General features: G+C 56.1%; 49 protein-coding genes (2 of these 49 running past the window's edge). 4 read left to right on the top strand and 45 right to left on the bottom strand.

Features of this window, described 5'->3' with window-relative positions; all coding sequences use genetic code 11:
- The 24 genes from flhF to ABD013_RS07040 form a co-directional block, all read right to left on the bottom strand.
- Nucleotides 1–1,072 carry the 5' portion of a flagellar biosynthesis GTPase FlhF gene (gene flhF / locus ABD013_RS07155; protein WP_343804354.1) on the bottom strand. The gene continues 398 nt to the left of window position 1, outside the view, so the window shows 1,072 of its 1,470 coding nt (coding positions 1–1,072); the start codon lies at nt 1,070–1,072; its stop codon lies off the left edge, out of view.
- Between the two features lie 33 nt (nt 1,073–1,105).
- The gene (flhA, locus tag ABD013_RS07150) at nt 1,106–3,217 is read right to left on the bottom strand and encodes a flagellar biosynthesis protein FlhA (protein ID WP_343804352.1); all 2,112 of its coding nucleotides are present in this window, start codon (nt 3,215–3,217) and stop codon (nt 1,106–1,108) included.
- Between the two features lie 143 nt (nt 3,218–3,360).
- Entirely contained in the window at nt 3,361–4,506 is a 1,146-nt protein-coding gene (gene flhB / locus ABD013_RS07145; protein ID WP_343804350.1) for a flagellar biosynthesis protein FlhB, read from the bottom strand.
- On the bottom strand, nt 4,507–5,286 hold the full coding sequence (fliR, locus tag ABD013_RS07140) for a flagellar biosynthetic protein FliR (protein WP_343804348.1): 780 nt from the start codon (nt 5,284–5,286) through the stop codon (nt 4,507–4,509).
- A 7-nt stretch (nt 5,287–5,293) separates the two neighbouring features.
- On the bottom strand, nt 5,294–5,563 hold the full coding sequence (gene fliQ / locus ABD013_RS07135; protein ID WP_343804346.1) for a flagellar biosynthesis protein FliQ: 270 nt from the start codon (nt 5,561–5,563) through the stop codon (nt 5,294–5,296).
- A 10-nt stretch (nt 5,564–5,573) separates the two neighbouring features.
- Nucleotides 5,574–6,314: a flagellar type III secretion system pore protein FliP gene (gene fliP, locus ABD013_RS07130; protein WP_343804344.1), complete on the bottom strand. Its 741-nt coding sequence runs from the start codon at nt 6,312–6,314 to the stop codon at nt 5,574–5,576.
- Entirely contained in the window at nt 6,311–6,754 is a 444-nt protein-coding gene (fliO, locus tag ABD013_RS07125) for a flagellar biosynthetic protein FliO (RefSeq protein ID WP_343804342.1), read from the bottom strand. Before fliO ends, fliP begins: the two co-directional genes overlap by 4 nt.
- Nucleotides 6,751–7,200, bottom strand: coding sequence for a flagellar motor switch protein FliN (gene fliN / locus ABD013_RS07120; RefSeq protein ID WP_343804340.1), 450 nt, complete (start codon nt 7,198–7,200; stop codon nt 6,751–6,753). Before fliN ends, fliO begins: the two co-directional genes overlap by 4 nt.
- 22 nt (nt 7,201–7,222) lie before the next feature.
- Nucleotides 7,223–8,209, bottom strand: a complete 987-nt coding sequence (gene fliM, locus ABD013_RS07115; protein WP_343804338.1) for a flagellar motor switch protein FliM — start codon at nt 8,207–8,209, stop codon at nt 7,223–7,225.
- A gap of 10 nt (nt 8,210–8,219) precedes the next feature.
- Nucleotides 8,220–8,741 carry a flagellar basal body-associated FliL family protein gene (locus tag ABD013_RS07110; protein ID WP_343804336.1) on the bottom strand — a complete coding sequence of 174 codons (522 nt, stop codon included), beginning with the start codon at nt 8,739–8,741 and terminating at the stop codon, nt 8,220–8,222.
- Between the two features lie 72 nt (nt 8,742–8,813).
- Nucleotides 8,814–10,652, bottom strand: a complete 1,839-nt coding sequence (locus ABD013_RS07105; protein ID WP_343804335.1) for a flagellar hook-length control protein FliK — start codon at nt 10,650–10,652, stop codon at nt 8,814–8,816.
- Between the two features lie 53 nt (nt 10,653–10,705).
- On the bottom strand, nt 10,706–11,152 hold the full coding sequence (gene fliJ / locus ABD013_RS07100) for a flagellar export protein FliJ (RefSeq protein ID WP_343804334.1): 447 nt from the start codon (nt 11,150–11,152) through the stop codon (nt 10,706–10,708).
- 16 nt (nt 11,153–11,168) lie between these two features.
- Nucleotides 11,169–12,548 carry a flagellar protein export ATPase FliI gene (gene fliI, locus ABD013_RS07095; RefSeq protein ID WP_343804333.1) on the bottom strand — a complete coding sequence of 460 codons (1,380 nt, stop codon included), beginning with the start codon at nt 12,546–12,548 and terminating at the stop codon, nt 11,169–11,171.
- Between the two features lie 22 nt (nt 12,549–12,570).
- On the bottom strand, nt 12,571–13,320 hold the full coding sequence (locus ABD013_RS07090; protein ID WP_343804331.1) for a FliH/SctL family protein: 750 nt from the start codon (nt 13,318–13,320) through the stop codon (nt 12,571–12,573).
- Nucleotides 13,320–14,324, bottom strand: coding sequence for a flagellar motor switch protein FliG (gene fliG / locus ABD013_RS07085; protein WP_343804329.1), 1,005 nt, complete (start codon nt 14,322–14,324; stop codon nt 13,320–13,322). Before fliG ends, ABD013_RS07090 begins: the two co-directional genes overlap by 1 nt.
- Complete coding sequence (gene fliF / locus ABD013_RS07080) at nt 14,314–15,999, bottom strand: flagellar basal-body MS-ring/collar protein FliF (RefSeq protein WP_343804327.1); 1,686 nt, start codon at nt 15,997–15,999, stop codon at nt 14,314–14,316. The genes fliG and fliF overlap by 11 nt, the downstream gene beginning before the upstream one ends.
- A 22-nt stretch (nt 16,000–16,021) precedes the next feature.
- Nucleotides 16,022–16,372, bottom strand: coding sequence for a flagellar hook-basal body complex protein FliE (gene fliE, locus ABD013_RS07075; RefSeq protein ID WP_343804325.1), 351 nt, complete (start codon nt 16,370–16,372; stop codon nt 16,022–16,024).
- Between the two features lie 182 nt (nt 16,373–16,554).
- Nucleotides 16,555–17,184 carry a 3'-5' exonuclease gene (locus ABD013_RS07070; protein ID WP_343804323.1) on the bottom strand — a complete coding sequence of 210 codons (630 nt, stop codon included), beginning with the start codon at nt 17,182–17,184 and terminating at the stop codon, nt 16,555–16,557.
- A gap of 6 nt (nt 17,185–17,190) precedes the next feature.
- Nucleotides 17,191–19,023, bottom strand: a complete 1,833-nt coding sequence (locus tag ABD013_RS07065; RefSeq protein ID WP_343804321.1) for a putative nucleotidyltransferase substrate binding domain-containing protein — start codon at nt 19,021–19,023, stop codon at nt 17,191–17,193.
- Nucleotides 19,024–19,115: 92 nt separating this feature from the next.
- Nucleotides 19,116–20,894, bottom strand: a complete 1,779-nt coding sequence (locus ABD013_RS07060; RefSeq protein WP_343804319.1) for a sodium:solute symporter family protein — start codon at nt 20,892–20,894, stop codon at nt 19,116–19,118.
- Between the two features lie 27 nt (nt 20,895–20,921).
- Nucleotides 20,922–21,182: a DUF4212 domain-containing protein gene (locus tag ABD013_RS07055; RefSeq protein ID WP_343804317.1), complete on the bottom strand. Its 261-nt coding sequence runs from the start codon at nt 21,180–21,182 to the stop codon at nt 20,922–20,924.
- A gap of 114 nt (nt 21,183–21,296) precedes the next feature.
- Entirely contained in the window at nt 21,297–21,803 is a 507-nt protein-coding gene (locus ABD013_RS07050; RefSeq protein WP_343804315.1) for a hypothetical protein, read from the bottom strand.
- A 93-nt stretch (nt 21,804–21,896) separates the two neighbouring features.
- Nucleotides 21,897–23,651 carry a sodium:solute symporter family protein gene (locus ABD013_RS07045; protein ID WP_343804313.1) on the bottom strand — a complete coding sequence of 585 codons (1,755 nt, stop codon included), beginning with the start codon at nt 23,649–23,651 and terminating at the stop codon, nt 21,897–21,899.
- 4 nt (nt 23,652–23,655) lie between these two features.
- Nucleotides 23,656–23,916, bottom strand: coding sequence for a DUF4212 domain-containing protein (locus ABD013_RS07040; RefSeq protein WP_343804311.1), 261 nt, complete (start codon nt 23,914–23,916; stop codon nt 23,656–23,658).
- A 310-nt stretch (nt 23,917–24,226) separates the two neighbouring features.
- On the opposite strand from ABD013_RS07040, the gene ABD013_RS07035 reads away from it, so the two are divergent.
- Complete coding sequence (locus ABD013_RS07035; RefSeq protein ID WP_343804309.1) at nt 24,227–28,189, top strand: NahK/ErcS family hybrid sensor histidine kinase/response regulator; 3,963 nt, start codon at nt 24,227–24,229, stop codon at nt 28,187–28,189.
- A 71-nt stretch (nt 28,190–28,260) separates the two neighbouring features.
- Here the strand turns inward: ABD013_RS07035 and ABD013_RS07030 are convergent, their stop codons facing one another.
- The 9 genes from ABD013_RS07030 to ABD013_RS06990 form a co-directional block, all read right to left on the bottom strand.
- The gene (locus ABD013_RS07030; RefSeq protein WP_343804307.1) at nt 28,261–28,923 is read right to left on the bottom strand and encodes a response regulator transcription factor; all 663 of its coding nucleotides are present in this window, start codon (nt 28,921–28,923) and stop codon (nt 28,261–28,263) included.
- Nucleotides 28,924–29,135: 212 nt separating this feature from the next.
- Nucleotides 29,136–31,091, bottom strand: a complete 1,956-nt coding sequence (gene acs, locus ABD013_RS07025; RefSeq protein ID WP_343804305.1) for an acetate--CoA ligase — start codon at nt 31,089–31,091, stop codon at nt 29,136–29,138.
- 181 nt (nt 31,092–31,272) lie between these two features.
- The gene (locus ABD013_RS07020) at nt 31,273–32,652 is read right to left on the bottom strand and encodes a sigma-54-dependent transcriptional regulator (protein ID WP_343804303.1); all 1,380 of its coding nucleotides are present in this window, start codon (nt 32,650–32,652) and stop codon (nt 31,273–31,275) included.
- Entirely contained in the window at nt 32,649–33,722 is a 1,074-nt protein-coding gene (locus ABD013_RS07015) for a sensor histidine kinase (protein ID WP_343804301.1), read from the bottom strand. The genes ABD013_RS07020 and ABD013_RS07015 overlap by 4 nt, the downstream gene beginning before the upstream one ends.
- Complete coding sequence (locus tag ABD013_RS07010; RefSeq protein WP_343804299.1) at nt 33,719–35,236, bottom strand: sigma-54 dependent transcriptional regulator; 1,518 nt, start codon at nt 35,234–35,236, stop codon at nt 33,719–33,721. Before ABD013_RS07010 ends, ABD013_RS07015 begins: the two co-directional genes overlap by 4 nt.
- 135 nt (nt 35,237–35,371) lie before the next feature.
- Nucleotides 35,372–35,782, bottom strand: coding sequence for a flagellar export chaperone FliS (gene fliS, locus ABD013_RS07005; RefSeq protein WP_343804297.1), 411 nt, complete (start codon nt 35,780–35,782; stop codon nt 35,372–35,374).
- A 49-nt stretch (nt 35,783–35,831) separates the two neighbouring features.
- Entirely contained in the window at nt 35,832–37,898 is a 2,067-nt protein-coding gene (fliD, locus tag ABD013_RS07000) for a flagellar filament capping protein FliD (protein WP_343804295.1), read from the bottom strand.
- 57 nt (nt 37,899–37,955) lie between these two features.
- A complete protein-coding gene (locus ABD013_RS06995; RefSeq protein WP_343804294.1) occupies nt 37,956–38,357 on the bottom strand; it encodes a flagellar protein FlaG in 402 nt (133 codons plus the stop codon).
- 76 nt (nt 38,358–38,433) lie between these two features.
- Nucleotides 38,434–40,182, bottom strand: a complete 1,749-nt coding sequence (locus ABD013_RS06990) for a flagellin N-terminal helical domain-containing protein (RefSeq protein ID WP_343804293.1) — start codon at nt 40,180–40,182, stop codon at nt 38,434–38,436.
- Nucleotides 40,183–40,399: 217 nt separating this feature from the next.
- Between ABD013_RS06990 and ABD013_RS06985 the strand changes: the two genes are divergently transcribed.
- Both ABD013_RS06985 and ABD013_RS06980 read left to right on the top strand, forming a co-directional pair.
- Complete coding sequence (locus ABD013_RS06985; protein ID WP_343804292.1) at nt 40,400–44,359, top strand: TDP-N-acetylfucosamine:lipid II N-acetylfucosaminyltransferase family protein; 3,960 nt, start codon at nt 40,400–40,402, stop codon at nt 44,357–44,359.
- Nucleotides 44,360–44,488: 129 nt separating this feature from the next.
- Entirely contained in the window at nt 44,489–45,604 is a 1,116-nt protein-coding gene (locus ABD013_RS06980; RefSeq protein ID WP_343804289.1) for a class I SAM-dependent methyltransferase, read from the top strand.
- Between the two features lie 10 nt (nt 45,605–45,614).
- Here the strand turns inward: ABD013_RS06980 and rffA are convergent, their stop codons facing one another.
- The 8 genes from rffA to rfbB are packed head-to-tail and all read right to left on the bottom strand — an operon-like array spanning nt 45,615 to nt 52,386.
- Nucleotides 45,615–46,757 carry a dTDP-4-amino-4,6-dideoxygalactose transaminase gene (gene rffA, locus ABD013_RS06975; RefSeq protein WP_343804287.1) on the bottom strand — a complete coding sequence of 381 codons (1,143 nt, stop codon included), beginning with the start codon at nt 46,755–46,757 and terminating at the stop codon, nt 45,615–45,617.
- Nucleotides 46,747–47,448 (bottom strand): WbqC family protein, encoded by a 702-nt coding sequence (locus ABD013_RS06970; protein WP_343804284.1) that lies wholly within the window; start codon nt 47,446–47,448, stop codon nt 46,747–46,749. The genes rffA and ABD013_RS06970 overlap by 11 nt, the downstream gene beginning before the upstream one ends.
- Nucleotides 47,445–48,233 carry a phytanoyl-CoA dioxygenase family protein gene (locus ABD013_RS06965; protein WP_343804281.1) on the bottom strand — a complete coding sequence of 263 codons (789 nt, stop codon included), beginning with the start codon at nt 48,231–48,233 and terminating at the stop codon, nt 47,445–47,447. The genes ABD013_RS06970 and ABD013_RS06965 overlap by 4 nt, the downstream gene beginning before the upstream one ends.
- Nucleotides 48,226–49,146, bottom strand: coding sequence for a glycoside hydrolase family protein (locus ABD013_RS06960; protein WP_343804278.1), 921 nt, complete (start codon nt 49,144–49,146; stop codon nt 48,226–48,228). The genes ABD013_RS06965 and ABD013_RS06960 overlap by 8 nt, the downstream gene beginning before the upstream one ends.
- 1 nt (nt 49,147) lies before the next feature.
- Nucleotides 49,148–49,810, bottom strand: a complete 663-nt coding sequence (locus ABD013_RS06955) for an acetyltransferase (RefSeq protein ID WP_343804275.1) — start codon at nt 49,808–49,810, stop codon at nt 49,148–49,150.
- A gap of 1 nt (nt 49,811) precedes the next feature.
- On the bottom strand, nt 49,812–50,426 hold the full coding sequence (locus tag ABD013_RS06950) for a class I SAM-dependent methyltransferase (protein ID WP_343804273.1): 615 nt from the start codon (nt 50,424–50,426) through the stop codon (nt 49,812–49,814).
- Nucleotides 50,423–51,289, bottom strand: a complete 867-nt coding sequence (gene rfbA, locus ABD013_RS06945) for a glucose-1-phosphate thymidylyltransferase RfbA (RefSeq protein WP_343804270.1) — start codon at nt 51,287–51,289, stop codon at nt 50,423–50,425. Before rfbA ends, ABD013_RS06950 begins: the two co-directional genes overlap by 4 nt.
- 14 nt (nt 51,290–51,303) lie before the next feature.
- A complete protein-coding gene (gene rfbB, locus ABD013_RS06940; protein ID WP_343804268.1) occupies nt 51,304–52,386 on the bottom strand; it encodes a dTDP-glucose 4,6-dehydratase in 1,083 nt (360 codons plus the stop codon).
- Nucleotides 52,387–52,496: 110 nt separating this feature from the next.
- Here rfbB and ABD013_RS06935 point away from each other — a divergent pair, with 110 nt between their 5' ends.
- Nucleotides 52,497–52,814 (top strand): flagellar protein FliT, encoded by a 318-nt coding sequence (locus tag ABD013_RS06935; protein ID WP_343804265.1) that lies wholly within the window; start codon nt 52,497–52,499, stop codon nt 52,812–52,814.
- 7 nt (nt 52,815–52,821) lie between these two features.
- Here the strand turns inward: ABD013_RS06935 and flgL are convergent, their stop codons facing one another.
- From flgL to ABD013_RS06915, 4 genes are all read right to left on the bottom strand, one after another.
- Nucleotides 52,822–54,087: a flagellar hook-associated protein FlgL gene (gene flgL / locus ABD013_RS06930; RefSeq protein WP_343804263.1), complete on the bottom strand. Its 1,266-nt coding sequence runs from the start codon at nt 54,085–54,087 to the stop codon at nt 52,822–52,824.
- A 2-nt stretch (nt 54,088–54,089) separates the two neighbouring features.
- Complete coding sequence (flgK, locus tag ABD013_RS06925) at nt 54,090–56,114, bottom strand: flagellar hook-associated protein FlgK (RefSeq protein WP_343804261.1); 2,025 nt, start codon at nt 56,112–56,114, stop codon at nt 54,090–54,092.
- 64 nt (nt 56,115–56,178) lie between these two features.
- Nucleotides 56,179–57,237 (bottom strand): flagellar assembly peptidoglycan hydrolase FlgJ, encoded by a 1,059-nt coding sequence (gene flgJ, locus ABD013_RS06920; protein WP_343804259.1) that lies wholly within the window; start codon nt 57,235–57,237, stop codon nt 56,179–56,181.
- Nucleotides 57,237–57,671 carry the 3' end of a flagellar basal body P-ring protein FlgI gene (locus ABD013_RS06915; protein ID WP_425543395.1) on the bottom strand. It continues 666 nt past the right edge of the window, so the window shows 435 of its 1,101 coding nt (coding positions 667–1,101); the start codon falls outside the window, past its right edge — the gene reads right to left on this strand; the stop codon is at nt 57,237–57,239. The genes flgJ and ABD013_RS06915 overlap by 1 nt, the downstream gene beginning before the upstream one ends.

Below are 57,671 nucleotides of genomic sequence, written 5' to 3'. Positions count from 1 at the left end.
GCACTAAGCGCTTGTTCCTGAGGCCTTGCAGCACCTCTTCCAGGCTGTGGTTCTCATCCACCACCCGGACCGGCACATCCAGAATACGGCCAAAGGTCTTCAACTGCTCATGGGCGGCGATACGGAAACAGTCCGTCGTCACCAGCGCCACGCTGGAGCTGCCGTGCTGCAGTACATACCGCGCCGCCAGCTTGCCGATGGTCGTGGTCTTGCCAACCCCGGTGGGGCCGACGAACATGATCATGCCGCCTCGTTCGATCAACTCCTCGCCCAATACCGGCAAGGAATCCGCCAGCCTCGCCAGCACGTTGCGCCAGGCATCATCGACCGTCAGTTCGGGTTCGACACCGTTCATCAACTGACGCACCAGCGCTGTGCCCAGTCCCAGCTGTTGCAGCCGTTTGGCGACCTGGCGATGCGAGGGTTCGGCTTCATGCAGGGTCGATTCGGCCACCGGCTCGGCACGCTGCTGCAGCATCCGACGCAGCTCCTCGATCTCCTGCTGCATGTTACGCAGCGCGGGATCTTCCTCCGGCACCATCGGCTCAGAGTCGAACACCGGCTCCCGGCGCGCGGGGGCTGGCCGATAGGCTTCCGCCGACGGAGACGGCAGCGGTTCAGACGGAGCGCCCCGGCGCCGATTGCGTGCCTTCAGCGACTCCAGAATGGAGCGCAGATCTTCGTCATCTTCATCATTGATCTGACGATTGACGTTACGATCGGCCCGCACCTCGGGCTCAGCCATGCGCCGGCTGGCCTCGGCGATGCGGGCACGCGTCTTGTTCAGCTCCTCTTCCAGCGCGGCGTTACGGCTGGCCTGCTCGGACTGATGCGAGTGTGATCCGGTCAGGATGCGAATCTGCTCCTCGCGACGATCAGGAGCGGGGCGCGCCGCACGGGTGCGCTTGAGCTCGGCCTGCGCCGCCTCATACTCATCTTCCCGTGCCGCCACCACCTCGACACCACCAGCGACGCGGTGATTGGAGATAATGACCGCGTCGGGACCGATCTCTTCTCGAACCCGACGCATGGCCTGACGCATATCCGGTGCAAAGATACGTTTAACTTTCATATCCTTCCCTTATCGGCCGCCTGTCGCCAAACCCTAGCCATTTTGCCCACCCACTGTGGCTACGATGGTGACTTTCTTGTTTTCAGGAATCTCCTGATAGGAGAGTACATGAATCTGGTGTTCGCCATAACGGACAAATTTTGCCATCAGCGGGCGCACCGGTGCCGCAACCAGCAAGACCGAAGGCTTGCCGGCCATCTCCTGGCGCTGTGCCGTTTCGGCCAACGAGCGCTGCAGCCGCTCGGCCATACCCGGCTCCAGCACCAGCCCTTCATCCCCCTGCCCCTGCTGCATGGAGCCCAACAACATCTGCTCCAGCTGAGGCTCCAGCGTGATCACCGCCAACTCCGGCTCCGAACCATTGATGGTCTGCACAATCAGGCGTGACAATGCCACCCGCACCGCCGCGGTCAAGGCCAGCGGATCCTGGGTACGCTGCACCGCTTCCGCCAGCGCCTCGGCAATGGAACGGAAGTCCTTCAACGGTACCTGTTCCATCAGCAGGTTCTGCAGTACCTTGAGCAATGCACTGATCGACAGTTTCTTCGGAATCAGCTCTTCGACCAGCTTGGGTGACGACTTGGTCAACAGATCGAGCAGCTGCTGTACTTCCTCATGCCCCAGCAGCTCATGCGAATGAGTCTGCAGCACCTGGTTGATATGCGTTGCCACCACAGTACTGGCATCCACCACCGTGTAGCCCAGGGTCTGCGCATGTTCCTTGTGACTTTTCTCGATCCAGACCGCATCCAGCCCGAACGCCGGGTCCTTGACGCTGATACCGTTCAGATCGCCGAACACCTGGCCCGGGTTGATCGCCAGTTCCCGATCCGGATAGATCTCGGCCTCCCCGGCGATCACCCCCATCAGGGTGATGCGGTAGGCCCCCGGCAGCAGGTCCAGGTTGTCACGAATATGCACCGAAGGCACCAGGAACCCCAGGTCCTGCGACAGTTTCTTGCGCACTCCCTTGATCCGTCCCAGTAACTGACCACCCTGCATCTTGTCCACCATCGGGATCAACCGGTAACCGACCTCCAGGCCGATCATGTCCACCGGCATTACATCATCCCAACCCAGCTCTTTCTGCTCTTCCGCGGGCTGTTCGGTTTCAACCGTCTGCTGCTTCTCGGCCGCTTCAGCCGCCTCGACCTGGCGCTGCATTTCACGCTGTTTGATCCACCAGGCACCACCCGCCGCCGCTGCCGCCAGACCAATGAAGGCAACATGCGGCATGCCCGGCACGATGCCCATGATGAACAGTATGGCAGCCGCCACACTCAGTGCACGCGGTGACGAGAACATCTGACGGAACACCTGAGTGCCCATCGCCTCCGACGAGTTGGCACGCGTCACCATCACCGCCGCCGCCGTGGACAGCAGCAGCGACGGAATCTGTGCCACCAGGCCATCACCGATGGTCAGCAGCGAGTAGTACTGCAGTGCCATGTCAAAGTTGAGGCCGTGCTGAACCATACCAATACCCAACCCGCCCAGCAGGTTGATCACCAGGATCAGGATACCGGCGACGGCGTCACCGCGGACAAACTTGGACGCACCGTCCATGGCACCGTAGAAGTCGGCCTCCTGGGTTACTTCACGGCGGCGATCACGCGCCTCATCCTGATTGATCAGACCTGCATTAAGGTCAGCATCGATCGCCATCTGCTTACCCGGCATCGCATCCAGGGTAAAGCGGGCACTGACTTCGGAGATACGACCGGCACCCTTGGTGACCACCACGAAGTTGATGATCACCAGGATCAGGAACACCACGATACCGACCACGTAGTTGCCGCCGACCACCACATCACCGAAGGCCTCAATCACCTTACCGGCAGCATCCCCGCCTTCATGGCCGAACAGCAGCACCACACGGGTCGAAGCCACGTTCAGCGCCAGGCGCAGCAGAGTAGCGGCCAGCAGGATGGTCGGGAATACGGCAAAATCCAGCGGCCTCAGCGCGTAGATGCTGACCAGCAGCACCACGATCGACAGGGCGATATTGAAGGTAAAGAAGACGTCAAGCAGGAAGGCAGGCATGGGCAGGGTCACCATGCCCAAAATCACCAGCAGCAAAAGGGGAATCCCCAGATTCCCCTGTGTCAGGCCACGGACGTTATTCAGGATGGCATCCCGCTCCACACTTCCTCCAAACCGTCAAAAAAACAATAAAAAAGAACCCGACCAGCTATTTTCCGATTAAGCCGGCATTAATAACGGTGCAGCTGATGTTTTTTTGACATTTCACACGCGTATAAAGAAAGACCATGCAAGAAATCCGCCAACTATTCCTCAGCATCGCGACGGAACTCTTCCGGAATCTCAAGATCGTCGTCGCGAAGGGGGGCCGGAGCCTCCTCAAGGCGCTGTTTGTAGCGTTTGAGCTGGAAGACATAGGCCAGCACCTGGGCCACCGATTGGTAGAGGCCGGCCGGAATTTCGTCGCCGATTTCAGTGGCGTGATAGAGCGCACGCGCCAGCGGCGGTGCCGACAGCAGGGGAACATCATGCTCTTCGGCCACTTCACGAATCTTCAATGCCACGAAGTCCGCCCCCTTTGCGACCACTCGCGGCGCACCTCCGCCCTGCTGGTCATACTTGAGTGCTACCGCATAATGCGTCGGGTTGGTAATCACCACGTCCGCCTCGGGCACCTCCGTCATCATTTTTCGCTGAGCGATCTCGCGCTGCAGCTGACGGATACGTCCTTTCACCTCAGGCTTGCCCTCGGTGTTCTTCATCTCGTCCTTGACCTCCTGCATCGTCATCTTCAGCTTCTTGTTGTAGTCGTAGAGCTGGAAGGGCACATCGATCAACGAGATGATGATCAGCGACAGACTCATCACCAGAAAGGACCAGCCGATAATCTGCAATGAGTGAGCGATTGCCGGTTCCACCGCCTCCCGCGCCAGAGCGATCAGGTCAGGCTGATCGAGCCACAGCACCATGATGGCAAAGGTGCCCACCAGCAGGAACTTGGCTAGTCCCTTGAACAGCTCGATCAGCGCCTTGAGCGAGAACATCCGCTTGATACCGCTCAGCGGGTTGATGCGACTCCCCTTGGGCGCCACTGACTTGCCACTGAAGTTCCACCCCCCCAGAGCGATGGGGCTGAGCAGAGCAGCCAGCAGGGTCAGCAGGTAGAACCCCCAGAGACTGAAAAAACCTTCATAGAGCGCTTCGCCGAGATGGGTGAACATCCTTGAGGGATCGAATATATCCTGGCGGTCCAGCGTGAAGCTTTCCGTCATGATATCGATCATGCTGCCCGCCACCTGGCTGCCGAAAAGCAGGGCCGAGGCCGCCGCGGCCAACAGCAGCGCGGTGGCCGACAACTCCCGTGAGCGGGGTATATCGCCCTTTTCCCGCGCCTCCTTGAGGCGCTTGGCCGTTGGTTCTTCGGTTTTTTCCTGGCCAGTTTCTTCTGCCATCTAGCCCCCCACTGTCAACAGGCCGGCAATGATATCCAGCCACTCAGTGGCAAACACCTGATAATGACTGAAAAAGCCGGACAGGCTGGCCCAGACGATGAATATCCCCATCAGCATGGTGAACGGAAAGCCGATGGCAAAGATGTTCAGCTGAGGCGCCGCCTTGGTCATGATACCGAAAGCGAAGTTGACCACCAGCAGCGCCGTCACCGCCGGCAGCGCCATCAACAAGGCCGCCATGAACAGCCAGCCACCGGACAGGGCCATCTGCCACAGGGTAGCCTGGCTGAGGCTGCCGCTCCCCACCGGGAGCACATGGAAGCTCTGCGCCAGAATTTCGATCAGCACCAGATGGCCATCCATGCCCAGGAACAGCATCATCACCAGCATCAGGTAGATCTGGGCCACAATCACTACACTGACACCATTGGCCGGGTCAGTCATGGACGCGAAGCCGAGACCCATCTGCATCGCCATCATCTGGCCACCGGCAACGAAACTCTGCAACAGGATATTGGCCGAAAAGCCGAGCAAACTGCCGATCAGCACCTGCTGCGCGATCAGAACCCAGCTCTGCAGCGACAGGCTGTCGAACTCCGGCATCGGAGGCAGCACCGGCACCAGCAGTACGGTGACCGCCAGCGCCAGACCGAGACGCAGGCGCGTCGGCAACATCTGGGTACCGATGATCGGCATCGCCATGAAGAAGGACATGACCCTGAACAGGGGCCAGAGGAAGGCGTTAACCCAGTGCTCGACCTGAAGCAGGCTGATCTCCATGGCCAGCCTACGAAATCAGATGGGGGATATTGAGAAACAGGTAGTTGAACAGGTCGGAAATCCGGGTGACGATCCAGGGCCCTGCCCACATCAACGCCAACAGCGTCACGATCAGGCGCGGCAGGAAGCTCAGCGTCTGCTCGTTAATCTGGGTCGCCGCCTGAAACACCGAAATCATCAGCCCCACCGCCAGCGAGGGGCCGACGATCACGGCCACGATCACGATCACCAGCCAGAAGGCCTGTCCGAACAGATCGAGCGTCATGCCTGGATCCATCACTCTCCTCCTAAACGCCGAAGCTGGCCGCCAAGGTACCGACCACCATCGCCCAGCCATCCACCAGCACAAACAGCATGATCTTGAACGGCAGCGAAATAATCACCGGCGACAGCATCATCATACCCATCGCCATCAGCACGCTGGCAACCACCAGGTCGATCACCAGAAAGGGGATGAACAGCATAAATCCGATCTGAAAGGCGGTCTTCAGCTCGCTGATAATGAACGCCGGAATCAGGACCGTAAACGGAATCTCCTCGGCACGCTCGACCTGCGGCGTTTCCGAGATACGCATGAACAGGTTCAGGTCGCTCTCACGGGTCTGACGCAGCATGAATTCGTGAAAAGGCACGCCAGCGGCCTTGAACGCCTCCAGTGGCGGCAGCTCCTCCGCCATGTAGGGCTGCACCGCACGGGTGTTCACCTCTTCCAGTACCGGCGACATGATAAACAGGGTCAGAAACAGCGACAGGCCGATGATGATCTGGTTGGACGGGGTCTGTTGCAGACCCAGCGCCTGTCGCAGGATAGCAAACACGATGATGATGCGGGCGAAGGAGGTCATCATCATCAACATGGCTGGCAGGAACGTCAGCAATGTCATCAGCGCCAGAATCTGGATGGTGACGCTGTAGTTGCTGGTGCCATCCTCTCCGGTCACCAGTGTTACCGCCGGAATACCAGTATCAGCCGCCAATGCCGATCCTGCCGGCAGCAACATGAGCAACAGGACGAGCAATCCTTTCATTCAGGGCCTCCGCGCCCCAGCACCTGCTGCAGACGATCCGCAAATACCGCGCCACGCACCGCCTCGGAATCGACCACCGGCGTGTCGAAATGCTTCAGCAGGCTGACCCTGCCCGGCGCCACGCCCAGCAGCAGCTGCTCCTGCCCGACCTGCACCAGCACCGCCCGTTCGCGCTGCCCCAGCGGCAGTGCCGCCAGCACCCTCATGCCCTGCCCTGATGCCGTCGCCCCGTTGACGCGCTTGACCAGCCAGCCCAGCAGCAGGATCAAGCCCACCACCAGCAACAACCCCAGCCCCAGTTGAAGCATACTGCTCCAGGACAGCGGATCGGGCAGTTCGGCACGGGAAACGGCTGGCTCTTTTGCCACCTGCACCAGACTCTCTTCTGCCGCCTGTACCAGGCTTGGCAACAGCATCAGCAGCGCGAGCAGCGACCTCATTTCAACCGCCGGATACGTTCCTGAGGGCTGATCACGTCGGTCAGGCGGATCCCGTAACGGTCGTTGACCACCACCACTTCACCATGCGCGATCAGGGTACCGTTAACCTTGACGTCCAGCGGCTCACCCGCCACCCGGTCCAGTTCGATCACAGAGCCCTGACTCAGCTGCAGCAGGTTGCGGATGGCAATTTCAGTGCCTCCCACCTCCATGGTCAGGGTAACCGGAATGTCCAGGATGACATCCAGCTTGGGATCATTGACCGGCAAAGAATCGTCCTTCAGCTCATCCAGCTCGACGCCCTGGGCTGGCGGGGCCGACTGTGCCTGGACATCATCGAGCAGGGCATCGGCATCAACCCCCGCCTCGCCTGTCTGCTCCTCCAGAGCCGCCGCCCACTCGTCGGCCAGCGCCTGTTGATCCTGGTTGTTGTTCTCGTCGCTCACGTTGCTCTCTCCGCAGGCCGGCTCAATCAGAGTCCGGTCGCTTGATAGTATCCTTGATTTTCACCGCCAGATTGCCGCGCGAGGTCCCCAACTGACAGTTGAACAGAGGAATGCCGTTGGCGTTGAGCTGCAAACTGTCGGACAGCTCGACCGGTATGATGTCACCCGCCTCAAGCTCCATCACGTCACGCAGTGTCAGCTCACGCTCGGCCACCTTCAGATCCAGCTCCAGCGTCGCCATCATGATGTCACGCCGCAAGGCGCGCAACCAGCGCTCATCCTTCTGCTCTTCAGTGTTCTGCACCCCTGACAACAGCTGATCCCGTACCGGCTCCAGCATCGCATAGGGCATGGTGATATGCAGCTCACCGGTACCGCCCTCAAGATCGATCTGGAAGGTACTGACCACGACCACTTCGGTCGGGTTGACCGCATTGGCCATGGCCGGGTTGACCTCATGGCCGACATGCTCGAAATTCAGCTCCAGCACCGGCCGCCAGGCATCCTCGAGGTCTTCGAACAGCTGCTGCAGCGTCTTGTGTACGATGCGGGTTTCGGTCGGGGTAAACTCGCGCCCCTCGATTTTGGCATGGCGCCCGTCGCCACCAAAGAACTGATCGACCAGCCGGAATACCAGCCGGGCATCCATGATGAACAGGGCCGTCCCACGCAACGGGTGCGCCTTGACCAGGCTCATGCTGGTTGGCACATAGAGGGTATGGATGTAGTCGCCGTACTTCATCACCTGAATGCCGCCGACGGTCACATCGGCCGTACGCCGCAACAGGTTGAACAGGCTGGTTCGGGTATGGCGGGCGAAACGCTCGTTGATCATCTCCAGCGTGGGCATGCGCCCACGCACGATACGATCATGGCTCGCCAGGTCGTAGGGCTGGATGCCATCCTCGGACTCGACGCTACTCCCTTCGTCGGCATCAACATCGCCGTCATCGACGCCGTGGAGCAGCGCATCGATCTCGTCCTGGGAGAGCAGATCCTTGACCGACATCTAGTTCATCCTACTGCATGACAAAATTGGTAAAGAGAAGGGTTTCGATGCCAGGCTCGCCGATTTTTTCCTGCATGATCGACTGCACCAGCGCCGTTGCTTCCTGGCGCAAGGCTTTCTTGCCCTCGATGCTCTGCAGATCCTCGAAGGACTGTGCGCTGAACAACGCATTAAGGCGCGCCACGACCAGCGGCATGTGCAGCTTCAGCGCCTCATCCACAGCCGGTTTACGGCTCTTTGCTTCGACGAAGGCCTGCAGGTAGTGGCGCTTGTCATCCGTCGACTGCAGGGTCACGACAAAGGAGGGTTTACCCTCCAGCGTACGCACCTTGGTGTAGATCGCCTCCAGACTCACCGGTTCGACCGCCGCCTGAGGCGTTTCGGCACTATTACCAGGCGCCAGCAAAAAATAGGTCGCCGCAGCACCACCGCCCAGCAGCAACACGGCCGCCAATGCCAGGATAATAATCAGTTTTTTCTTGGAGCCCTTGCCATCCTCGGCTTCGGTCTCAGCAGCTTCATTGGTCGCCATTCATGCCTCCACCGGTTGTAGCGTCCTACCGATCAGGCACTAATATAACACACTGTTTTTAGGGCTGTAGACTCAGGCGTAGTAGTCCACCAATCCTAGCGCGACAGCAGGCGCCGGCAAGGCGTCGCTGTCACCACTTTCACCGCCACCATAACCGCCCGGCCGTCCGAAGGAGTCGGCCTGTTCACGCTGCCCCGACCCCTGCCTGCTCGCCTCATCCGATACCGATGAGTCCTGCAGACTCAAACCCTGATCGGCAAACATTTCGCGCAGGCGGGGCAGTTGCTGCTCCAGCGCGTCCCTGACTGCCGGGTTGGCACTGGTAAAGCTGACACTGACCTGATCCTGGCCCTGCAGGTGCACCCGGATCTGCATGGCACCCAGCTCGGGCGGGTCCAGTTGGATATGTGCCGTGCGCGGACCATGCTGAGCCATCATGATCGCCCGTTCGCCCACCTGGCGTCCCCAGCGTGGCTCACTCAGCTGTTGCTGCAGCTGCTGCGCAAAGGTTGGCCCTGTTGAGGGCTGGGTGGCAGCCGCCGGTGTTGCGTTGCCACCACGCCCCAGTGCCGCAGCCGCCGTATTTTGCCCTTCCTGTCGCGACTGCTGCCCCGAATCGGTCGAATCGCCTGCATCAGTGTTCATCTGCAGCTGCGCAGACTGTCCCGGGCTCTCCTGCCGTGCCGGCAGAGCATCAGTCGGCAACCGCTGGCTTTCGGGCCGGTTGCCGACAGGAGCGGCAGCGGCCTCCTTACCGGCCAGGTCCGTGACCTCACCGGCAGCAGAAGCCTGATTGGACCTGCCCGAGTTGATAGCCGACGGCTCCTGCATGGACGCAGCGGTCCGCGCTGACGGCGTCACTTCAGTGCCATCTTCTGCTGCCTGCAGGGGACGGGAAGCTTGAGCAGCCGGTCGGTGCATGGCAGCCATCTGAGCCCCCCCATCCGTTTCAGCCTCAGCCCCCTGCACCAATGGCTGTGCCGCATTAGCCGCTTCAGGTGCACCGCTCATCCTGTCGGCGACAGCCGGTCCCGCCTGCGGCCTTTCAGGCCTGATAGCCCCCTCTGTGATTACAGGCTCAACCGACTCGCCTTGCGTCGCAACCGGCATGGCGGCCTTATCTACAGCCGCCGCAGGACGGGCGGCAGCGGGCTGCTCTGGAGTTGCAGGCACTGCGGGTGTTGCCGGTGTTACGGATCCTGTCGGCGCTACGGATGCAGCGGGTGTTGCGGGCATTCCCCCAGCATCGGACATGCGTCCCTGTTCATTTGGCTTGAGGCTGTTAACCACGGCGCCATTCACTTCAGCGCCGCCTTGTGGCTCTGGCGCCCACGCCTGCACGGCGGCTGTACTCTGGCCAACGGTTACGGCAGGAGCCGTGGCAGATGGCGATACAGCATCTGCTGTCTGGTTGGTCTCCTCGACGTCAGTAGCAACCAGATACGCGTAGTCGTTTGCCCGCCCCTGCTCTGCTGGTGGATTCTGAGAGTCATTCAGGCGGAGCGACTCAGCGCCCATACGATCAGCCTCATCAGGCCGCTCAGCCATTGCCTGTCCGATCTCGACACCTGCCATATCATCGGCTGCCACCGGGGTCTGGCCTGCAATCATATCCGGCTCATTCACAGCGACTTCGGGAGTGCCTGTTTCGAGGACTCCGGCAGCAGCGGCAGGCAGCTTGAGAGCGTCATCACCTTCCGGCAAATCTTCGCCTCCCTGAGGCAAGGACTTTCCGTCTTCCGGCGTCAGCGTGCGCGCACCCTGCGCCTGCAAGGAGCCTTGAAACAGAAGCTGAAAACCGGCAGCGGAAGGCACACCGGAGGGGGCGGCAGAGGCGGGGAGAGGCGCGACCGGCAAGGATGCCAGATCCAGCGGCAGCGGTGCACTCGAACCGGTTTTGATGATGGCCATGACTCATTCCTGCAAAGGGTGACAGCAGGAATAAGCAATTTAGATGCCAGACTTTAGATAAAGCGGGGTCTTACATGCTGGGAGCGTTCGTCTATCTCCTGCTGCAGCTTGCGCTCACGCTCATGTGATTCGCTGTCCCGCGCTTTCTGGATCAAGCGCTCGATCCCCTTTTCTCGAGCATAGGTCTGCTGCCAGTAGGCCTGCACCTGCTGCAGCTGCTCCCGCGCCTGTACCAGCGCCTGTTCCTGCTGCTGCACGGTATTACTGATTTTCTGCATGAACGCCTGGCGCGACTGGAGCGCACCGATACTGACGCCCTGTTGCCCCGTAACCGTGAATTGCTGCTGGTATTCACCGAGGTAGTTTTGCAGCTGGAAGATCCCCTGCTCGCCCTGGCTGACACGCTGCTGGGCATCCGCCAGGAAACGCTCCGCTTCACGCCGCTTGCGCTCGGCGACCGCCAGTACCACTTCCAGTCGTTGCGAACGTTGCTTGCTCATTCAGCTTTACCTCTGCTCAAGGCGTACGTCTCAGTGTTTGCCCCTGAGGCATGTTGTTCGGCGCCTGAGGCGGTGGCGACATCACCATCGCCAACTCCTGCATGCAGCGCTTTATCGGCATCGGCTCATTCATCCCCTGCTGCAGATAGGCCCGGATCGCGGGCAGCATATCCACGGCACGATCGGTCTCCGGATCACTGCCACGGGCATAGGCCCCGACCGCAATCAGGTCAGCATTCTGCTGATAACGAGAATAGAGGCGTTTGAACTGCAGCGCCAGATTGAGCTGGCTGGGGTCCACGATCTGTGGCATGGCACGGCTGATCGAGGCTTCGATATCCAGCGCCGGATAATGGCCCTGCTCAGCCAGACTGCGCGACAAGACAAAGTGACCATCGAGAATCGCTCGGGCCGAATCGGCCACTGGATCCTGCTGATCATCGCCTTCGGTCAGCACCGTGTAGAAGGCCGTGATCGAGCCCCCCCCGGTGGTCCCGTTACCGGCGCGCTCGACCAGCTTGGGCAACTTGGCGAACACCGATGGCGGGTAGCCCTTGGTTGCTGGCGGCTCACCCACCGCCAGCGCAATCTCGCGCTGCGCCTGGGCATAACGGGTCAGCGAATCCATCAACAGCAGCACGTTCTTGCCCTGGGCTCGGAAATATTCGGCAATACGGGTGGTCAGCTGGGCCGCCCGCAAACGCATCAGTGGCGAGTCATCCGCCGGTGCCGCGACCACGACCGAGCGGGCCATGCCTTCGGCCCCGAGGCTGTGATCGATGAATTCACGCACCTCGCGGCCACGCTCGCCGATCAGGCCCACCACCGTAATTTCGGCTTCGGTAAAGCGGGTCATCATGCCCAACAGCACGGACTTGCCGACACCACTGCCGGCAAACAGCCCCAGGCGCTGGCCGCGCCCCACGGTCAGCAGGCCGTTGATCGCCCGCACGCCGACATCCAGCGTCTGCTCAATCGGGTGACGGTGCAGCGGGTTGATGGTTTCGCCATGCAGGGTGACCATATCATCCGGTCGCAGAGGCCCCTTGCCATCCAGCGGGCGGCCAATACCGTCAATGACGCGTCCCAGCAGGCCAAAGCCTACCGGCACCAGGCTGGCACCAACCTTGGGGCGCACGGCCGCGCCGGGTGCCAGGCCGTCGACGCTGTCCAGCGGCATCAGGTAGATGCGATCACCGGCAAAACCGACCACCTCCGCCTCGACACTGCCGTTGTCCTGCAGGAACACCAGGCAGTAATCACCCAGCGCCACCTTGAGCCCGACCGCTTCCAGCGTCAGGCCGATCAGGCGGGTGACTCGCCCCTCCACGTCAGGACGGGGCGGCTCGTACTCACAGGGCAGATAACGCTTGAGGCGCTGATCGAGGTCCGGCACTGGCGAGATCCATGCAGAGAGTTCAGGTTTCAGGGGAATCCGAGGTTTTAATCAGGCGGGCCAGCAGCTGGTCGGCTACCTGACGGAAACGTTGCTCCACCTGATAGTCGACGCGGCAACTGCCACTGTCAACCCGGCAGCTGCCCGGTGACAGGGTGTCATCGGCCACAAGGGTAAGGTTGGCATCGTCAAGCAGCGGCGCCAGCGCCACCTTTTGCTCCGGGTGCACACTGAGCACCACTTCGCCACTGCCTTCCGGCAGCTGCGACAGCGCTTCACGGGTACTCTGTACCAAGTGGTCGATATTGAGGCTGAGTTCAGCCTTGACTGCTGCTTCCGCCAGCGTCACGACCAACTGAATCAGGGTCGTTTCGAGCGCTTCCCGCTGCTGCTCCAGCGGTGCCTGCAACCGTTGCAGCAGGCCATCCAGCTTTTGTAAACGGTCGGTTATCTCGGCCTGCCCCGCTTCCAGGCCCTGTTGCAGCCCCTGCTCGTAGCCTTGCTGACGCCCCTGCTCCTGTCCCTGTCGCTGCCCTTCTGCATAGCCTTCCTGACGGGCCGCTTCACAGAGTTCCTCCCACTGGGAAAGCGTCAATTTTTCGGCGAATATCTCCTCTTCAACCACAGAGATATCCACTTCGGCCAGCGGTTGTTGCGGCTTGCGGGCCAGCGCCTGTACCACTCGGGCCTCGGCACCCACCTCAGGCGGCAGCCAGGGCTCGACCGATCCGGCTTCAGCGGCACGAATACGAGTCGGGGCATCACCTTTCATCAGATCATCTCTTCACCGGAACCGCCCAGCATGATCTCGCCCTCATCCGCCAAACGGCGTGCAACGGTAAGAATTTCCTTCTGTGCCTCTTCCACTTCAGAAACACGCACCGGCCCCTTGGCTTCGAGGTCATCACGCAGCAGCTCGGCGGCACGCTTGGACATGTTCTTGAAGATCTTTTCCTGCAGCGCCGTATCGGCACCCTTGAGCGCCAGCACCAGGCTATCGGTCGAAATTTCGCGCAGGATGACCTGAATGCCACGGTCGTCGACATCGGCCAGGTTCTCGAAAACGAACATCAGATCGGAAATTTCGCCGGCCAGACCTTCGTCGTTGTCGCGGATGCCCTCCATCAATTCGGCCTCCAGCGAGGACTCCATGAAGTTCATGATGTTGGCAGCAGAGCGCACGCCACCAAGGGTACGCGACTGGCTCGCCTTGCTGCCGGCAAACTGGCTCTCGAACATGTCGTTGAGCTCCTGCAGCGCCTGCGGCTGAATCCGGTCCAGCGCGGCAATACGCATGAGGATTTCCAGACGTGATTTCTCGTCGAAAAAGGACAGTACCGCCGCCGCCTGGTCCGCATCCAGATAGGCCACGACTACGGCCTGGATCTGCGGATGCTCGTAGCGCAGAGCTTCCGCTACCTGACGGGGATCCATCCAGCGCATGGTGTCCAGCCCCGAGGTGTTGGTGCTGAACAGTATCCGGTCGATCAGGGTCTTGGCCTTCTCTTCTCCCAGCGCCTGGTTCAACATCGCCCGGATATAACGGTCGTTATTGATACCGATACCGGTCTGATCGCTGACCACGTTCATGAAGTCGGCCACCACCGCCTCGACACGTGACTGGGGAACGTTGTCCAGCTGGGTCATCGCCTCGCCGATGCGCTGCACCTCCTTCGGCCCCAGATGCTTGAGAATCTCGGCGGCGTCGGACTCGCCCAGACTGATCAGCAGAATTGCTGCCTTCTGGATATCATTGAGTTCACTTTCATCGGTCATGTTCGATCACCCATTGCCGAACCGCTTGCGCCACTTTCTCCGGATCCTCTGCCACCATGCTGCGAATCGCATTCAATTGATAATCAAAACTTTCGTTCGGTGTCGGCATCACGCCTCGGCCACCACTGCTGCCGCCCAGTGTCACCTTGTCATCCGCAACACCGCCTCCTTCAAGCCCTTCAAGGTCGGCTGAGATCTCACCGGCTGGCCCCAGGCTGAGGCTTTCCTTCGGCTTGCCGGCATCCGCCAGGCTTCTCAGAATCGGGCGCAAAACGCCCAGAATCAGCAGCAACACGAACAGTGCCGCCATCACCTGCTTGATCAGATCCCAGAACCAGTCCTGCTCCCAGATGGCCGGCTCCTCAAGACTCACCGGCTCGGCCGGCACGAACGGGGAATTGATCACGGTGACGCTGTCACCGCGCACGGCAGAATAACCCACGGCATTACGTACCAGCGTTTGCAGACGCTGCAGCTCGTTCTCGGACCAGGGCATACGCTGGCTTTCGCCGGTCTCAGGGTTGAGACTGGTCAGGTCATCGACCACCACCGCCACGCTCAGCCGCTTGACCACGCCGGTCTGGTGACGGGTATAGCTCAGGGTACGGTCCAGCTCGTAGTTGCGCACCGCCTGTTCACGACTGGAGCCGCTGGCAGCTCGTGCCGCGGCCGTACCACCCTGGCCGTTGAGTTCTTCCGGCACGGAATTGGGACCTGGCGGCTGGTTGGACAGCGCACCGGGCACCCCCTGCGCCTGGTCACCGGAAGCGCGACGCTCTTCCAGCGTCTTCTCGCTGCGCAGTGCCGGCAGATCCGGGTTGTAGATTTCGTCGGCCTGCTCCACTTCGGTAAAGTCGATCTCGGTGGAGACTTCCGCGCGGAAATTGCCCAGCCCCAGCACCGGCTGAAGAATGCTGTTGATCCGGTTGACCAGCGTCTGTTCGATGCTGCGGGTATATTCCAGCTGTTTGGCCGCCAGAACGACATCTTCATCCTGATCACGGGTATTGAGCAGACGCCCCTTCTGATCGACGACGGTCACATCTTCTACCGCCAGTTCAGGAATGCTGGACGCCACCAGGTTGGCGATGGCAACAACCTGATCACGCGCCAGGGTACGACCGGAGAACATCTCGATGAATACGGAGGCGCGCGGCTTGCGCTGGTCACGGACAAAAACGGATTCTTTGGGCAGAGCCAGGTGCACCCGGGCCGAGCGCACAGCCAGCATGCTGCTGATGGTTCGCGCCAGTTCACCCTCAAGGCCTCGGCGGAAGCGCGCATTTTCCATGAACTGGCTGGTGCCCAGCCCCTGATCCTGATCCAGCAGCTCGAAGCCAACCGTCTTGTCGGAGGTAAAACCTTCCGAAGCCAGCTTCAGACGTGCCTGATGCACGTGCTCCTCGGGCACCAGAATCGCGCGGCCATCGGCATCAAACTTGTAGGGCATATTGAACAGCTTCAGCTGTTCGATCACCTCGTTGGCATCGGCGAAGTTCAGGTTGGAGAAGAGCACACGGTAATCCGGCTTCTGAGACCAGAGCACCACGGCAAAGCCGATGGCGATGCTCGCGGCCAGCCCCACCATCAGGCCAAGCTGACGCAGAATGCCCAGGCTGTTGAAGCCGGACATCAGACTGCCTTTGTTGCTGGCCTGTGCTGCCGAATTATCCATTCAATCCTAACCGTTAGCCGCCTTAGATAGGCATCTTCATCACATCTTCGTAGGCCGTAACCAGACGGTTACGCACCTGGGTCATCGCCTGAAAAGAAACCGTGGCCTTCTGCGCCTGGATCATCACCTGAGACAGATCCACCGACGGGTCCCCCTGCTCATAGGCGGTACGCAACCGGGACGCTTCCATCTGGTGCTCGTTGACCTTATCAACAGCCCCCTTGAGCAGCTCGGCAAAGCCATTGCTTTCGACCTTGCTGATACCGGAGGTTTCCAGCTCCGGTCGGGCCATGGGTGCCACGCCCTGTTGCATCTCGGCCTTGATCGAGCGCATCTGTGACAGCAGGCTGTTGATATCCGCACGCTCTACCATGCTTCCCTCTCTCCCTGCGGCAATATTTTGACATTATAGAGACTACCCCTTGCGCATCAAGCAAGGCGGCGATGAAGTCGACAATATACTGACGTATTCCGGTCTCTACCGGCATCACCCTAGCAATAAAGCAAAAAGCGGGCCAATAGCCCGCTTCGCCATGATACCCGAGATTTAGGTACTCAGTAACTGCTGTTGGGTGTTAAACCGTACTTCAATCGCACATACATCAACGCAACGGTGATTGCGTCCCCCAGTGCGGTGTGCCGTTCCAGCATGGGAATATCCAGCTTGCCGGCGATGGTGTCAAAGCGAAGATCCACATCTCCGCCCACGTGCTTCCACTTGATGATGTCGTGATACACGTGGGACAGCTCGATCGCCTTGTTGGGCAGGCCGAAACCGTAACGGGGGCGGATAAACTTGTCCAGCATACGGATATCAAAGTTGACGTAATAACCCAGAATCGGGCGATTGCCGATGAACTCCAGTACCTGTTCGAGGGCGTCCTCCAGATCGATGCCATCAGCCAGATCACTGGCCCGGATCTTGTGGATCTTGATCGAGTCACCGCTGAGGCTCTTGGGCGGCTTCAGCTTCAGGTCCAGCCGCTCACTGGTGATCACCTTGCGCCCCTTGATGCGCACGGCACCGATCGACAGGATCTCGGCCTGCTTCACGTCCAGACTGGTGGTCTCGCAATCCAGCGAAACCACTTCATCGCCCTTATAGCTCTCGAACAGGTGAGCCCAGGGGCCCTCACGGTGCTGACGTTTTTCCTTCAGGCGCCGTATGGAGCGCGGGATGATCATGATGCTTCAACCTCCAAGGTGGTAGCGCTGTGCCAGATGCTTTTTGAATCCCTTCACTACATGCAGCGCATCACGCAGCAGATCCCGTTCCAGCTTGTTCAGCTGCTGCAGATCGATCTGGTTGGGCGTCGGGTCAATCCCTTCCTCCGCCTCTTCCGCCCGCCTGATCTGCTGGCGCAGCCGCAGCTGGATAAACAGAGCCAGCGCCTCGGCCATATCCTTGCCGTGCTGCTCCTGCATCACCCCCTGCTCAACCAGCAGTTCAATGCGTTGAAAAGTATTGGTCTTGAGGATTCGATGTTCCAGCGCCAGCGTCCGGACACCATGCACGATCGGGAAGATACCACCTTTCTTGATATCCAGCTGCCCGCGGTCCTTGAGGTTGCCGAAGAAGGTCAGCGGCGTATCGAACTCCACCGCCGCACGGGCAAAGTGGGAAAAGAACACATCGTTGTTGCGCAAATGGCGCAGGAACCAGTTACGCGCCACCTTGAACAGCGCCTCGTTACCGGCCACAGGCTTGGCGTCGACCGCAATCGCCAGTTTCATCAACGCGTTGCCTTCACAGGTCGCGGCCCAGTCACTCATCTTCTGGGTCCAGTCACCGACCGAATTGACCCATTCCGGGTTGGATACCATGATGTTGCCCGGACAGGGCGGGAAGCCAAAGGAGATCAGCGTCTCGCTGAAGCGATTCATGGTGGCCTGCATCTCCGGCCAGGCCAGATTTTCGCGGAAGATCAGCGCATTGTCCTGGTCAGTCTTCATGATCTGCTCGGCGCGCCCCTCGGACCCCATGACGATCAGGCAGACGTGAGGCTGCATGTCGACAGGAATGGTCAGGTCGAACAGCTTGGAGATGATGCGGCCATTCATCGCGGCCAGCAGGTCCATGGTGAAACGAATCTTGACCCCGGTGGAGATCAGCGCCTTAATCAGATCGTTGAGTCCCTGCGCCGCCTCGCGCAGCTGATCGATACTGGCCGCACGCTCGATGCGCAAGCCGATGACGTGAGAATGGCTGGAGAAGTAACTGAGCACATCGGTCAATTCGACCACACCCACCATCTCCTGCCCGGCCATGACCACGACTCGCTCGATCTGCTGCTGGGTCATCATGACCAGGGCGTTGAACAGGTAGTCTTCATGGTCAATGCTCACCAGCCGGTAGCTGGCGATATCGGACACATCGGTCTCCAGCGGCAGCTGGTTCAACACCACCGCATCAAGCAGGTCGGTGCCGGTCACCATGCCCAGACGGCCGCCCTTGCGTGCCAGCACACAGTCCGCCTTGGTACTGCGCATCAGCTCGGTGGCCTTGCGAATGCTGGTGCCCGCCTCCACGATCAGCGGATCTCGCACCGCAGCGTCCGTGATCTTGGCCAGCATGAACTCGGCCATATCCTGGTTGCTGCCATGCTGCGCCACTATCTCGCGCTTGACCGCCAGGTTCTGCTGAAAGTAGTCCGCAAACTGGGCGTTGGTCGCCATCAGGTCGAGCAGGGTGCGCGTGGGCAGGATGTGGCAGATGGTTTCCTCTTCGGCAACGAAGTTGTGGATCGCCTTGCCCTTGATCGCCGACCAGCCACCAAAGTAATCCTCGTTTTCATAGTGCACGAAGATATGCTGCGCCGCCTCGTCGCCCACGTCAGCTGCCGCTTCGCTCTCGCTGACCCGCCCCTTGAGGATGACATGCACCCCTTCAGGCACGCCACCGGCGGCAATAACGGTTTCGCCCTTCTGGTAGTAGGCAATATCGAGGTTGGCACGCAGCAGGTTCTGTTCATCCTCACTCAGCAGACTGAACGGGATGTTATCCATCTTGAAGGAATTCGGCATCCGCTTGCCCTCCTGTTGTATGGATCAAAATCAAACGGGGGCATACCTCAGTGTACAGGCATGCCCCCGTGCCCGGTCACATTGGAACCGGATTAATGCACCTGAGCTTCGGCGGCACCACGCGGGATACGGATATCCTCGATGATGTGCTGGATCTCCTGCGGTGGCTGCGGCGTCATGCGCGACACCAGGGTCGCCACGACAAAGTTCAGGATCATGCCGACGGTACCGAAACCTTCCGGCGAGATCCCCATCCACCACTGATCCGCCGTACCGCCCATGAACTTGAAGTAGACGATGTAGGCGATGGTGCTGACCAGGCCGACCACCATGCCAGCAATGGCGCCCTGGGTGTTCATACGGGTACTGAAGATCCCCATGATGATCACCGGGAACACCGAAGACGCCGCCAGTCCAAATGCGAGCGCGACCACCTGGGCCACAAAGCCAGGCGGATTGATGCCGAAATAGCCGGCAATGATGATCGCCACGATTGCCGCCAGGCGGGCATACCTCAGTTCCTGCTTATCGGAGATATTCGGATTGATCGTCTTCTTCATCAGGTCGTGCGAGATTGAAGTCGAGATCACCAGCAGCAAGCCTGCTGCTGTCGACAGCGCGGCCGCTACGGCACCCGCTGCCACCAGCGCAACGACCCAATCCGGCAGGTTGGCGATTTCCGGGTTGGCCAGCACCATAATATCGCGGTCGACATAGACTTCACTGGCATTCTCGGTCGGGTTGGTAGTCACACGTTCGCCCTGTTCACCGCGCGCGCCATCTTCGGCATACTGGGGCTTGCCACCTTCAAAGGCGTTGCCCGCCGAGTAGTAGACCTTGCCGTCGCCATTCTTGTCGGTCCAGGCGATCAGGCCTGATGCCTCCCAGTTTTTGAACCATTCCGGCATCTGCGCATATTCAACACCGGCATTGTCCTGGCCGTTGATGGTTTCAATCAGATTGACGCGACCGAAACCGGCCACCGCAGGTACAGTGGTATACAGGATGGCGATGAAGATCAGCGCCCAACCGGCGGAGATGCGGGCATCCTTGACACGGGGTACTGTGAAGAAGCGAACAATCACATGCGGCAGACCGGCGGTACCGCACATCAGTGCCGCCGTCATGAAGAACATGTCGATGGTCGTCTTGTTGCCCTGGGTATATTCGGAGAAGCCCAGCTCCACTGACAGCTCGTTCAGCGTAGTCAGTACCGACTTGCCACTGTCCAGCGTTGCGCCCAGGCCTGTCTGCGGCAGGAAGTGTCCGGTCACCTGCATCGACAGGAAGATCGCCGGCACCATGAAGGCCAGGATCAGTACGCAGTACTGCGCCACCTGTGTGTAGGTAATCCCCTTCATACCACCGAGTACGGCGTAGAAGAACACGATGATCATGCCGACCACGACACCGGTCTCGATATCCACATGCAGGTAGCGCGAGAATACGATACCGACACCGCGCATCTGCCCGGCGACATAGGTAAAGGAGATCACGATGGTGCAGATCACCGCAATGGTGCGTGCCGTATTGGAGTAATAGCGGTCACCGACAAAGTCAGGCACGGTAAACTTGCCGAACTTGCGCAGATAGGGCGCCAGCAGCATCGCCAGCAATACATAGCCGCCGGTCCAGCCCATCAGGTAGGCAGCGCCGTCACGACCGATAAAGGAAACAATCCCCGCCAGGGAAATGAAGGAAGCCGCCGACATCCAGTCAGCCGCCGTTGCCATACCGTTGGCCACCGGGGGTACCCCGCCGCCAGCCACGTAGAATTCCTTGGTTGATCCTGCACGGGCCCAGATCGCGATGCCGATATAGAGTGCAAAGGAGCCACCGATAAAAATATAGGTGAGCAGGTCGAGACTCATAACGAAGCCATCCTTAACTTGTTATTGTTATTCGTGCACGTCGTACTTTTCGTCCAGCCTGTTCATGCTGAACACGTACGCCCAGATCAGGCCAATGAAGACATAGATCGCCCCCTGCTGGGCGAACCAGAAGCCAAGCGGGAAGCCAAAGAACTGAATCTGATCCAGCTCGTCGACGAAGAGAATGCCGCAGCCATAGGACACGGCGAACCAGATGACCATGTAGGTCGTGATGATCCGGAGATTTTCGCGCCAGTATGAACGGGCGCTTTCGCTTTGCGCAGACATTACACCATCCTGTTGTTGTTATTCGAGGTGATATCCCTAAGGGTTAACCTGAATCTAACAAACCGAGGAAGGTAAAGGTGCCCCGACTTTAGTCGAGACACATCAGTATTGCACTCAGCGGCAAACGCGTTTGCGCACAGGGGAATCGTCAGCCAGCACTTCACGGGAGTCCAGCAAAGGCTTGCGTGTTTCATCCAGCTCGAACATCTCCCCGGTGGCACAGTTGAGCAACTGGGCATGATGCGTAACCTGGTCGACATAGCTCTTTTCGAAATGGTAGAGCACGAACTCCACGATGCGCTCATCACCCACCAGGGTGTCACGCATGCTGCCATTATCGACGACCGAGAACCCGACTGTCATCGGGTAGAGATAGGTCCAGGGTCGCCAGATCATGCTGTCGGTACGAACGTCGAGCACTTCAGCATTGGCCGGCAGCTGCTCACGCTTGAAATCGTACCAGGTGTACTCGGTATAGATCTGGTAACTCAGCATGCCCAGACCGGCAAAGGCAGGCACGATCCATTTGGGGAGTTTTTTTCGGCTCAGCGAGCGCAGTATCAGGGCGATGCCTGCCGCCCCCAGACCCGCGACAAGAGTTGCGATCAGGTTCCAGATCATACTTCCACTTCCTGAAAAAAGTCGGGCTTCCAGTTGGAAGCCCGAGGTGGTTCAACGCTTGGCAGAGTCCTCTGCCTTTGACGTCATTATGACTTAGTGGTCTACGGCAGCGCCAGCACCTTTCGGGTAACGCACGCTTTCAACCAGCTCCTGAATTTCAACCGGCGGCTCTTCAGTTGCATTGGAAACAACGAAGGCGACAGTGAAGTTGATGATCGCACCGATGGCACCGAAGGACAGCGGTGAGATACCCAGGATCCAGTTATCCACAGTATCCGGCAGGTTCGCGGTACCCGGAATGAAGAACCAGCCCTTGTACATGAAGATGTACACCAGGGTAGTGATCAGACCGGCAAGCATGCCTGCGATAGCGCCCTTGTTGTTGATGCGCTTGGAGAAGATACCCATCATCAGCACCGGGAAGATGGAAGCAGCGGCGATACCGAAGGCAAGCGCCACCACCTGGGCCGCAAAGCCTGGCGGATTCATACCCAGATAGGTTGCGATCACGATCGCTACAGTCATGGAAGCACGGGCCGCCATGAGTTCGCCCTTCTCGGAGATATTCGGGTTGATCGAGTTCTTGATCAAGTCGTGACTTACCGCAGAGGAGATCGCCAGCAACAGACCTGCCGCTGTGGACAGTGCCGCTGCCAGACCACCAGCGGCGATCAGACCGATAACCCAACCCGGCAGCTGTGCGATCTCAGGGTTCGCCAGTACCAGAATGTCACGGTTGTAGGTCAGCTCGTTACCTGCCCAGCCCTTGTCAGACATGTCAGCCTTATCGTTGTAGAACTGGATACGGCCGTCATTGTTCTTGTCTTCAATGGTGATCAGCTTGGTTTCTTCCCAGGTCTTCATCCAGTCAGGACGCTCATCGATCTGAATCGACGGTGCCTCAGTACCGTTCGGGTAAACAGTGCTGATCAGGTTCAGACGTGCCATGGACGCAACAGCCGGAGCCGTCAGGTACAGCAGCGCGATGAAGATCAGTGCCCAACCGGCAGACCAGCGCGCATCAGCCACCTTGGGTACGGTGAAGAAACGGATGATAACGTGCGGCAGACCAGCAGTACCGATCATCAGGGTCAGGGTGAACAGCACCATGTTCAGTTTATTCGGCACATCAGCCGTGTAGGCAGCAAAGCCCAGCTCCTGAACCACCTGGTCCAGCTTGGCCAGCAGCGGCATGCCGGAAGCGGTGTGGTCGCCAAACAGGCCGAAAGCCGGAATCGGGTTACCGGTCAACTCCAGGGAGATGAAGATCGCCGGGATGGTGTAGGCCACGATCAGTACGCAGTACTGCGCCACCTGAGTGTAGGTGATGCCCTTCATACCACCCAGTACGGCGTAGAAGAATACAACCACGGATGCGATGATCAGACCGGTGTCCTTGTCCACTTCCAGGAAGCGGGAGAAGGCGATACCGGCACCGGCCATCTGGCCGATTACGTAGGTAGTAGAAGCCACGATCAGACAGGCCACGGCCACCAGACGCGCCGGCTTGCTGTAGAAGCGGTCGCCGATGAAATCAGGTACGGTGAACTTGCCGAATTTACGCAGGTAAGGTGCGAGCAGCATCGCCAGCAGCACGTAACCACCGGTCCAGCCCATCAGGAAGGTAGAGTTGGCATAACCACCGGCGGCGATCAGACCCGCCATGGAAATGAAGGACGCCGCAGACATCCAGTCAGCTGCTGTGGCCATACCGTTGGCAACCGGGTGAACCCCCCCGCCCGCCACGTAGAACTCTTTGGTGGAACCCGCACGGGCCCAGATCGCGATGCCGAAGTAGAGCGCGAAGGATGCGCCTACGAACAGCAAGTTGATATAAAACTGATCCATCGACTTACTCCTCCAGTCCCATCTCTTTATCGAGCTTGTTCATGCGCCAGGCATAGAAGAAAATAAGCACGATAAAGGTCAGAATTGAGCCCTGCTGGGCGAACCAGAAGCCCAGATCGGTACCGCCGACACTGATGCCGGACAGCAATGGACGGAACAGAATGCCGCAGCCGTAGGACACGAAGGCCCAAACGACCAGGCTACCCACGATCAGACGAAGGTTCGTCGACCAGTATTGAGCAGCTTTGGATTTATCATCTGCCATGGTGTTTCTCCGATTTCTTGTTATTGGAGCCGGGAAAATACACCTTGATCTTGCATAAAGACGGGGAGCAAGAAAAACCCCGACTTTAGTAGAACAGTCTGTTGCAGTAATATTAAGCGGAATAAAATCCCTTAATAATCAACACACTACAGGATAACGCCAAAAACTTGACTTGGCTCATGTAAGACAATAGTCAAGTACCGAAAGCCCGCTTTTATCCTTCCGAAAACACGCTCCGCCATAGCAGATCATTACAGACTGGCAGCCAAGCGTTAAAATCAACAGCAAATCACGAAACGAGAGACCCCCTATGCTGTCCGGCTGGTCCATTATTCTGATCTCCCTCGCATACCTCGGCCTGCTGTTCGCCATCGCCTATTTCGGCGACAAGAGCAGTGCCGGCAAGCAGTGGGCCAGCAATCCTGTGGTGTACTCACTTTCGCTGGCGGTGTACTGCTCCAGCTGGACCTTTTATGGTGCCGTGGGTCGAGCCGCATCGACCGGCTGGGAGTTCCTGGCCACCTACCTGGGACCAGTGATCGTATTCCTGCTGGCAATACGGGTGATCGAGAAGATATTCCTGGTCAGCAAGCAGCAGAACATCACCACCATCTCCGACTTCATCTCGTCCCGCTATGGCAAGAGCCAGAGCCTGGCGGTACTGGTCACCGTAATCGCGGTGCTGGGCACCATTCCCTATATCGCGCTGCAGCTGAAAGCGGTGGCAATCAGTTACAACGCGCTAGCTCCCGGCGCGACCGAGGCGCTGAGCAAGGGCAGCGATACCGCGCTGTTCGTCGCCCTGCTGATGGCGGTGTTTGCCATCCTGTTTGGTACGCGCCATATCGACGCCACCGAACACCACGAAGGCCTGGTGCTGGCCGTGGCCTTCGAATCTCTGATCAAGCTGACCGCCTTCGTTGCCGTGGGCCTGTTCGTGGTGTTCGGACTGTTCGAGGGTCTCGACGACCTGGCTTTCCAGATTCAGGCCCAGCTGCGCTACAACGCCAACTTCGACACCACGCTGAATACCGGCTTCATGACCGAAATCGTGCTCGCCTGCGCCGCCGCCATCTGCCTGCCGCGTCAGTTCCACGTCAGCATCGTCGAGAACACCCGGCGTCGTAACCTGTTCACCGCACGCTGGCTGTTCCCGCTCTACCTGCTGTTGATGGCCGTGTTCGTGCTGCCGATCGCCACTGGCGGCCTCGTCACCTTCACCGAGGGCAACGTCGATGCCGACACCTTTGTTTTGATGCTACCGCTGGAGGCGGGCTCGGAAAAGCTCGCCACCCTGGCGTTTATCGGCGGCCTGTCGGCGGCCACCAGCATGGTGATCGTCGCCAGCATCACCCTGGCCACCATGGTGTGCAACGACATCGTCATGCCGCTGCTGTTCCGCATCTCCTGGCTGCACCTGTCACAGTCAAAGGACATGGGCGCCCTGCTGCTGCGGGTGCGCCGCATCACCATTTTCTGCCTGCTGTTGATGGGGTACTTCTACTACCGCATCCTCGGTGAACAGGGCCCGCTGGCCTCCTTCGGCCTGCTGGCCTTTGTCGCCGCCATCCAGTTTCTGCCGGCGATCATCGGTGGCATCTACTGGAAGGGCGGCACCCGGCACGGCGTGCTCGCGGGGCTGAGTGCCGGCTTCCTGCTGTGGACCTACACCCTGGTGCTGCCAACCCTCAACTCGGCCCGCCTGATTCCCTACGAGTGGCTGCCCCAGCTCAGCGGCAGCGACGGCTGGCTCAGCCCCACCAGCCTGTTCGGCCTGACCGGACTGGACCCGCTGACCCACGGCGTCCTCTGGAGCCTGGGCGTCAACGCGCTGCTGTTTGTGGTGATCTCCCGCTTCGCCTCGCAGCGGCTGGTGGACCGTATCCAGGCCAGCGCCTTCGTTAACATCTCCGCCAAGGGCATTGCCGATCCGTCACGCCATTTCGGCCAGGTCACCGTGGGTGACCTGCAGATGCTCAGCGAACGCTTTCTCGGCATGAGCCGTACCCGCCAGGCGTTCAGCAGCTTCGGTCAGAAACAGGGCGATGGCCCTCCCATGGCGGCCGAGAAGGCCACTCCTGAACTGATCCAGCACACCGAACGCCTGCTGGCCGGCGCCATTGGCGCCTCCTCGGCCCGCATCGTCATGGACTCCACCCTGCGCGGAAAGGAGATGGAGATCGGCGACGTGGTCACCATCGTTGATGAGGCTTCCCAGGCGTTGCGCTTCAACCGTTCGCTGCTTCAGTCCACCATCGAGAACATCAGTCTCGGCATCAGCGTAGTCGATCAGCAGATGCGCCTGGTGGCCTGGAACCAGCGCTATATCGAGATGTTCAACTATCCGGAAGGGCTGGTCTGCGTGGGCCGCCCCATCGAAGAAGTATTCCGCTATAACGCCATCAAGGGCGAGTACGGGCTGGGCGATGTGGAGTACCAGGTCAGAATGCGGCTGGACTCAATCCGCTCGGGCGCCCCCCACTCCTACGAGCGCTACCGCCCGGACGGCACCGTGCTGGAAGTACGCGGCAACCCCATGCCCAATGGCGGCTACGTCAACACCTACATGGATATCACCGACCACAAACGGATTGAGGAAGCGCTGCGCGAAAGCGAACAGAACATCCGCATCTACACCGACAACGTACCGGTACTGATCGGCTACCTCGACCCCGAGCGTCGTTTCCTGTTTATCAACAAGGCCTATGCCGATACGTTCGGCCTCGACCGGCACCACATCGCCGGCGTATCAGCGCTGGATGCCCTGCCCGAGGCAGAGTATCTGCACAGGCGTCAGTATATTGACGCCGTTCTGCAAGGCGAGCGCCAGCGCTTCGAAACTCGCCTGCCCACCAAGGACGGCAGCATCCGTTTTGCTGAAGTCACCTACATTCCGCATATCGGCGAATACGGCGATGTATTGGGTTACTTCACGCTTTATCAGGACATCACCGAACGCCGCAAGGCCGAGCAGGCACTGCAGGAAACCAACGAAAACCTGGAACAGCGGGTGCGCGAAAGAACCCATGCCCTGTCGGTCGTAAACAAGGAGTTGCGCAAGGAGAACACCATCCGCGCACTGATGGAGGACGAGCTGCGCCAGGCCAAGTCCGATGCAGAAGCCGCCAACTTCGGCAAGACCCGCTTCCTGGCGGCCGCCAGCCACGACCTGCTGCAACCCTTGAACGCCGCCCGCCTGTTTACCTCGGCACTGGCGCAGCAGAGCCACAGCAATGAAACCAGCCAGCTGGTGGAAAACCTGGATGGCTCGCTGAAAGCCGCCGAAGAACTGATCACCGCGATCCTCGACATCTCCAAACTGGACGCCGGTGCACTGGAACCCTCACTGACCCATTTCTCGCTGGAAAACTTGTTCCAGACCCTGAACACGGAGTTCAGCGTACTGGCCAAGGAGAAAGACCTGAACTTCGATACCGTCAGCTGCAAACAGGTGGTCTACTCCGACCAGGCCCTGCTGCGCCGCATCATGCAGAACTTCCTCTCCAACGCCATGCGCTACACCGCCAAGGGGCGCGTACTGATGGGCGCCCGTCGGGTTGGCAAGCAGTTGCGACTGGAGGTCTGGGATACCGGTGTCGGTATCCCGGAAAACAAGCTGCGCGAGGTATTCGAAGAGTTCAAGCGGATCGACAACCCCAAACACAGTCAGGTTCAGGGGCTGGGGCTGGGGCTGGCGATCACCGATCGCATCGCGCGCATGCTCGGCCACCAGCTCAGCGTACGCTCCTGGCCAGGCCAGGGTACGGTGTTCAGCATCACCCTGCCGCTGGGCGACCCGGCCAAGGCGCAGAAGGCACGCCCTGAGAAACGTGGCTGGATCCGCAGCAAGGGGCTCAACGGCATCAAGGTGCTGGTGATCGATAACGAACCGAAGATTCTCGAAGGGATGAGTGCACTGCTCAACGGCTGGTCTTGCGATGTCGCCACCGCCCTGTCGGCCGAGGCCGCCCTTGAGGAGCTGGAGGCGCGCCAGTGGATACCGGAAATTGTATTGGCCGATTATCATCTGGGCGAAACCGACACCGGCATCATGGCCCTGCAGCAGCTGGCTGCACTGCCGGGACAGCCGGAGGGGCGTGAATACTTCTCACCGGCCATCGTGATTACGGCTGATCGAACCGACGAGGTACGCGACGAGATCGAAGCGGCGGGCGCCCAGCTGCTGACCAAACCGATCAAGCCAGCGGCCCTGAGGGCGATGATCAACAAGATCATCGCCAATCTTCGCGCCGGGAAAGAACAGGCCGGCTAGAGCTCCTCTAGGAGCTTGCCTTGCAAGCGATTATTAAGGGGGGGGGGATAGCAGGCCTGAAGCCTGCCCTGTCAGACTTCTGTCTTGGGCGGCTCGACGCCAAGACGCTGAGCAGCGATAACCGCCTGGGTACGGCTATGAACGCCGAGCTTACGCAGAATCGCGGTGACGTGCGCCTTGATGGTGGCTTCGGAAACGCTCAGTTCATAGGCAATCTGCTTGTTAAGCAGACCTTCGGTCAGCATGGTCAGTACGCGGAACTGCTGCGGGGTCAGGGATGCCAGTGCTGCGGCGAACTGCTGGTCTTCCTCGCTGACCTCATCCATGTTGTCGGCCAGCTCCTGGGGCAGCCACTCTTCACCTTCCAGTACCGCCGCAATCGCCTCGGAGATGGTTTCCAGCGGGGCAGACTTGGGAATGAAACCGGAGGCACCATAGTCGATGGCCCGCTTCATTACGTGAGTCTCCTCGCTGCCGGAAACGACCACCACGGGCACGCCCGGGTGCTGGCCACGCAGGAACACCAGGCCAGAGAAGCCGTGGGTACCGGGCATGTGAATATCCAGCAGGACCAGGTCCGCATCACCATGCTGTTCAACCGCTTCCTGGACCGCCGCCAGGCTGTCCGCTTCCACGATCTCGACACCCGGGACCGCCTGGGTCACCGCCTGACGCAACGCAGCGCGAAAAAGAGGATGGTCGTCAGCAATAATGATCTTCTGGGCCAGTTGCATACATCGTCTCCCTGGTGCTTCGGTACAGGCACGTCTGCCGCGTAGGACAGGGCATTCCGAAGGTGGCGAACGTTGAGATTTTCAGGTGGGGAATAATAGCACCAATTTGTCGACAAAGCCGCATTCCGCGTGTGCTTACCGACGATTGGCACACAAAAAACGCCCCCCGGTTTTCACCGGGAGGCGCCTTTGTTGGCAAGTACTAACTAATCTTAGCCCTTGCGGTTCATGCGGTTTTCGATCAGGTCATCCACCACGCTCGGATCAGCCAGCGTGGAAGTGTCACCCAGGGAACCGAAATCGTCTTCAGCGATCTTGCGCAGGATGCGGCGCATGATCTTGCCGGAACGGGTTTTCGGCATGCCCGGTGCGAACTGGATCAGGTCAGGCGAGGCGATCGGGCCGATCTCGGCACGCACCCAGTTGCGCAGCTCTTTCATCAGCTCGTCAGACTGCTCGTAACCGCTCTGCAGGGTCACGTACACGTAGATACCCTGACCCTTAAGATCATGCGGGTAGCCTACTACGGCGGCTTCAGCAACGGCTTGGTGTGCCACCAGTGCAGACTCAACCTCGGCGGTACCCATGCGGTGACCGGAAACGTTGATTACGTCATCAACACGACCGGTGATCCAGTAGTAGCCGTCTTCATCGCGACGGGCGCCGTCACCAGTGGTGTAAACACCCTTGAAGCTGGAGAAGTAGGTCTGAGTGAAGCGCTCGTGATCACCCCAGATGGAGCGGCTCTGGCCCGGCCAGGAGTCCTTGATCACCAGGTTGCCTTCGGTAGCACCTTCCAGCTCGTTGCCTTCATTATCCAGCAGCGCCGGCTGTACGCCGAAGAACGGACGGGTTGCAGAACCCGGCTTGGTCGGCGTGGCGCCCGGCAGCGGCACGATCATGATGCCGCCAGTCTCGGTCTGCCACCAGGTATCGACGATCGGGCAGTTGCCCTTGCCCACGACGCGGTGGTACCACTCCCAGGCTTCCGGGTTGATCGGCTCACCCACGGAGCCCAGCAGTTTCAGGCTGGACAGGTCGGAATCACCCAGCACGTCTTCGCCCTGCTGCATCAATGCACGGATAGCGGTCGGTGCGGTGTAGAACTGATTAACCTTGTGTTTCTCGATGACGCGACCGAAACGGCTGTTGTCCGGGTAGCTCGGTACACCTTCGAACATCACCGTGGTGGCACCGTTGGCCAGCGGACCGTAGACGATGTAGCTGTGGCCGGTGACCCAACCCACGTCGGCTGTACACCAGTAGATGTCACCTTCGTGATAGTCGAACACGTACTGATGGGTCATGGCCGCGTAGACCATGTAACCACCGGTGGTGTGCTTCAGGCCTTTCGGCGCGCCGGTAGAACCGGAGGTGTAGAGGATGAACAGTGGCGCTTCGGCGTTCATCGGCTCCGCCGGGCAATCGGCAGAGGCAGCAGCAACGGCTTCTTCGTACCAGACATCGCGGCTGTCATCCCAGGCAACATCCTGGTCAACACGCTTGACCACAAACACGCTATCGATCAGCGCAGCGGCTTCGGCACTTTCCAGTGCCTTGTCGACGTTGGCCTTCAGCGGCACGACCTTGCCACCACGCAGAGAGTAGTTGGAGGTCACCACGACCTTGGACTTGGCGCCTTCGATACGCGCTGCCAGCGCTTCCGGCGAGAAGCCACCGAATACGATGGAGTGAACGGCACCGACACGGGCACAGGCCAGCATGGCCACTGCCGCTTCCGGGATCATCGGCATGTACAGGGTGACCACATCGCCCTTCTGAACGCCCTTGGCCTTCAGTGCATTGGCAAAGCGGCAAACACGCTCATGCAGATCACGATAAGTGATTTTTTCGTCTTCGCTCGGATCATCGCCTTCCCAGATGATCGCAACCTGATCACCGCGAGTTTCCAGGTGACGGTCCAGACAGTTGTAGGCGGCGTTCAGCTCGCCGTCTTCATACCATTTGATGTCAACGTTATGCGGATCAAAAGAGGTGTGCTTGACCTTGGTGTACGGCTTGAACCAGTCCAGGCGCTTGCCCTGCTCACCCCAGAAGGTATCAGGATCGTTGACCGACTGTTCATACATCGCCAGGTAGGTATCGTTATCGATATGCGCCTTGGCCGCGAACGCCGGTTCTACCGGATAAACTTTTTCTTCACTCATCGTGATGCCCTTAACTTGCGTTTTGTTGTTATACCTTTCACGCCGCACTTGTTGTTATTGGTATGGCTGACGCATGCGAGTTGGATAAGAGGGTTATACCCAAGCCCCTCTATCCCCCTGAATTAGACATTGGTCTACTCGGATCACGACAAAAGTCTTAAACTCCACGGTAAGCGATTACTCACTCACCTGCCAGCATCGACTCCAGATCAATTCCCTCTTCACGCATTCGGGCGAGCTTATACCTTAGTGTCCTGGGGCTGATACCGAGCTTTTCGGCAGCCTCTTTACGACTTCCGGAGGTGGCCTTCAACGCCTCAACGATCAGCTGGTATTCGTGCTGCTTGAGATCGTTGCCCAGCAGCCCATCCGCCGCCGGCATTTCAGCAGCAGGTTGCGAGGCTTGCGGCAGCGTCGAAGAGGTCAGCGGAATCGCCTGGCTGCCCAGGTGCAGATCGGACGCCTGAATACGCGGTCCAGCCTGCAGGATCAGCGCCCGCTGGATCACGTTGTCCAGCTCACGCACGTTGCCGGGCCAGCTGTGCTGACAGAGGCTCTGCACTGCGGCGGCATCCAGCGACGCCGGAGCCCGCCCCATTTTGCGGCAGTGGTGTGCCAGCAGCCGCTGGGCCAGAGGCTCGATGTCCTCGGCTCGCTCGCGCAGCGGCTGCCACTGCAGCGGAAAGACGTTCAGACGGTAGTAGAGGTCCTCTCGGAACTTGCCTTCGGCCACGGTCTGTTCCAGCTGGCGGTTGCTGGTCGCCAGCACACGCACGTTGAGCGGGATCACCTTGCGCCCACCGATGCGCTCCACCTCCTGTTCCTGCAGCACGCGCAACAGCTTGGCCTGCAGCCCCAGATCCATCTCGCTGATCTCGTCCAGCAGCAGAGTGCCACCGTTGGCCTGCTCGAACTTGCCCGGCTGGCTACTTACGGCGCCCGTGAAGGCCCCCTTCTCGTGACCAAACAGGGTCGCTTCCAGCATGCTTTCGGGAATGGCCGCGCAGTTGATGGCGATAAACGGCTGCTCGGCGCGGGTGGAGTAATCGTGAATGTAGCGCGCCAGCACCTCCTTGCCGGTACCGGACTCACCGGTGATCAGCACCGTGGAGTCGGTCGCCGCCACCCGCTGCGCGAGCTGCAGCAGCTGACGACTGCCGGGTGCCTGGGCCACGGGCTCATCGCGGGTCGCCGTTGTCAGCCCCTGGGCATGGGTACGGATCAGCGCGATCAGCTGCTCCGGTTCGAACGGCTTCATCAGGTAATCGACGGCGCCGTTGCGGATCGCTTCCACCGCCTTGCTGACCTGACCATAGGCGGTGATCAACGCCACCGGCAGCGCCGGCAGGCTCTCCTTCAGCCGCGCCAGCAGCGCATGGCCGTCCATGCCCGGCATGTTGACGTCGGAGACCACCATGTCCACCGAACGCTGCTTGAGCAGCGCCAGCGCCTCCTCGGCGCTGCCGGCTTCCAGGTAATCGATATCGGCCAGCGCGAGGGTATCGGTGATCGCCTCGCGCAGATCCACATCATCCTCAACGATCAGAACGGTCGCGCTCATGTAACTTCCTGTTCGGTTGTTTGCGATAAAGTGTGCAGTAAGGGTAGCCGGAAGCGGGCACAGGTGCCCTGCCCCGGTGTTGAATCCAGCTCAAAGGCACCGTGGTGGGCGCGCGCCATTACCTGGGCGATCGCCAACCCCAGCCCGGTGCCGTGGGACTTGGTGGTGTAAAAGGGCTCCTGTGCCTGCTTCAGCGTGGCCGCATCCATACCGGGGCCATTATCGCAGACGGCGATCAGCAGACGGTCGGCTTCTCGGCTGATACGCAGTTCCAGCTCGCAGCCTTCGCCACAGGCCTGAAGCGCGTTGTTGATCAGGTTGAGCACGGCCCCCAGCAGCGCCTCCAGATTGCACTGGATCAGTGCCTCAGGCGCCTCGTTGATGCAATCGCAGTCGGCATCGTACTGGGTCAGCGGCTGGTCGAGCAGGTCCTCCAGCCGCGCCATCAGGGTGCGGCCGTCTACCCGGTCTTCCAGCTTGGTTTCACCACGGGCAAAGATCAGCATATCCCTGACCTGCTGTTCCAGATGGGTCAGCCGCGACTTCACCTTGCCGGCAAAGCGAATGCGCTTGTCATCATCCAGCTGTGGCGCCATCAGGTGGCTGGCGTAGAGCAGCGCCGCCGATAATGGTGTACGTACCTGATGTGCCAGCGACGCCATCATCCGTCCCATCTCTGACAGGCGCTGGTAGTGGTGCAGCTGCTCCTGCAGGGTGCGGGTGTGGGTCTGGTCGGTGATGAACACCAGCTGGCCGGGCTCGCTCTCCAGCGCCTGGGTCGACAGGCTGACACGGCGGCCGTTTTTCAGCGACACCTCATGGCCATCATCGGGGCGCGGCGCAAAGCAGAGGTTGATCACCTCCAACCAGCTCTTGCCGGCCAGGTTGAGGCCGAGCAGGGTTTCCGCCGCTGGGTTGTAGTCGTTGATGCGACCGGTCTGGCCGATCACCAGCACCCCGCCAGGAATGCGCTCGATCAACCCCTGCAGGTGTTGCTGCGTATGCCGTGACTCGGCCAGCTCAGCTTCCAGCTCGGTAATACGCTGTTCAAGTGAATGTGTATCGGTCACTGACGTTCTATCCCGTACTTGCGCATCTTCTCCACCAACGTGGTGCGGCGGATCTGCAGCAGCCGAGCTGCCTTCGAAACTACCTGACCACTGGCATCCAGCGCCTGGCGGATCAGGGACTGCTCCTGGGTTTCCAGCCAACCCTTGAGATCGAGGCCGTCTTCAGGGAGCTGGAGGCCCTTTTCAGAAAGCTGGCGGCCCTCGCTGGGCAGCTGTTCACCTGTGGATAAATCAGGGTTGGCAATGACAGTGCCTGATTCAACGCCTTCACCCGAGTTCATCTCTGCGGTATCAGGCAACGACAGCTGCTCATAACGCTCCGGGTGCGGTTCCTCCAAATGACGGAATTTTGGCGGCAATTCGGACACGCCGATCACGCCACCGGGATGAATAATACTGAGCCGTTCGATCAGGTTGGCCAGCTCACGTACATTTCCGGGCCAGGGGTGACGCTTCAGCGACTCCAGCGCGGCGGGATGGAACTGCAATGACATCCCCTCGTCCAGCTTCCGACACAGGTTGTTGATCAGCAACGGCAAATCTTCGAGCCGGTCACGCAGCGCCGGCATTTCGATCGGGAACACATTGAGACGGTAATAGAGGTCTTCACGGAACTGACCATCCTGAATCATCAAATCCAGGTTCTTGTGGGTGGCCGCGACGATGCGCACATCGACTTCCAGTGTCTTGCTGCCACCAACCCGTTCGAACTTGCGTTCCTGAATCACGCGCAGCAGCTTCACCTGCATCGACAGCGGCATATCGCCGATCTCGTCAAGAAACAGGGTACCGCCGTTGGCCAGCTCGAAGCGGCCCGGCCGGCTGGAGATGGCCCCGGTAAAGGCGCCCTTCTCATGGCCGAAGAGTTCACTTTCCAGCAGCTCCGACGGGATGGCACCGCAGTTGACGGGCACGAAAGGCCCCTCACTGCGACCGGAATGCTCGTGCAGGCAGCGCGCCACCACCTCCTTGCCGGTGCCGGACTCACCGGTGATCAGCACACTGATATCGCGTGGTGCGACCTGGGTAATAAGGTGACGAATGTCACGAATCGGCTTGCTCTGACCGACAAACCCGGGCATCTCCGCCTGCAGCGGTACCTGTTCCCACTGCTCCTGCTGCCGCTCACGCATCAGCCCACAGAGATGCAACCAATCCAGCAGCTGTGAATAACGATAGGGGGACTCCAGAAAGCCCAGAATGGCATGGTCGGCAAAGTCACCCGGCGACAGCTCCGGCCACTCACACACCAGCAGCTTGGGACGCACACGCTCGGTGTCCAGCTCGGCGATCAGTTTGCTCATCGCGATCGGTAGGCTGCTCTCGCCAATCAACACCAGGCCGACATTAGACAGATCAAATGCCTTGCCCTGCTGCAACCAGGTGACGAAGTCAAAAACATGGCAGTTCAGCCCGATAAAGGCAAAACAGGTTTGCAGCGACTGCCGCCGCTCGGCGTCATCATCGAGGATCAGCAGTTCGAAATGGGCAACAGGGGTATCCGGTCCTTGCATGGGAGAATCCAGGGGTTCGTCAGGATTCTGTCAAAGGTACTGGATAGGCGAGGGATGTCAATGGATTGACATCAACAACCGGTAGAGAAAGAAAAACCGGGCCTGGGCCCGGTTTCGTACAACAGCAAAGAAGTATCAGCCTTCCTTGTATGCCGTGGTCTGGTGTTCTTCCGCCGGAATCTGCGACCAGCCTTCTGATACCGTAGCGATCAGCTCACTCACTTCCTTGATTTTGGCGATATCGTTCTCACGGTTCGCCTGCATCAGGGTACGCAGCATGTAGTCGTACAGGTTATCCAGGCTGCCGGCCACTTCGCCGCCCTGCTCGAAGTTCAGACTGCCCTTCAGGCTCACAATAATCTCGCAAGTCTTGTTGATTTGCTGGGTACGCAGCTGAATATCCTTGCGCTCAATGGAGCCGGCAGCTTTCGCCAGTGCTTCGAGAGCACCACGAAACAGCATACTGATCAGCTGATGCGGACTGGCCCCTTCCACTGCCGTATTCAGGTCGATGCTTTTGTACTGGTTCAATGCTTTGTTGATCATATACCTTCTACTCTACAAACGGACTACGGTTAGCGTGCGTACTTCAGCTTTACTTCTTAGCAGTGAAGGGCAAGCGATCAATCAACCCATCAAGAGAGCTACCGGTGGAGTTGAGGCTGCTGATAATACGCTCCATGGCCAGGAACTGGGCACTGAGACGAGCCTCGTACTTTTCCATGCGCCGGTCAAGCTCTTCCCGATCGGTATCGATCTTTTCCATCTGTTCATCAATGGTATCTTCACGACGTGCGATAGCACCATCTGAAGCCAGGAAACGGTCAATCAGGTTATTCAGGGTACCGCCCTCGCCACGGGAGAAGCCGATCGTGAAAGCCCCTTGAGCCGTCGCCCCCGGCGCAACGCTCAGGTTCAAACCGTAGGCATCCGAGCCCAGCGCAGGCAGCAGGACTTCACCGGCACCAAAACCGGCCTCACCGTTGATCGTCCCCTGCACATCCTTACCCTCGGTGGCTGTCATCGTGGACCCCGTCCCCAGCCCCAACTCATCCATTTGGGCACTCTGGTTGTTGATGGTCACCTTGGAGCTACTGCCATATTCACGCGAGGTGATCACGAACTGTCCACCTTCAAGGGTCACATCGACCGCAGCGTTCACAGCTTTGAGCGCATCGTTGCCATTGATCAGTGACTGCAGATCGGCGCGCAGCTCTTCCGCTGAGGCATATTGCCCATTGAGCGTGATTTCGGAGGACAGGGTGCCATTCACATTAAGCTTGAAGCTGTAGCCCCCCCCGGAGGCATCCAGCACACCGGCACCAAAATCATGCGTGATGGCGCCAGCGGCCAACTTGCCTTTCTCAGGGTCCTGAGTGATCTCAACATCGTAACTGCCCGGCACTGTCGAACTGGCCCGGGTGCCAATACCTACCTCAACGTAGCCATTGGTGGATGAGGTTTTCTGCGCGAACAGATCTGCTACCAGGTCGAAATTGTTCGACATGGCATCGCTGAATTCTGACTCCTCAATCGACAGAGTGCCATCCAGTTCGGTCCTGATACCCAGGTTGGTCAGTGCAGTAAAGCCAGACTCGATACCGGTAACTTCAGCGCCGATCATGCTGCGCAGCTGGCGCACCATGGACTTGGCCGTACCATCACTGGCCAGTTCACCGCGTACCGTATTGTTGTTCTCGTCCTTGCTGTAGCCAGTCAGGTTATTGGCGGTTTCGAGAAACAGGTTGTATGCATCAACAAAGTCACGGATCGCCTGCTCGGCCACCACCTTGTCCTCATCAACGGAGAAGTTGATCGTTTCCGAGGCACTGGCCTTATTGACAGTGAAGTTGAACCCTTCGATCACATCGTCAATGGTATTGGTCTCGCGGCGAACGGTAAGGCCGTTCACTTGCAGGACCGCATCGCTGCCCTGCTGGGTTTCCAGCGCCGACTGTGTGGTTTCATTGAATGAGAAACCGGAGAGCAGCGTAGGGTCTGTGCCCGTAGCATCGTCGGTACCGGTGATCATTAGAGCATTGCTTTCACCGGAGGGAGCCGTCAGCATCAACTGGTACTGATCATCCACCTTCATGACGCTGGCCTGGATACCCGAGTCGCCAGCATTGATCTTGTCAGCGATATCCGCCAGGGAGTCGGAAGCCTCCACATCAATATTCAGTGCGGCCTTGTCACCATTGGTGGCAAAAGTGGTCGCAACAGGATTATCCGGATCGGTATTGTCGTAGCTCCAGGTACCAAACTGAATGCTCAGGGTACCACTGCCACCCAGGGCAGCGTTCTTATCATTCGTCGCGCCCATTACCAGTGTCTGTGCACTGGCGACAGACTGCACCTCAATCTGATAACTGCCGGTCTGAGCGCCGGCCTCCAGGGAGTTGGGCGTGATCACATCCGTATCCGGGAAAGCGACCGAGCGGGCACTGAAGGTATCCACATTGGCCAGAGGCGACAGGACGCCTTGAAATTCTGACAAGGCGCTCTTCAGCAGACCATAACCGGAAATCTGGCTTTCCAGCTTCTCCTGCCGGGTATTGAGCAGCGCTTCTTTTGGGGCGCGTTCAGCAGCTGTCAGTCCGGAAACGAGGCCAGTCGTATCGATCCCTGAACCACCGCCGAGTGAAGAAATAATATTGGACATGAGTGCCTCCCTGAATGGCGCTGAGGCGGTCTAGTGTAGCAGAGGCCAGTTAGAGACTCAGGCCTTCTGATCGAAAATCAGACCCACCATGCCCTCCAGGAACTCGGAGAACTTAAGGGTTTCTTCGGACGGAATCTGGCGAATGATTTCCTGGGTTTCCATATCCATCACCTTGACCACCATCTTCTCGGTACTGTCATCCACCGAGAACTGCAGAGAACGATCACTGCTCTGCATCAACTCGTTCATCTTCTCGACAGCAGCCTGCAACTTCTCATCCGACAGTGCCACATGTTCGGCACTCTGGCTTTGCTGCACGGCTTCGGTTGCTGTATTGACCGTGTCGACCGGTACAACACCACTGCTGGATGCCTGTGCCTGGGTGCTGTCAGGCGACTGACGGGAAGATGCACTGGCCGGCTGCGTCTGAGCATTCACTCCGCTGATTTCAATACTCATAACGAGAACCTCTTATTCAGCAAGGCTGCCTCCGCAGGGGGAGGCAGCCTTTAAGGATAGTCCCTGCTACCGACGATTACTGCAGCAGTGACAGGACGCTCTGCGGTGCGGCGTTAGCCTGGGCAAGCATGGCAGTACCAGCCTGCTGCAGCACCTGAGCTCGAGACAGGTTAGCTGACTCACGCGCGAAGTCGGCGTCTTCGATACGGGAGCGTGCAGCGGCCTGGTTTTCGGAGATGCTGGACAGGTTGTTCATGGTGTAGTCCAGACGGTTGCTCACCGCACCGAGGTCACCACGGATGCTGTTCACCTGCTCCAGCGCGTCATCCAGAATGCCGATCGCTTTCTGAGCACCCGCTGCAGTTGTGATATCGATATCGGCTACGGAGTTACCGACAGAGCTGGCACTATTGGTTTCCAAGAGACCGGTATCACCCTTGATGGTAGAGGCCGCTGCATCACCGAAGGCGATGGAAATTTCGTCGCCAGATACAGAATCCAGTACCAGAGCGTTGTTGGCATCCAGGGAAGCCACGACGCCGGTTTCAGCACTCTTCTCGTTGATCGCAGCAACCAGGTTAGCCGCCTGAGTCGCGGCGCTGCCACCGGCGCTGACGGCACCGATCTCAACATCGTTGATGATCAGGTCGCCTTCTTTCAGGGCGTTCTGGGAAGAGTTGACGAAGCCGGTGATATCGGAGCCATCACGGCTCTGGATACCCACGTTGGTAGCCAGTGTATTGGCTGCCGCAGTAGAACCGGCTGTGAAGCTGATATCCACATTCTCAACATTGCTGTCGGTGATGTTGAAGGACAGCTGAGCGTAACCGGTAACGGCCGCTGTAGTGGTCATACCGGAAGCGTCACCACCGGCATTGTCAGTCACGGTGATCTCGGCGCCAGTTGAGCTTGCCAGCACCAGGCGGCCATCTTCGTTCAGGGACGCAGTCACCAGACCTTCACCGTCAGTGTTGATCTTGTCGACCAGTTCTTCCATGCTGCCGGTATCTGTGATCTGCAGAGTATTGTTCTCAGCACCCGGGCCAACCAGGCTGATTTCCAGTACATCGCCACCACGGATGATACCGGTACCATCGTTTGCGGCGGTTAGTTCAGTGAAGGCAGAGACTTCAACACCGGAAACATTGGAGTTGATGGTATCCAGCGCTTCCTGCAGGTTGGCAGAAGTCGACAGATCACCCACATTCTGGTTGTTGATCAGCATGGAGCCGGAAGCAGTACCGGACAGTGCTTTCAGGCCAGTGGTCATGGACGAGCCGGCATCGGCACCTACCACATCACCGCCGGACTCACCGCCCAGCCCCTTGGCATCCAGTTTGCCGATTTCGGTAGAGATGGTCTGGTTGGCTTCAGAACCAACTTGCAGCACTAGCTCACCCAAGCTGCCGTCCAGCAGATTCTGGCCGTTAAAGTTGGTGGTTTCAGCGATACGGGTCAGTTCGTCCTGCAGCTGCATCACTTCCGCGTTCAGGGTAGAGCGGTTACCGGAGTCATAGGTACCGTTCGCAGACTGAATAGACAGTTCACGCATACGCTGCAGGATGTTGGTGGTTTCATCCAAAGCACCTTCAGCAGTCTGAATCAGTGCCTGACCGTCGTTGGCATTACGAACAGCCTGGTCAAGACCGCGGATCTGAGAAGTCATACGGTTGGCAATTGCCAGACCTGCCGCATCATCCGCGGCGGAGTTGATACGCTTACCGCTGGTCAGACGCTCCATGGAGGTGTTGAGGTCATTCTGACTTTTGTTCAGCTGGTTCTGCGCGTTGAGCGACATGATGTTGGAGTTGATTACCATTGCCATGAGTGTATCTCCTCAGGTAGCGGTCACTGTGACCGGCTTATGCAAGTCTTGGAAAACAGGTGGCGGATCATCCGCTGGTAAACAGGTTATCGTCGGGCCGACAGAAACCTTTAGTTTTTTTCTGCATTGATCTACATACGCTGTGTTCAGTGACACTGCCGAGATGCGCAAGTAGGATAGAACGCATAGATGACTCTGGATGGATGGTATTTTCTGTATGAGCAAGCGTCAGCCTGGCCGTAATCAAGCAAGGACTAATTCCCGTGCCTCCAATAACACCTTGAGCGCCTCCAGTGCCCGCCAGAACCTTCAGCAAGGCACCAAGGTGCTGGAGTCCCTCAAGGCCCTGGCCTCTCACTGCATCAACAACAGCAATTTCAATGAAGCGGAGCCCCTGCTTGAGCGGGCCCTCAAGATGAGCCCGGAAGACTCCGATGTCCTGATCCTGTTCGCCAAGGTCTTCATCAACACGGGACGCTACACCGAAGCTGTCCAGACACTAAAGCCCATTTTTGACAACGACCTGAGCATTCCGGGCGCTTACTTCCTGGCCTCTTATGCACTCTATCATCTGCATGACTTTGAGCTGGCACTCGAACACATCAGCAAGGCGCTGATGCTGAACCCCTACGAATCCGAATATCTGTTCCACAAGGCAACCACATTGATGTCACTGTCCCGTTACATGGACGCAGTGCCTCTGTTCGAACGTCTGCTGGCACAAACGCCTGACAACTTCATTTATCTCAACAACGCCGGCAACCTTTGCCGTGATCTGGGGCAGCTGGAAAAGGCCCAGGAACACTTTCAGAGGGCCATGAAGCTCACTCAGGATAACTCCTACCCTTACTCAAACTACCTGACCACGCTTCATTACGACCCGCAGCAATCACAGGAAAGCATCTACAAGGTTTGCCTTGAGTGGGAACAGCGCTTTGCACCCAAACTGATACCACCACGCCCGATTCCGAAAGACATGAGTGCTGACAAGTGCCTGCGCATCGGCATGATCTCGGATGGCTTCCGAAACCACCCGGTGGGCCAGATGATCATCGCCCCGCTGGAGCAACTGCCGGATCATGCGTTTCAGTTCGTCTGCTACAGCAGCAGTAGCCAGGTCGACCATATCACCCGGCGCTTCCAGAAAATCAGCGAGTACAAAACCGCCTCTCACCTCAGTGACGAAGCCCTGGCTCAACTGATCCGTGAGGATGAAATCGACATCCTGTTCGATCTGGCCGGTCACAACAGTGGCACCCGAATGAAAGTCATGGCCATGCAGCCCGCCCCCATACTCGTCAAATGGGTTGGCGGGCTGATCAACACCACCGGGCTGAGCACCATCGATTATCTGCTGACAGACTTTGTAGAGTCCCCTGAAGGCGACGATCGTTTCTATACCGAGAAACTGATTCGCATGCCCGGGGACTATATCTGCTACGAAGCGCCACCTTATACCCCGGAGATCAATACGTTGCCGGCGAAGTCGAATGGTTATATCACCCTCGGCTGCTTCAACAACCCCATGAAGCTGAACCCGGTCGTCCTGGAACAATGGGCGCATATCATGAGGCAGTTACCGGATTCCCGGCTGTACCTGAAAGGCCACCAGTACACCTCTGAAGACCTGTGCCAACATGTTCTGGATACGCTGGCACAGCACGACATAGCCCCATCCCGTATCACTCTTGAGGGCCCTTCCAAGCACCATGAACTGCTGGCCTCTTACAACCAGATCGATATTGCTTTGGACCCCTGGCCCTACTCCGGCGGCCTAACCACCTGCGAAGCTTTCCTGATGGGCGTTCCGGTGGTGACCATGCCAGGACCGACGTTCGCAGGGCGCCATTCCGCGTCACACCTGGTCAATACCGGGATGCCCGAGCTCGTCACGCACAGCTGGGAAGAATATCGGGAACGCGTTATCGAGCTAGCAGCAGACCTGGACAGCTTGAGCACAATCCGCAGTCATCTGCGTTCTGTCTTGTTGCAGTCACCCGTTTGTGATGCCAACAAATTTGCTAACCACCTCAACAATGCACTGCGCGGTATCTGGCAGCGGTATACTGAAAACAGAAAACCCACCGCCATGACGGTTGACACTAACGGAGATGTCCTGTTCGAAGATGCTTCTGCACCCATAGAGTTGCATCACCCCAAACCTCCCATCAAGGGAGAGGAAAACACCTTTCGGTGGGAGTTTGAGGGTAAAGTGATCGCCATCGACCATGGCTCACAACTGTTTGACACCCCAATTATCAACCAGATGCTGGAACAGGAACTGCTTGAGCTGATCGCATTTGATCCCTCCAGCCATCGCTTAAAACACCCGTTACGCCAGCAAACAGCATTGCACTACTTCCCAAATATTGTGCTGGGCAGCGGGGAACCGGTAACACTGTTTGCATGCCAAGCCGCTGAGCGTAGCGCTACGCTACAGCCTTCGGAAACCACAGACATGCCACCCCAGGTTCAGCAGGAGCTGAGCGTGCTGGCCCAATTGCCGCTGAAAAGTATTGCACTGGACCAGGCCAGCGAGCTGCCGCAGGTAGACTGGCTTGTTCTGGATGAGCTTAATGATGCAAGCGCACTGCTGAAGCATGGCGCCAGGACTCTGGCAGATACACTGCTGATTCATATCCGCATTGCATTCAAAACCACTCATCTGAATCAGCCGAGTTTTGGTGAGATTAATGCATGGGCGAATGAAAACGGATACCGCTTCTATTGCTTTAGTAACGAGATCAAGCACTCTGCACTCGGCGGCGAACGCAATAAAGAATTAGACGCCGCTTTTTCCAATGAGTTGATCAGTGCCATAGCACTCTTCATTCCCAATGAAACAAGAATTTCAGCTCTAACCGATAACCAGAAAGTGAAACTGGCATTTATTGCAGATAGCGTTTATAAACTTCCCGGTCTCAGCTATGAGGTGCTTTCCCGTATACAGCATGAACTTTCAAAAGATTATTTGCAGGTAAAAAAACGAAAAGCCCAAGTAGCCCAGCCCTTAGCTATAAAAGTAGAGCAACGCAGAGCAAGAAATAGTCAAAGACATCTCAATGCTTTTGATCTGAAAAAAAACAGCACCAGAAAAAATAATATAGTGCATATTTGCTTCAATAACATGCATATCGAGCCTTTACTAAGTATTCTGGGAACAAACGCAACAAACAAGGATTTCAATAACATTTTCTTTATAGAGCAAACACGCTCGGTACCAAGCTATACCCTTAATACTGAATCAAATGATCAGGCCTACTTTTTCGACAATAAAAAGGATATTGAAAATCTTACCTCAATCTGCAGTGCAGATAGCACAGCTGTCGTATTCATTCATGGGCTATTTTATGACTGGCAGATAGAGCTTCTAAAAAGAGTACCGAACAACAAGAAAGTCGCATGGGTGATGTGGGGAGGTGACTTTTATGGAGCTATTAAAAGCAGAGAAGTCAGATCATTCATTAATGAAAAAATAGACTTCGTCTCCACTGGTTTGAAACAAGAGCAGGAGCTGTTCGATCAATATTTCGACAAAAAGCCGAAACTATCTGCTGTATATAGTTTTGGGTTTGAAAATATTACCGAATCGACTTCAACAGATGACGTGATATTCGTAGGCAATAGCGGTGACCCGTCCAACAACCATATGGAAATGCTCGAGGCGCTAGCCTCGAAAAAGGATATCGAACAGTACAAAATAGTCGTTCCCTTTACATACAATGGAACAGCAGACTACATAGAGCAGCTTAGAGAAAAAGTACGCTCACTGGGCTTAAACAATGTTGAATTTTTGACACAACAGTTGGACCGTGAGAGTTACTACAGGCTACTAAGCAAGGCATCACTCTATATATCGGCCCATGACAGACAACAAGGTTTTGGCCACATTACTGCATGCTTGTACTTCGGTGTACCCGTTGTCATCAAAGACTATATCAATGTCGACGGCACAGAGATTAAAAACCCTTCCTGGCATGATCTAGTTGAAGTCGACGGGTTTGATCTGATCAAACTTTCTGAATTTAAACAAAACAAAAAAATCCAACAGACTATTAGCGGAAAACCTTCAGAGTCAAACAAAGAAAAGGCAAAACGGAAATATAGCAACCAGTCAATAGCAGAGGGCTACATACAGGCATATAAGTTGATAACTGAAGACATCAACAGCTTGTAAACACAGGCTCTTTATCTTGACAGCCCGGCATCAAGATCGACTCGATGCTGGGCAAATAAAATATTATTTCAACCATATGTTGGCACGTTAGCACTTGTCTTCAGTATACTTACATTACAGGTATGATAAATGCCAAAGCACTGCCTAATATGTGGCTCTTCGCATACTCAAAGGATTACATCCAAATCAGCTCAGAGCATCACCACTGATGGTAAAATCATCAACTCGCCGTTAGAGAAGGTTCAATGTCTGAGTTGTGGCTGCCTTTTTTCGGATGAATTTATCACCATTGATAACTATCATAGAAGTGACGGCCAGTCGATCTGGGACGAGCAACGCCATAATCAGGTCGCATCAGGCATACTAGACATTATTGCAATCCGATTCCCTGAAAGGTCATTACGTATTCTGGAAGTGGGAGGGGGCAATTATGCAACCTCATCAAGCATTGCGGCTGCCAGACCTAATGACTCAGTAACCTGCATTGAGCCTTACCCCGAGACAGATACGAAGCCCGAAAATATCAACTGTATTAACTGTTTTATTGATGAGATACCATCAGATTACAGATGTGAGTACGATGTAATCTTCAGCAATCAGGTCATTGAGCATACAAGAGACCCAAAGAACTTCCTCCGTTCAATGGCAAAACTGTTGGCCGATGACGGATTAATTATAGTTGTCTGCCCAAGTCAGTCGACAATTTCCAACGAAACACTATTCATCGACCATTTTTACCATTTCTCTGAAGTTTCATTTTCCGTCATGGCCAGTGAGACAGAACTGACTCTAGAAGCTGAGTTCATTTCACCTTGGGACCCACTGTCTCACTGCTATCTCGTAAAGAAGCGCACCCTTAGTAAAAAATCAAAGTTAAGAACACGACTTGGATTTGAAAAGGCGTTAGATACACGTATAGATCTTATAAAATTTTGGGATTCAGTTGATAGAAGTTTAACAGAAAAAACAAAAGAGTCAGGACCGGTTTATTTATTTGGTGCAGGGGAGTATGCACAGATACTTTCTTGCTATGCAGCAAACACATTTAAAAAGATAGATAAAATAATTGTTACAGTAAAGAATGGCGCCCGCGACTTCGAAAAACCCATCTACTTATTAGATGAAGTCAGCGCTAATGAGGGCACCATAGTGTTGGGAGTACGACCAGAAATAGAGGATAATATAAAAGAAATTTTAGTCAAAAAAGGATGGCGACTGGAAAACATTATAACTGTTAGTAACTGAAGCCAGATAATCATCCTTTAAAAAATTTTTCTATTGAGTCTGTAACATATTCTTGCTCAACTACTGACAAGCCATACCAGAGGGGCAACCTCAATAACCGCTCACTTTCTGTGCTTGTATATCTATCAACCCCGGAGAAAACGCCATGCTCTTTTCCAGCGAGAGACGTATGCAATGGCACATAATGAAAAGGTGCTGATATACCAGCATCTTTTAGATGACGAATCAATTCATCGCGCTCATCAACGTTTTTAACTTTAACCTGAAAAAGGTGCCCGTTATGCTGACATCCAAGCGGGATACTGGCAAGCTGTATTCTGCCGGACTTGAATGAATCTGTATTCATCAACAGATTATTGTAACGTTCCCAAATAGCAAGGCGCTCAGCATTAACTTCTGTAGCAACCTCCAGTTGACCAAAAAGATATGCCGCCTGTATCTCACTCAGCAAATAACTGCTTCCAATATCGACCCAACTATACTTATCAACCAAACCCTTGAAAAACTTGGTTCTATTCGTCCCTTTTTGCCTGATAATCTCCGAACGCTCAATTAAGCTGTCATCATTAATAATTAACAGACCTCCTTCTCCAGCACTTGTGTAGTTTTTGGTTTCATGGAAACTAAAAGTACCAATATGACCGATACCACCAAGCGGACGTCCCTTATATGTTGACATCATTCCTTGTGCTGCATCTTCAACGACTGGCAGATTATACTTGGTTGCCAGATCCATTACAGTTTCCATATCACAGGCGACACCTGCATAATGAACAACAACAATTGCCCGGGTATTTTCCGTTATTGCAAATTCGATTAACGACTCGTCAATATTCATCGTATCCGGTCGAATATCAACAAAGACCACTTTAGCGCCACGCAAAACAAAAGCATTCGCTGTACTGACAAAAGTATAACTAGGCATAATGACTTCATCACCAGGCCCAATATTCAGCACCAAAGCGGCTATTTCCAAAGCAGCAGTACAGGAAGGCGTTAAAAAACACTTTTTAAAACCAAGTTCATTTTTAAACCATTGATGGCATTTTTGTGAAAAAGGACCATCACCAGATAAAATTCCCGATGCAATCGCCTCAGTCACATTTTTTATTTCATTACCTGTTACTAGTGGCTTATTAAAATCAATGACCATTTTGGAAACTCTTCATATAGCAAACTGCATTAGGACCTTCATTGAAAATCAAGTCAAGAATGGTTACTCCATGCACAAATCTTCCATATAACTGCCTATATTCTGGATAGCCGGAGTAGTCAAACCATTCCACTTTAATTCCCTCTTTTTCGGCCATATCCGTATCGAAGTAGCCCTTTGCAGCAGGTCCACTCAGGTATATATCCGCCCCAGACTGCTTGCATATTTCGATTATTTTTTCTGTTTTTCCGCCTGAGAAAATATAGTCTCTCGATGAACTGATTTTAGTCTCAATTCCCAGAATATTATTGATACGCCTGATAAGAGAAATATTAATTTCACTTATATAGTCACTGGTAGAACCAAGATAGTACTCCTCAAAAACATCACTGTAATCCTTATAAAATTCAGCTTTACGATAAAACTGATTTATTGTCATCCAGTGTTTTTTAAAGATTGCTTTATCTGTTATCCTTACGTCGCATATCTTCTGATGGAATTTTCCTTTCACCTCGACAGGAACGCTTAACCACTGGAGCCCTTCAGGCCCCTTTATTTTGTTTCTATTGCGCCAATCCCTTTTTGTGTATTGGACTTCATCATATACTATGAACTCGTCAACCGTATTAATCAGGTCAAAGTAGCCTTTCCAAGGAATGTAATTAGATTGCAATATAGCTACTTTCTTCATTTCTTCGATTGCCTGCTATTCAAGTACTCTGACACAGAGGTGTAACTTTTGAATGAAAGCCCAAGAACTTTCTTATCTGCATCGCTAAGAGGATAAGGAATATCGTCCTCTTCGAAATCTATCTGCCGTCTTATTATGGGAGAGGAATATACATTATTTACAGCTCTTCTCTGTTCTGAAGACATATTGTCCCCACCACGATGATAGAGCATAGAGTCAATAATTATGATATCTCCCTCATTCGCAGCCACCTGAATTTTATTTTCATTCGCATACTGTAAAGAGGGGTAGTTTTCAAAAAGATGAGAGCCCGGAATAACCCAGGTACCGCCATTATCACCATTAAAGCTGTCAACACAATACAAGGCATTGATGGCCAAAGGCCTGGATGATACAAAATGTTGATACGGAAGGTCCCTGTGCCATAGGGCCTGATTGTAACTGGATTTGGCAGGGTTAATAATTGCATTTTGCTGATTAAGAATGAAATTATCACCCATAAGGGACTTTACGACGCCCAGTACTTTTTTATTACTGGCGATCTTAAGAAACACCTTATCAAGCAATAGTGGACAACGGATCGTATTATGCTCATCAATATCTTCCAGTGATTTATACTTTTCTCCATATAATGCATAAGCTTTCGAGAAGACGTATTTAATATTTTCGATCTCTTCATGATCCATATCGGATCTAAAAACATAGAAACCTTTTCGCTTTATTGATGAAACCGCACATTCAAGCGTCCCTTCCTGATCTTGATACAAAATACCGTAGCTATCCATTTTCTATATCGCCTTCGTATACGGCAAGACCGAAACCTTCTTTTCCATAACCATTACCGTTATATAACATATAACGTTTTCCCTTATGGTCGAAGACATTAGGATAGCAAATCATCTCTGAATCCCAGCCTCCTTTTGAAGCATAAATTCCTGATTCTCGACTCTCCCACTTCTGACCATCAATACTGAATGCATATCCAATTCTATACTGCTCACCCGAGCCAGAGCGGTATGAGAACCACATGTGATAACCTGAACCATCTTTTAGCACGCAGGGCCGAGAGAAAGCTTGGGCGACTCCGATTTCATATGAGATGGCTTGCCCCTGAGAATACCAATTAATCCCATCTTCAGAAGTCGCAAGCTTAATCACATGAATCATTTCACCGTTGTCAGACTCCCATTTAAGGGTTGACCCGTACCACATTTTGTAGCCTTGCTCATCTTTCAGTATCCACGGATAAGACAGGCTCACAGGATCTGCCACACTCACACCAAAAACTGGTTTTTCATCTTTGACCTTAAGAGATGTGTAACCTTCAGATAACTCTATTCTTCCCAGAGTACCTCTCCAGTAATCACCCGGTATGACGTTCCAGCCCATGAAAAATATATATTCTCTTGCTCCTATCTTCTGGTAGCCGCCAATGCTAATGCCATGAGAGTAATATGAGCTTGGATCACTTGAATATATACATGCTGCTTCTAAACATTTGCCAACGACTTTTTCTCGCAGGATATCAATATCCACCCAACCAACTGATGACCTGCTATTCTTGTCCCGCCCTGAAAAAAACACCCGATATATATCACCTTCCAGCCAGACAGCCAAAGGATTTGAGGCATGGGTCTGAAGATAGTCGTCAATTTCACAACAGTTATATATTTTCCCGAGCTTTTTCCAGCCTGACATTTCAGATCCTTTTCAACTTATCCGATCTTATTTTTCTCGGGCTTGTCTTTTCTGGCACGTATACTTCGAAATCTTCGGTATCATTCATGATAATCGATCCCGCACCTATTAAATTGGCCACACCGATTTTTATATGATCCCTTAATGTTGAATTAACACCAATAAAGCTGTTCTTATTAACGACAACGCCACCCGATATCACGACATGTGATGTAATAAAGCAATGGTCTTCAATCCTCGAATGATGACCAATATGATTACCACTCCAAAGCGTTACGTTGTTCCCGATAGATACGAAAGGCTGAATCGTATTATCTTCAAGTATGAAGCAGTTATCACCTATTCTATCACTCAGCACGGTCGCATAGGAGCTTATATAACTTGCAAAACTATACCCCCTCTTGAGCCCCGCTTCATATTTTTCTTCTCTAACTCCATTAAGCCCCGAATAACTTACTGCTATAAATAATTTATAATCTGCTGGTGGATAATGTTCCGATAGGTTTTCAAATGCAACGACTGGAAGCTCACAAAATTTTTCGTCTGTCAGGTATTCATTATCAACTGTAAATGCAACAACCTCATATTCGGAATCTTTACTAAAATAGTAAAGAGCCAACTCTGCTATATCACCACATCCAAATATGACTAGCTTTTTATTCATGTTATTTCCTGACCATTATGGTGAATTCATATAGCTCATAGTCATGTATAAGTGATACGTTTCTTGAATACTTGGTTTTACATAAGTGGAAAAGATCGAGAGCGTTTGCATAGTAAAGGTCGGGTCTTTTCTTGTCTTCGTCTGAATAACTGGTCAGGCAGTTAAATGCGAATCCCTTCTTACTATTTTCGAACAGGTTATCCAGAACACTCTCGACATATTCACTCCATGCCCCGTCATCCATATCCAGACGTACGTTGAAGATGCCACTGGCAACAGAGTAGTCCGCACTTTGCAGTATGCTGGCGGACTTGGTCAGCTGCATATCGGTATCCGGGTAGGCCTTAAGGCACTCCACCAGCATTTTTTCCGATATGTCATAGCCGCTATAGGCTACCTCATACCCCTTGGACTTCAGATAGCCATAGAGGGCACCGTAGCCACAACCCAGGTCATTCAGCGAGAACCTGGTTTCTGTCTTGAACAGGGGCAGAAACTGCTCAAACCTTAACGCATGTCCCTGCTCATCCTTCCAGTCGACTCCTTTTGCATTGGCCCCGTGTTCCGCAATTTTTCTGGTGTAATACTGGCTGATAGGTGACAGATCTATGTTCATAAGGTTACAACTCGTTCCAGGTATCGACCATAAATGCTGTTCGACAGCCGTTCCGCGGCCATCAGGACATCCCGGTCTGAAATCCAACCCTGCCGCCAGGCAATTTCTTCAAGACAGGCGATCTTGAAACCCTGCCGCTTTTCAATGGTTTCCACAAACTGTGCGGCCTCCAGCAGACTCTCATGGGTGCCCGTATCCAGCCATGCAAAACCACGCCCAAGAAGTTCTACATTCAGGGTACCACGCTGGAGGTAAACCTGGTTGATACTGGTGATCTCCAGCTCCCCCCGATGCGACGGAACAACAGACTTGGCGATTTCGATAACCTCATTGTCATAGAAATAGAGGCCGGTAACGGCATAGTTCGATTTGGGCTGTTGCGGCTTTTCCTCAATGGAAATCGCGCGATAGTCCGCATCAAACTCCACGACACCAAACCGTTCCGGGTCCTTCACCTGATAGCCGAAGACCGTCGCTCCCTGCGTACGGGCAGCCGCTTCACGCAGCTTGGGGGTGAAGCCCTGGCCATAAAAAATGTTATCGCCCAGCACCAGACATACCCTGTCATCGCCGATAAAGTCTTCACCGATAATAAAAGCCTGGGCCAAGCCGTCCGGGCTTGGCTGAATGGCATAGTTCAGCTCTATGCCAAACTCACTGCCATCTCCCAGCAGCCGTTCAAAGCTGTGGATATCTTCGGGAGTCGTGATGAGAAGAATTTCCCGGATTCCAGCCAGCATCAGGACAGACAACGGGTAGTAGACCATCGGCTTGTCGTAAATGGGCAAGAGCTGCTTGGACACTCCTTTGGTAATCGGGTAGAGGCGTGTACCGCTGCCTCCTGCGAGGATGATACCTTTCATCACTGCTCTCCTGTTCACGCAGGCTGGTTATCGTCAACGACGCGTTGACACCATTCGAGATTGTCCAGATACCAGCGCACCGTCTTTTCAATCCCGCTTTCGAATGTTTCTTCTGGTACCCAGCCCAGAGTGCGCTGAACTTTTCCGGCATCAATGGCATAACGCCGATCATGGCCGGCCCTGTCCTCGACATGTTGAATCAGGTCCCGATATTGGCTGACACCTTCGGGCATGTGAGTGGGAGATATTACCGGGGGCAGCAGCCTCTGCAGTATGTCGCAGATCACCTCGACGACTTCGATATTTTTTTTCTCGTTGTGGCCACCGATGTTGTAGGTTTCGCCAACAATACCCCGCGTAGCCACCGCATATAGCGCCCTGACATGATCGTCCACGTAGAGCCAGTCACGAACCTGGTCGCCTGCACCATAGACGGGTAATGGCTTGCCACTGACAGCGTTCAGGATCATCAGCGGAATCAGCTTCTCCGGGTACTGACAGGGACCATAGTTGTTGGAGCAGTTTGACACCAGCACCGGCAACCCATAGGTCCTCGCCCAGGCCCTTACCAGGTGGTCCGAACTGGCCTTGCTGGCCGAGTAGGGTGAACTGGGCGCATAGGCCGTCTCTTCCCTGAAGAGCTGCTCGCACGCCTGCGGATCGTCATCCGGGTGTGGCAGGTCACCATAGACTTCATCGGTGGACACATGGTGAAAGCGGAAGGCCCGCTGCCTGTTTTCGGGTTGCTGCTGCCAGTAGCTTCGGACCACCTCCAGCAGGGTATAGGTCCCGACGATGTTGGTTTGCATGAACGCAGCCGGGCCATCAATCGATCGGTCGACGTGACTTTCAGCTGCCAGGTGAATGACAAGGTCGGGTTGATGCTGTTCAAAAGTCCTGGTCAGCCCCTGTCGATCACAGATATCAATCTGTTCGAAGCAATAACGGCTGGAGCCTTGTACACTGACGAGATTCAGAAGATTCCCGGCATAGGTCAGCTTGTCGATATTGACTACCCTGTGAGGGGTCGATTCAATGAGGTAACGGATTAATGCTGAGCCTATGAAGCCAGCCCCGCCGGTGACCAGTATTTTCATTACTCAGGGGCCTCCAGGTTAATAGCGATTCAGGTCATTGCATAATAGGACAAGGGGGCTCGCCATTACATGCTTGTAGCCAACTTCCCTTCAACAATACAATGAGTTATATGAAGCCAATTATTGAACATGCCTTGTCATTGCTGCAGGCAACACGAGCCCTTAAGGATTGTGTCGCAACAGGTGAGCTACATGAGCTGGAAGCGCTGCAACAGCAACGTGCACAACTGGTGGCCGCACTGGATCAGGAGAGCCGGCAGCCTCTGGATGAAAACAGTCTGCGACAGGTGCGCCCGTTGATCGAACAGTCTCGCCAGCTGGAAGCTGAGACGGTGGCTCTGCTTGAGCAGCAGCGCGAACAGACCAGCCAGGAATACAACAAACTGAGTGCACGTAAAAAAGCCCGCCAGGCCTATGGCGGGCTTTGAGCCATCATTAGCGAATGTAATTGAACAGGCTCAGGTCCTGAATCTTGCCAAAGCTGGCGTATGCCGCTTCCAGCGCAAGCTTGCGCTTAGCCAGTTCGGTGGATGCCGAGGCGTAATCCAGATCCTGTACCGCCGAAAGGGTCCCTTCCGTCATCAATTTGAAATCGGTATTGGCCAGTTCGGCATCTTCCAGCTTGTTCAGGCGAGAGCCGATGGCCGAGATGGACTCTGATAGACGCTCCTGAGACTCGTCCAACTGGTCCAGCGTCATCGCAAAACGCTCATCCAGCTGAGCCTTGAGTTCTTCACTGCCCATGGTCGGGTTCCGCATCATCTCGATGGTATCCATCATTTCGTTGAGAATATTGCTCTGCGGCTGCTCATAACTGAGCTTGAGCGCCTCCCCGTCCCCCGGATAGCTGGCACCAATAGGCAGATCCAGTTCGAAGGTCACGCCCTCCAGCTCGACTGTCGATACCGCCGTGCCGTCATAGGCAATATCCTGCAGCGGGTTGCCATTGACGTCATTGATCACGTTGCCCGCACTGTCTCTCAGCGTAAAGCTGTAGGTGGTGGGTGTCGGCTGCTGCACCTCGATACTCATGTCACCGGTCGTGCGCATCAGCTGAGCAAAGGCATCCTTATCCCCTATCTCAAGACTGTCAGCATCAAAGGCTCCCCGAGCCGCGCCGGTGGCTCTCAACCCGGGCTCGCCATTGATCGACTCAAACAGAGACTGACCGGCATCCGTCGATTCCACATAGAGTGCGCTGGCTATCTGAATTGACCGTGTCGTTGCATCACCCTGATAGGTATAACGCCCGTCCTCCTCAACATAGGTCTGGGCATTGCCACGGGATCCCGAGAACAGATACTCACCTTTGGCATCCTGGGTATTCATCAAACCGGCAGCGTATTCAACTAGCTCTTCCAATTCGGTCGCAATGATCTCGCGATCGGCCTGCCCCTGAGTCCCGTTCGCCGCCTGAAGGATCAGCTCTCTCATTCGGTCCGAAGCGATATTCAGGTTATCCAGTGTTGTTTCTTCGAGCTCCAGACGGCGCCGGGAGGCATCGATATTGCTTTGAAACATGTCCAGCTGGGCCAGTTCACGCTTGAGTGATACCACTCGGTTAGCCCCCACCGGATCCTCGGCCAACGAGGTGAATTTCTTGCCACTGGAGATCTTGTCCTGAATATCAACCAGAGAGCTCTGGTTCTCCAGCATGTTACGGTTCGCATTGGAGAAGATCTGACCTGTTGATATACGCATGATTAACTCCGTACGGCGCTGATGAGGCTGTCGAACATGGTTTGATAGGCCGAGATGATCTGGGCAGCGGCCGAGTATGCCTGCTGGTACTGCACCAGACGCGCCGCTTCCTCATCCAGGTTGACACCGGCCACACTCTGCAGCGCATCTTCGCTGGAGATCTTCACAGCCCTGCTGGCGGTATAGGCGACTTCCGCATTACTCGCCTGGGTACCAACCTTGGCCAGCATCTGGCCGTAGGTATCCTGATAGCTGAAGCCGTTGACGAGGCGCTTGTCCTGCAAATCGGACATGGCCAAGGCATTGCTGTTGTCCGAGTAGCCATCGGTGTTGAATTCGATGGTAAAGCGATCACCCGGCTCCGGCTGGTTTTCCAGTACCACCTCGTAACCATCGGTCTCAAAGGTAATCGGCTCACCTGCCGTATAGGGCAGGTTTTCCATTCCGGTCATTGCCACAGGGTTATCCGGATCACGGTTGTCATACACGGTATAGGTGATCTGCCCGGTGGCGTCCGGAGCATTGAACACGATTTCCAGCGGCAGGATTGCATCCCCGGCACGTAACGGAGAGGTATCCTCGGCATTGGTGATCGTGATGGACGTCACTTCCGCATTACCGCTGTTCGACGTTGCCGGTTCCACTCTCAAGGGCGACGCCAGCGCCAGCATTTTCGGGTTGGTCAGCTCTGCATCCATCAACTGGGCACCGGTACGGGTCGGCTGTATAAGGTAGCTGTCCCCTGTGGCCTTGTTCCCCTTAAGCGTAAACGTCATACCGTCCATGCTGACCTGGAGCGTACCGTTAACCGTGTCCTCGAAATAGACCGGAGTATTCCCGGCCTGCTCGGCAGCCAGCAGGTCCGCGCTGGAGGTCACCACATTCATGTCATCGAGGTTGAACTTCGCGCCATCACTGAGCCGCGTGACCCTGTAGGTATCGATCCCGGTCACATCAAACCGATAGTCACTACCGGTCAGTTCCTCAACGTTGTAAAAGTCGACGCGGGTCGAAACCCCTTTACTTTCGTTGTCGGCATGCGCCGTGACCTGGCCCGTTTTAATCGGCGCAAACAGGTCCTGACCCATCTCGCCATTGAGATCCATCCCCTTGCGGTGCTGCTGGTTCATCGTTTCAGAGAACACGATCGCCAGACGACCGATTTCACTGATGGTCGGCTGCAGAACATTGTCACGATATTGCACCAAACCGCCAATCGCACCACTGCCAAGCTGATTGGTGACCCGTGCTTCCACACCGCTGGCATTGGACATGAAAATATCGATCTGGGTGGGGTCTGCTGCACTGTTGCGCACATCGAGCTTGGCAGCGCTGTTACCGATCACCAGTGGCTGCCCCGTCCCCATCGTCACGTTGTAGGTGACGCCGTCCTGTGAAGTGACATTGGCGGTGACGTATCCAGACAGCTGCTTGACCAGCAGATCGCGCTCATCCTGCAAGCTATTGGAGTTCTGGCCTGCGGCTTCCAATTTCCCGATCTGCACGTTCAACGATGCAATGTTTTCGGTGATCGAGTTGACGCTATCCACCATACTGCGAATCTCGGTGTTAACCAGATCCGACTGACTGCGCAGCTTACTGTCAAAACTGTTGAACGAGTTGGCGAGCGAGTCAGCCTCTGCCAGAAACAGTTCTCGGTTGGCGATAAACAGAGGATCGTCAACCACCTGCTGCAGCGATGCGAAATAGCTGTCCATCGAGGTAGATAGGCTAGTAGCATCCGACACCAACAGGCTATCGAGCTGGGCAATCTTCTGGCTATACGCTTCGTTACTGCTGAAAGTAGAGGTATCGGCCCAAACCTGCCTGACCATAAACATATCGGTCATGCGTTTGATATCGGTGACTTCAACCCCAAGCACAGGCGGCTGCTGGGTGCTCATTTGTACGGTCTGGCGGGTATAACCTTCCGTATTCACGTTGGCGATGTTCTGACCAACGTAGGACAGTGCCGTCTGGTTGGCATTGAGCGCCTGAACACCAATACTAAGGATACTTGAACTCATTTTTACTCTCCCAGACGGCCCTATTGCGCCCGTTTGACTCTATTCCGTTTGTATCGGCTCTAACTCAACTTTCTTGAGCCCTGCGCCCCAAACCGGCCAAGAGTTCACCATTGAAAATCCGCTCGATCTTGCTGGCATACTCAGGGTCGGTGGCGTAGCCGGCGTTATGCAGCTCTCGCACGAACCGGCTCGGGTCTGTGCCGCTTTCCAGCGCCTGCTGATAGCGAGAGTTGCTGCGCAGAAAATCGACGTAATCATTGAAGCTGTCCGCGTAACTGTCATAGGCCCGGAAACGCGCCTGCTCTTTCTCGGGCACGCCGCCGCGGTATTCCAGCGTTTGCACCTGTACCGCCTCGCCCTGCCAACGGCTATCCGCCTTGATATTGAACAGGTTACGGCTGCTCTGACCACTGGCCGCATCTCGGGTCACAAACTTGCCCCAGCCGGTCTCCAGTGCGGCCTGCGCCAGCAGCACCGAAGGGTTTACCCCCAGCACCTCGGCGGCCTTTTCCGCCAGTGGCAGCAGCTGCTCGATAAACTGATCCGGAGATTCGAAACGTGCCGGCAGCGCTTCATCGCCCGCGCCTTCATCAGTAGCGCCCTTGGCCGCGACGCCCTCGACGTCCTCGGCGACCCGTTCATCAGTCACGGACGAAGCGTCAGCGACCGGTGCGCTGTAAGGGAGACCTGCCGGCTGGGTCACCGGCCCACTGACCAGTGCCCGGTTCAGCATCTGCTCGGTCAACGAACGATCCTGCAGGTCATCGTCACCATCCGTATCCGCCCGGGGCACCGCATCCAGCTTCTGGCTCAGCTGCTTGACGATAATGTCGGCCAGTCCGATGCTGTCCTTTTTCGACAGGTCCAGCGTCAGCTGCTGGTCGAACATCTCCTGGTAGAACTTGACGTCACTGGAGTTGAACGGGCTGTCGGTGGCGAGCACATCGTTGGCCTGGCGCATGGTCTTGAGCATCATGTTCATGAACAGCTGCTCAAACTCCTGTGCCACACCCTTGAGCGCGGCCCGCTCGTCCGTTTGCGCCTGCCCTTTCAGCTTTTGCAGCTGATTCAGATCGGTAAACAGACTGGGCGAGGACGGGTCGAATCCACTCTTGATCGCCATCAGATCACCACCAGTTCCGCTTTCAGGGCACCAGCCTGCTTGAGTGCTTCGAGAATCGCCATCAGGTCACCCGGTGCGGCACCGACCTGATTGACCGCCTCAACGATATCGCTGAGTGTGGCGCCCGGTGCAAATTCAAACATGCGACCTGAGCCTTCTTCGATTTCGATATCGCTGCGCGGCGAGACGACCGTCTGGCCACCGCCCAATACATTGGGCTGAGACACATCCAGGTTCTCGCTGATCGCTACGGTCAGACCACCATGAGTAATCGCCACCGGCGACACACGTACATTCTGGCCAATGATGATGGTGCCGGTACGCGAGTTAATGATGACCTTGGCCACCTCCTGTCCCGGGTCCACCTCAAGGTTTTCCAGTACGGACAGGAAAGAGACCCGCTGTGACGGGTCGCGCGGTGCACGCACACGGAT

This window comes from Marinobacterium maritimum, from assembly GCF_039523155.1.
Classification (GTDB): domain Bacteria; phylum Pseudomonadota; class Gammaproteobacteria; order Pseudomonadales; family Balneatricaceae; genus Marinobacterium; species Marinobacterium maritimum.
The sequence above is the reverse complement of the archived record's forward strand: the minus strand, read 5'-3'. Positions and strand labels throughout refer to the sequence as shown.

Bases quoted from the DNA above. Each gene is read 5' to 3' on its own strand.
- flhB (WP_343804350.1), bottom strand. From the start codon at position 4,506: ATGGCAGAAGAAACTGGCCAGGAAAAAACCGAAGAACCAACGGCCAAG.
- fliR (WP_343804348.1), bottom strand. From the start codon at position 5,286: ATGGAGATCAGCCTGCTTCAGGTCGAGCACTGGGTTAACGCCTTCCTC.
- fliQ (WP_343804346.1), bottom strand. From the start codon at position 5,563: ATGGATCCAGGCATGACGCTCGATCTGTTCGGACAGGCCTTCTGGCTG.
- fliP (WP_343804344.1), bottom strand. From the start codon at position 6,314: ATGAAAGGATTGCTCGTCCTGTTGCTCATGTTGCTGCCGGCAGGATCG.
- fliO (WP_343804342.1), bottom strand. From the start codon at position 6,754: ATGAGGTCGCTGCTCGCGCTGCTGATGCTGTTGCCAAGCCTGGTACAG.
- fliM (WP_343804338.1), bottom strand. From the start codon at position 8,209: ATGTCGGTCAAGGATCTGCTCTCCCAGGACGAGATCGATGCGCTGCTC.
- ABD013_RS07110 (WP_343804336.1), bottom strand. From the start codon at position 8,741: ATGGCGACCAATGAAGCTGCTGAGACCGAAGCCGAGGATGGCAAGGGC.
- ABD013_RS07105 (WP_343804335.1), bottom strand. From the start codon at position 10,652: ATGGCCATCATCAAAACCGGTTCGAGTGCACCGCTGCCGCTGGATCTG.
- fliJ (WP_343804334.1), bottom strand. From the start codon at position 11,152: ATGAGCAAGCAACGTTCGCAACGACTGGAAGTGGTACTGGCGGTCGCC.
- ABD013_RS07090 (WP_343804331.1), bottom strand. From the start codon at position 13,320: ATGAAAGGTGATGCCCCGACTCGTATTCGTGCCGCTGAAGCCGGATCG.
- fliG (WP_343804329.1), bottom strand. From the start codon at position 14,324: ATGACCGATGAAAGTGAACTCAATGATATCCAGAAGGCAGCAATTCTG.
- fliF (WP_343804327.1), bottom strand. From the start codon at position 15,999: ATGGATAATTCGGCAGCACAGGCCAGCAACAAAGGCAGTCTGATGTCC.
- fliE (WP_343804325.1), bottom strand. From the start codon at position 16,372: ATGGTAGAGCGTGCGGATATCAACAGCCTGCTGTCACAGATGCGCTCG.
- ABD013_RS07070 (WP_343804323.1), bottom strand. From the start codon at position 17,184: ATGATCATCCCGCGCTCCATACGGCGCCTGAAGGAAAAACGTCAGCAC.
- ABD013_RS07065 (WP_343804321.1), bottom strand. From the start codon at position 19,023: ATGCCGAATTCCTTCAAGATGGATAACATCCCGTTCAGTCTGCTGAGT.
- ABD013_RS07060 (WP_343804319.1), bottom strand. From the start codon at position 20,894: ATGAGTCTCGACCTGCTCACCTATATTTTTATCGGTGGCTCCTTTGCA.
- ABD013_RS07055 (WP_343804317.1), bottom strand. From the start codon at position 21,182: ATGTCTGCGCAAAGCGAAAGCGCCCGTTCATACTGGCGCGAAAATCTC.
- ABD013_RS07050 (WP_343804315.1), bottom strand. From the start codon at position 21,803: ATGATCTGGAACCTGATCGCAACTCTTGTCGCGGGTCTGGGGGCGGCA.
- ABD013_RS07045 (WP_343804313.1), bottom strand. From the start codon at position 23,651: ATGGATCAGTTTTATATCAACTTGCTGTTCGTAGGCGCATCCTTCGCG.
- ABD013_RS07040 (WP_343804311.1), bottom strand. From the start codon at position 23,916: ATGGCAGATGATAAATCCAAAGCTGCTCAATACTGGTCGACGAACCTT.
- ABD013_RS07035 (WP_343804309.1), top strand. From the start codon at position 24,227: ATGCTGTCCGGCTGGTCCATTATTCTGATCTCCCTCGCATACCTCGGC.
- ABD013_RS07030 (WP_343804307.1), bottom strand. From the start codon at position 28,923: ATGCAACTGGCCCAGAAGATCATTATTGCTGACGACCATCCTCTTTTT.
- acs (WP_343804305.1), bottom strand. From the start codon at position 31,091: ATGAGTGAAGAAAAAGTTTATCCGGTAGAACCGGCGTTCGCGGCCAAG.
- ABD013_RS07020 (WP_343804303.1), bottom strand. From the start codon at position 32,652: ATGAGCGCGACCGTTCTGATCGTTGAGGATGATGTGGATCTGCGCGAG.
- ABD013_RS07010 (WP_343804299.1), bottom strand. From the start codon at position 35,236: ATGCAAGGACCGGATACCCCTGTTGCCCATTTCGAACTGCTGATCCTC.
- fliS (WP_343804297.1), bottom strand. From the start codon at position 35,782: ATGATCAACAAAGCATTGAACCAGTACAAAAGCATCGACCTGAATACG.
- fliD (WP_343804295.1), bottom strand. From the start codon at position 37,898: ATGTCCAATATTATTTCTTCACTCGGCGGTGGTTCAGGGATCGATACG.
- ABD013_RS06995 (WP_343804294.1), bottom strand. From the start codon at position 38,357: ATGAGTATTGAAATCAGCGGAGTGAATGCTCAGACGCAGCCGGCCAGT.
- ABD013_RS06990 (WP_343804293.1), bottom strand. From the start codon at position 40,182: ATGGCAATGGTAATCAACTCCAACATCATGTCGCTCAACGCGCAGAAC.
- ABD013_RS06985 (WP_343804292.1), top strand. From the start codon at position 40,400: ATGAGCAAGCGTCAGCCTGGCCGTAATCAAGCAAGGACTAATTCCCGT.
- ABD013_RS06980 (WP_343804289.1), top strand. From the start codon at position 44,489: ATGCCAAAGCACTGCCTAATATGTGGCTCTTCGCATACTCAAAGGATT.
- rffA (WP_343804287.1), bottom strand. From the start codon at position 46,757: ATGGTCATTGATTTTAATAAGCCACTAGTAACAGGTAATGAAATAAAA.
- ABD013_RS06970 (WP_343804284.1), bottom strand. From the start codon at position 47,448: ATGAAGAAAGTAGCTATATTGCAATCTAATTACATTCCTTGGAAAGGC.
- ABD013_RS06965 (WP_343804281.1), bottom strand. From the start codon at position 48,233: ATGGATAGCTACGGTATTTTGTATCAAGATCAGGAAGGGACGCTTGAA.
- ABD013_RS06960 (WP_343804278.1), bottom strand. From the start codon at position 49,146: ATGTCAGGCTGGAAAAAGCTCGGGAAAATATATAACTGTTGTGAAATT.
- ABD013_RS06955 (WP_343804275.1), bottom strand. From the start codon at position 49,810: ATGAATAAAAAGCTAGTCATATTTGGATGTGGTGATATAGCAGAGTTG.
- ABD013_RS06950 (WP_343804273.1), bottom strand. From the start codon at position 50,426: ATGAACATAGATCTGTCACCTATCAGCCAGTATTACACCAGAAAAATT.
- rfbA (WP_343804270.1), bottom strand. From the start codon at position 51,289: ATGAAAGGTATCATCCTCGCAGGAGGCAGCGGTACACGCCTCTACCCG.
- rfbB (WP_343804268.1), bottom strand. From the start codon at position 52,386: ATGAAAATACTGGTCACCGGCGGGGCTGGCTTCATAGGCTCAGCATTA.
- ABD013_RS06935 (WP_343804265.1), top strand. From the start codon at position 52,497: ATGAAGCCAATTATTGAACATGCCTTGTCATTGCTGCAGGCAACACGA.
- flgL (WP_343804263.1), bottom strand. From the start codon at position 54,087: ATGCGTATATCAACAGGTCAGATCTTCTCCAATGCGAACCGTAACATG.
- flgK (WP_343804261.1), bottom strand. From the start codon at position 56,114: ATGAGTTCAAGTATCCTTAGTATTGGTGTTCAGGCGCTCAATGCCAAC.
- flgJ (WP_343804259.1), bottom strand. From the start codon at position 57,237: ATGGCGATCAAGAGTGGATTCGACCCGTCCTCGCCCAGTCTGTTTACC.